Genomic DNA, 44,507 nt, shown 5'->3' with positions numbered 1-44,507 from the left:
AGCATTTGTAGCGCTGAGAACACCTCCGCTACCAGGTAAGCTACTAAATATAGCTTAGGCATGATGATAATTAGGTAAATCTATAGATAGCCTCTTTTTCTACTTTTTACAATTAAGCTCTAGATATTATGTATTATATGGATCAAGTATTATTAAAGTTATAGCTGTATAAAAGTAAATCATGTAATGTTCATTGGAAATCATTTTCATCAGCTAGCCCTATAAAAAATCTTCACACAAGGGATATATGTTCCCTTTGTGCACAATTACTGATGGGACACAAAATAGCTGAAATATATCTTATCAGCCCAAAACTCATTAATCTGTGATTTTGCTACATATTAAGGTGTCCCCTCGGTAACCATGCGTAGAGTGAAGATTTTTTATGGCTCCGCACACTCTCCAAGGGAACACAGATGAAGTATTAGCCATCATGGCTCGCACCCATCGTTGTAGCTTCATGATTGAAAACTGCAATAGCCGACTCAGGCTGACTATCGACCAACGAAAACCCCTCAATAATAGTTCGACAACTCATGTTAAATCATCGGCCATTTCAGCGGAGTCATCACACTCATCTGGTCGGGAAAACCCCTGCTGGTTGTGTGGTGGGACTGGCTTTAAGGTGTTTTAAGATGTTGGCTTTTTATTCTCTGTTTCTAGGTTCTTGATCTTTTGAGCCTCGATCACATAAAAAAAAGCGTCTATGGCAAATATCAGGCTCAGGTTGATTATGGTTTACTCTGCAAGTTTTCGTAATGTAATGGATTATTCTACGATGAAAAGTATACAGCCTTTGCCAGCTTTAAACATAATAGCTGAATCTGTCACTCAGCTCGAGACCCAGTCATTCCTTAAAAAATCGTCGCAGCCCCGTTTCCGTCTGACCGAGGAGGGAAGTAGTCTGTTTGAGCGCTCAATAAGAAGGGGTAGTACCCATTTTCAAAGTGTGGAACTTAAGAACCTAGTATCATCTGTTCGTGTTATTCAGAATAACCCTTCGTTGGATAGTGCTAAAAAAGCTGTAGAAGCGCTTGATCTGTGGGTATCTTTGAACCCAGCTGAATGGAATGAAAGGGGAGGGTTAACAGACATTTTAAGGGATGAATTAATCAGTAATTTTGGCGTTTCATCAACATTAGCGCCTGCTGTCAAAAAGGTTATCGACTATAGCGTACAGTATCGTAAACTCCCTAGCGCTGAAAATAAAAGAAAGCTAATCGAGGCTGTCATTTCCTGGAAAGTAGACATTAAGTTAAATCCAGATAAATCGATGCAATTGGCATTAAAAGGCTCATATTTAGATATGCTAAAATCTGATGTGAAAAATTATCTGGCATCATTAGAGAAAAAGTATCAACAGCTTAATTTAAAACCTAACCCAAATGATCAAAAGGCAAGAGAAATTAAGTATAAAAGCTTTTCAGGGTCAGAGGGTTATTCCCTTCCTAAAGTGGATGGTTTTTGGTTAAGTTTAGGGTATCTGGTTGATATGGAGTCAGGAGACTTTATTGATTCTATTGGTGATTTGCTTGAGTCAATAGGTGACGCCGTTTTGGACGCTGTATAAACAGAGGGTAGTTTTCACTCCCTGCGACCAAATTACGCAAGTTATACGACATAATGGTTCTCGAAAGCTAGTGGTCTGCTTTTTTGATGCCTTGCAGGCCGCTATGCCATCCCTGATCTATACTCAATCTCTCCAGCCAAAACTAGGACAGCCACCAATGCCAGGCAAGGAACACAAGCCCCTATCTACCGGACTCACACAGAGAAATAGCAGGACAGACAGCCGCGTTCCTGAAAGCTGGCGGTAAGATTCAGGAAGTGTCACCCGGTGCAAGTGGGCTACCTAGTGTTAAGGATGTTAAGCAGTCATATCAGGTGAGTATAAGAGGGTTTTTTTCCTAGCTAGCTCATAGTTAACAGCCAAGCCTTCACTGTTTCATGTATAATGCTTGTTCAATTACAGCAGGAGCTATCATGACACGTAAAAAGCAAGATGAACTATCAAGTGAAACCCGTCAGAAAAGCATTGATGATCAAGTAGCTGCCTTCCTTAAAGCCGGTGGAGAAATCCAAGAAATACCCAAAGGTAAAAGTGGCATTGCAAAAGGGAGTAACACTCGCATAGGCATAGTACTTGGCAATTCGTCTGCAGAAAAAAATACCAAAGGCTAATAAACCGCATGTTGCCTAACCTAATCAGATAGCTCTCCTCACCATACTTGCATACGACTAATAGCATCTTTTACTGAGCAAAACGGTTCACCTGTTCCATGTACAATACTCGACCAACATAAGCCGGAGTGCTCATGGCAGGCAAGAACTCACAAGATAGTTATGATGTTGAAGTCAGTGCTTAACAAGTTATTTGATAGCGACGAAAAACACTTAATTTTCTAGAGCTATAAACCTATATCATGACGAAAAAAATATTACGCTTGAAGGTGAAAAGAAATAAGGACTGCAAACAAGGAGACGAGGTGGTCAAGGATGTATCTCATGACGACCCACAAAAACGTTTTTTAAATGGCGTAGCCATTAATCCTACACAGTGCATTCGCCTAGAATTAGGTTCTCAGCAGCTCACCACGCGAGCGATTGATTTGATCTCGCCAATTGGAATAGGGCAGAGAGGCTTGATTGTTGCTCCACCAGGCTCAGGAAAAACAACCATTTTAAAACATATTTGCCAGGCGGTAGGGACAGCTTATCCTGAGATAAAACTTTATGCGTTACTCATTGATGAGCGACCGGAAGAAGTAACTGATTTTAAGCGCAGTGTGCCAGCACAAGTACATGCCTCATCCTCTGATGAAAGCTATGACCAACACGTACGTGTGGCCAATAACCTTCTTAATACCGCTCTCCAGGAGGCTGGCGAAGGTCACAATGTAATGATTGTCATTGATTCTCTAACAAGGCTTACACGAGTACATAATGCAGGGCAAAAGGGCGGTGGTCGTACCATGTCGGGCGGGATTGACGCTAGAGCGATGGAAATACCACGAAAACTGTTTGGCGCTGCTAGAAAGATTGAGAATAGTGGATCGCTTACCATTCTAGCGACTGTACTCGTTGACACTGGAAGCCGGATGGACCAGGTAATATTTGAGGAGTTCAAGGGCACGGGTAATATGGAAATCGTTTTATCACGGGAGGTTGCGAATCAGCGAATTTTTCCCGCGCTGGATATTGCGAAAAGTAGCACGCGTCGTGAGGAGCTGCTTCTAAATTCGAAAGATATCGAAAGTGTAAGAGTTTTGCGAAAGGCGCTTACGAGCCTTAAACCTATAGAGGGCGCTAGGAAACTGGTTGAGTTACTTAAGGAATACCCAACGAATGCAGAATTATTAAAAAAATAGTTTAGTGTTATAGGCTCGAATGCTGGGGCAACAAGCGACCTAGTTTTTCTTCGTTACTTAGGGGTCGCTATCTTTATTGAAGAAGCTGACTACTCTTATTGGCGATTTTTTAATTCCTCTTACTATTTCAAATACCAATTGACATCCTCCTCGTTCTGAAGGACTGGGAGGATGTTAAAGGTTCAAATAATGAAAAATGAATATGGCCAGTTGCTAAAGTCTCATGTTGACAATTTTTGTAGTGATTCCCCAAGCTCTATTACGAATGAGGATGTAACGGGAATTACAATAGCTAAATTCGTAAACACTCCTGAGGAAGGGCTTACGACTTATGTTTCTATTGGTTTAAGTGGCCATATATTTAAGCAGAAAAATGGAAAATTAATTAGGCAGGAACTTTTAGTAACTATTGATAACTCATTTTCTGGTCTGGCTATAAGTGAGCTTATTCTCTCAGTCGGTAAGTTAATGCTTGATAAACACCAGAGCAGCAATTAATAGTGGTGTGTCGTCATTAGATGATTTTATGTTTATACGCAGCTTTGAACTGTTTAGTTGTTTTTTAACTGCTGTAGTATCACCTTGTAGTGATAATTTAATAATAGATAATTCGTTGCCATAGCTAACATTAACAAAAAATAGCATTAATGTTTTTTTTAAGTAGTTGATAGCTCTTTTTATATTCATGCTTTCTTCAGGGGAGCTGGTGGTGGGTGATAATGATAAAATATCACCTGATGATCCTGACGCTAACCTGATGAAGTATGATGAGATTTGCTATAGATCATATTGCACAATTCTATTTCGATCATCATAAATTTCCTGCTAATAATAACGAGGAAGGGGTACCAGCCCCTAACAAAATAATAGGTAATCAAGTGACTGGTGTAGAAGGAGTCAATGGTGTTATCCATGTTACGCTAGGTAATAAAGTGCCTGATAGCTTGCAAGGAAAAACATTATCATTTAGGCATGCTGTCTTCAAAAGTAGCCCAATTAGTCCTATTGCTTGGCTATGCGGTTATGATAATGCTGTTGAGGGTATGGAAGCAGTCGGAGAAAATAAAACAGGTGGCTTTAGTAAGTTCTTAGATATACCCGTCGCGAATCATTTTTAGGTTTTGTTATCGTCGTTCCCCACCCCAATCACCTATTCCAATAGGCTCATGAGGCTTCGTCACTTGATAGCTTCACCTAAAAACCCTTCGCATTGGGTGTATAATTACCAGGTTTCTGGTACTGTATCTAGAGAACTAATTTTTAATAACGACTTAATAAGTCATCGATTGCTGCATCACAATTAAGCAGTGGTACGGGATTTAGGGTATCACCTTCTTTATAGGCATATCCATTGCTATTCTTGGTTAGATAGTTTTTGATTGCCTGCTGGTTAAGGGAAGGTTCTATTTCTTTTAATTTAGCTATACAGGAAAGGGTTTCTGTAGCTGCTAAATGAGTTGATGCATTAATGTATTCCTTATTACCTGCAGAAATTATTGCTTCTGCATCAAGCTTATTTATTGTAGGGATGTAATTAATAGGAATTCCTTCTGCTGAGATAGTTGTACTTTTACTGATGTTGGCAAAAGGCATTGGTACATTAGCAGTATAAGGACTATTAAGCCAATCTCCTACTCTAGGTGTACCTAATAGACCTCTATCATCAATAAAAGAGATGGGAAGATTAATGGGGGAGTGGGCCGTCACTGATATTGTCTCAGGTAAACATGCAGGGAAAGCAGTTTGTCCAGTGTAGCCTTTGTTACCAGTAGGAGTAACTACTACAACACCACGGGCTATCAGGTCATTAATGGCTTGTCTTATTTGAAAGAAAGTGTTTTCACTATTTTGAACCACAGAATGTTCAGAGCAATCATTACCTTTAACACCCCTATAATACAAGCTGGGTAGATAAATAATGTCTACTTTTTTATTGGGGTTATTTACATATTCTAATAAACCTTCTTTAATACCTAACCAGTCATAAGTTCCACCATCAGGGCCTAACTCACTTCCTCTCAAGTTATTTGGTCTATAAATTGTATGATGTACGTTATACACGCTTATATCACTAAAATAGGCACTGCCAATTTTAGCGCTAGACTCTTTTTTACTACCTAGTTTGTACTTTTTGGCTGCTATACTGCTCACTATCTCTGCACCTATATAGCTAGCATTATCAATACTATATGCAGCGCCTTTACCAGATTGACGACTTGATCCTGATGGACATGAAGATTTCTTTTGATATTTTTTATCTTCTGGTTCATACAAGCCATCATCATAATCAGGGTCAAAACCTTCCATATCATAAAGTGGTAGTAAGCAATGTTCATCCACATGCTCTATTTCGGGTCGGTTGCTCGGTATTCCTGTAGTAAATACAGCTACTTTTATATTCCTTCCTTCTGGGCTTGCAATTATATTCAATACATTTGGGTGATTTGCAAATTTTTTTAGAGTATCAATATCAAGAGCCATATACTGACGATAGATAGAACCCTTTATATGTTTTTCATAGTTCAAACCAATTCGGTAGTTGCTACGTACTAGTTCTATTAGCTCTATTTTTTCTTTATCAGGAAGGTTGAAATTAATGTGAATCCATACTTTGTAAAGCTCATTTTTATAATCACTTGAATTGGCAATATCATTGATTAAGAGTTTGTTGTATTTATTTAGGTTTGGTGATAACTCATTCTTGACTTCATCTACAGTAACTGCCTTTAAGTTAGAGCAGTTTAAGGCTATAAAAAAAATAGTGCTGAGTTTTATGGCTTGCTTCATATTAAATTCCAGAATAAATGCTAAGGATTAATGCTAGTTTTTAAACTCTAGATGATGGGGTTAGTAATAGTGCATCATCACAATTTAGCGAAGGCCTATTAATGTCGTGGTCGTTCTTTTTATGTCCTTGTTTAACCGAATACTTGAAAATATCTTTTATTTCAGATGTTGTTAACTTGGGGTTTCTCTGTAGCATTCTAGCTATACATGCTGAAACGTAAGGAGCAGCCATAGAAGTACCAGACAGTTCTAATTTCAAAGTACTAGGGTCAGCTTTATCATAATTTGCATTTGTTGATTCTATGTTATGACCTGGTGCTAAGACTGTTACATATTTAGATAAATTGGTAAAGTCTGTGACATCTCCACTATTATAATTTTCATTTGTACTGTCGTTTGTTCCTGATGTAGGGTAGACAGCACCAACAGAAATTACGTTTTGAAGGCAAGCTGGAAAAGCAACATAGCCTTTTTGATAATTGTTACCAGAAGCAACTACAATCTTTACTCCTTTACTTGCTAGATTGTCAATTGCTTTTTTATAGTCAACTAGAAATCCTGATAACATACCATCACAGTTTTCTGCTGCATAAATACTGGTACTTAAACTCATGTTAACGATATCCACATCAGAAATGTCTGATGCAATCTTATTTAATGCTTCAATAGTGTCAAGGGATGATCCTTTACCATTTTTATGTAAAGAACGTAAGCTGATAATTTTAGCATCATAGGCCATTCCAGCAGGGGCTCCTTCCTTAAGAGGTTTAGCTGCAATGGTTCCTGCTACATGTGTACCATGAATATCTTGTTTGCCATCTATGGTACGAGCACTGCCTCCTTCATTTGGGTAATTTTGTGGACAATTGGATGGCTCTCCTTTCTTATCAATATGCTTAGAAAAGCAATAGTGAGAAACATTAGGCAACTGTGGGACATTGGCTACGCCAGAATCAATAACAGCTACAGTAACACCTTTTCCAGTCAGGTTTTTGAAACTTGTGTGCCCATTATATTCACTACGGGTAAATGAAGTACGATATCTTCTATTATTTTCTGATAAAATTTCTGTATTGGGTGAAACTTCCTCGATATAAATATCTTTGGAAGAGTTGCTTAATTTAATGATATCCTCATATGTAGTTTCTACTGTAAATAATGGTGAGCTTCCTACCATGTTGAAATTACTATAATGTATGCCTGCAGAGTTTAAAACAGCTTTTGCTTCATCTTCAAAGTTTGTATCACCGCTATTTATCAAAGTGTCTAAAAGCCTAACAGAAATTTTTGTTGTTGAATTTTTGTTGGTCGTTTCCAGTTTTCTTTTAAGCTGTCCTGAAATGTTGTGGTAATTAAATTTGCTTTTTATGTTGAGGCTTGTTTCATTAATTGTTTTGGGGCTGAGTTTATTTGAGCCTCCAGTGCTTTCAGATGCTGTGGCATTACAAGTAACAAGAATAGCAAGACTTAAGCTTGACAATAAATAACTTTTCATAAAAGGCTCTTTAGATTTGGGTGGAAATTGTTAAGGTTAATTATGAATATGTGAGATGTATTAATTGTTAATAATTCTAATATATGTAGTCGTTATACCCATTCACGAATGATTTCTAGGTTTTGTTATCTTCATTTCTCGCCCCAATCACCTATTATTTATAGGCTCATGAGTGCTCGTCACTCGATGGCCGCACCTAAAAACCATTCGTATTGGGTATATCTTAGCTCTTTACTTTTTACTCACTTTTAACTTGTCAATAACAATAGTGCTTGCTGGATCATCAGCAAAAATTCGAATATTGCCACAGTTGTTATATACGCTGCTATTGACTTTACCTGTTGAATTACTTCCTGATACAGTAATGCGACTGGTGCTGCCACAAGCATATACATTGATTGTTGCTGTTTGATTGTTAATGCCATGGACTACCATTTCTAACTGATAATTACCGGCTTCTTTTAATTGATATTGAAGCTCGCCACCACTTGCATAAGTATTAGTTAAATGAAATTCATTTTTATCTTTACATAAAGTGCTGGGCTTAGCTTCGGAAAGCTTTGCTGTACCTGTGGTTTTCCAGTTGGCAAGCTTGTCTACTTTTTGAATAGATTGACATAACTTAGTTTTAGAATTTGCATTGCCAGGGGAGGGCCAGTTGTTATCAGTAGGCCAGCTATTATCTGTTGGCCAATTTGGTTTAGGCCAATTTGTGCTAGGCCAATTATTAGAAGGCCATGGCTTGCTAAACCAATCATCATTACTTTTATCTTGGTTATTCCAATTTTTTTCTTTATTTGAACTTACTTTTTTTAATGAGGGTTTGTTGGTGCTGCTCCAGCTAGCTGAAGTACTACACTCTGAAAAGCCTTTACCTGATTGATAGCATGAGTCATTATCATAATTATTATTGGCCTGGCTTAGTGAGCTAAAAGCAAAGGTTGTCGTTGCGATTAAAGCTAGTTTTTTTAATTTCATATTTGATCCTTAACTTTATCTATATAGTTTGTTAGTACAAATTATTTTAATTAAATGGTTGGTTAATATGTTGGCTTGTTTTGCATTTTTACTTTTGTAAATTTTGTCTTTACACTCTAGTGTGATCTTGGTGGGTTAATTTAAAACTAATTTATCAGCTTAAACTTAAGCTGATACTCAGTTAGGAGTAAGGTAAGCTTAAAAAGATAAAGCCCATTAAGAAAATAATGGACTTGTTTTTGAAGTGTTGTTAGGGGAGTATTGTTATTGTAAGGGAAATAGTTATGAGTTTAGAATGTATAACCAGCACTTAAGCCAGCAAAATTTTGACCACTATTTTCTTTAGTGAGTGAGCCGTTAGAAAAATGTCTGGCATAAAGCTCTAAAACAACACCATTATTGAAGCGGTAGCCAACTGCTAAGCGTTCACCAAAAGTGAATTTAGACCCTATGCGGTTGGTATCATTATCTTTAATATAAGCGCCTAAACCTAAAGTAAGGTAAGCATTGGTGCCGCTAAGCAATGCAACATCTTTTGATATACCAAACATATTTAAATCATACTGGCTTAAGTCTACATCGTCTTTAAAACTTTTATTAGTGGGGTCATTTTTGGAGTTTTTGCCTCGAAATACACCTAATTCAAGGTTGTTTCTTGCGGGTAGGCGAAAAAAGGTGTCAGGTTGGCTATAAGATATTCCACCAAAATAAAGTTTTTCAAAGCCTTTGCTGCGAAAGCTCATGCCACCATGAAGCATCACTTGGCTTTTTTTATCGCCAAACATTGGATTGTTGGAGGCAGTGTCTGCAATTGTTGATTCAGCGATTAATGAGTTTGTTATTAATGCTAATAAACAAAGTTTTGTTTTCATTGTTTTGCGCCAATCAATGAAGAATTGTTTTTTGAATGCTCAATTAGTTGAGCTGTAATGAATTGTAATTGTTTGTGTTTTTTTGAATAAGGCTCTTTACGATTTGCTTACATTAAACTGTGAGAGGTATCATAAATAAATTTGGCTTTTGGGTTTTTATTTATTCTATATGAAATATGTTTATTTTTTACTAATTTATATTTGTAACCTCTGAGTGTTGCTGTAAATATATTCTTATATAGTTTGGTAAACCATACTTGTTTTGTAGGTATTATTACGTAGATGCAGTTTACTCAAATGCCTTTATGAGATTGATCGACAATTGATAAGTATTGTAGATGATAATCATTACATTTAAGAGGCTTTCTAATAGTTTGCTGATAGCTATAGATAACTATTGTGAATTGGTTATGTTATGCTTTGACAGTTGAGTGCTTGTCAACGCTAAATAGGTGACCAATGAAATTAGTTAAAAAACTAGTATTGATTACTTCGATAGTACAACTTTCAGCTTGCAGTGTTATGTCAAGAGAAGAATGTTTGACGGCGGACTGGTATACAGTTGGTTATGAGGATGGTGCTGATGGGCGATCATCATCAAGGGTTGGTGACTATCGTGAAGCTTGTGCTGAGTATGGAGTAACGCCTACTTTAGATGATTATCGATTGGGGAGACGTTCAGGGCTTGAAAAGTATTGTACTGAAGCCAAAGGGTATGCTGAAGGTATTGAAGGCAATAGATATAAAGGTGTTTGCCCTTACCAGTCTGAAGCTTTGTTTTTAGCTGGCTATAGGAGAGGGAAGGAAGTCTATCAGGCAAGAAAAGAGTGGGAAAATATTCGTGATGACTTAAGATATACAAAGTCTGAGCTTGAAACGCTTGATGAAGATATTCGAAAAAAAGAAAGGAAGTTAGTAAAAGATGGTTTAACCTCTGCTCAGCGTTCAGAAATACTGCAAGAATTAAATGACATTAGGCATAAAAAGCAACAGTTACAACATAAGATTTATCGCCTTGAAAGCGATGCGCGCTGGTCAGAGCAGCAATATAACTCGCTACGCTATAGAAGTAATTGGTAGTTATTTGAAATAGCATTTAAAAATTATTTAGGTTGTATAGATATACTTGAAATAAGCGTATCTAATTTAACTGATCCTCCTTCAATTATTATCTCTAGGGCTTGTTGAGCTAGTTTGTTATAGGTGATTATCGCTATGTGATGATGAGGGTTATGTTGATAAATATATACACTAATACCCTCTCGATAGTAGAACCATTTTTCTTGGTCAATATTTAATATTTTACCAAATAGACCATTTTTCCATACAGCGGCTTCTACATGATTATCAACAGTCTTTGGTAAGTCGTTAAGAGTTAGTTGAAACTCTACTTTGAACTGGTTCAATATCACTGGACTATAGTTTTTTTGGTAAGTAGGTGAGGGATAAGGTGTTTTAAATAAGATAAGGGGGGTTACCTTGATAGTAGTCTCTTCGGGGTAATTCAATACTACTGAATCGTTGATTTGCTTCATCTCTACAATATTTGAGGGGAAGGCTAGTTGTAGTTGATGCCATTTGTACTCAAAGCCTTTACTATTACTGCTTTCAGGCCACTTTTTTTTATTTGCTACTTGATTACAAATATGTTCTTGCTGATAGCAAATATCATGAATGGAATTACTTGAGTTGCTACATGCTGTAGCAGTGAATATAAGAATAGTAGTCAGTAAAGCAACTTTAAACATTTAATGATTCTACTTATGATAAAATAAGTGAGCTAATTTTATTAGATTTATTAGTTTGAGAGTAGCATTAATGATCAAATTTTTTTATTATACCTATCATTATTCATTTTTAACTGAATTCTCACCATCCATGGTGGTCATAACAAAACCTGGAAATTATTCGTTAAAGGTATAATTAAGCTGCTTCGTCATTATGTGGCTTATAACTCGATAACCTTGTTTCTTGTATAGGGACTGAGCGATTTCATTTTCTTTGTAAACGTGAAGCACTATATGATTGATATCATGCTGCTTTAATCGAGTTTCTACTAAATCTAGTACGTGTTTACCATAACCTTGTTGTCGATGAGCTTTCTCAATCTCAATGACATCGATCCAGGCAGATTGGTCTTCGATTTGAATTGAATAAGCAACAATACCTATTTTTTGTTGATTACTATTTTCCACTATAAAAATGTACTGATTTTTTGTATCAATACCATCTTTGTACTTATACGAAAGCTGCTCTTTGGCAGTAGCCAGTGCTCTTTCGGGTGGCAACTTGTATGCGTGTGTTATCCATTCTGCATAACCTTTTATTTCATTGGTAAGAAAGTCAGCAAATTCATGCTGTATCATTGGGCGCAGAGTAACCATATAATTTCCTATTTTATAACTAACCGGCTGGTTTGAAATGATGGGGCCTATGAAAAGGGAAGATAAACAAATGTTTAATTTACCTTATTGATAGTAGAGATACCCATGAATGTATCTTAATCAAAAAATGTATTTAAAAAAAGTCAGCTGATCATCAGGAAAGTAAGATAGTCTACCAAACTAGTCTGAATAACAATATTATTCTGTTGAGGAGAGCTGTACGATATGCCTACTTCCAATCAATTAGCTCAAGGCACTGATAAGTTAAGTAAAACCACAATTTCCTTACACTGGGTTGTAGCAATTATAATGATTTTCTTGTTAGCCTCCGGTGTTTACATGACATATTTTGAAGACTTTAGTTGGTATTCTTGGCATAAATCAATAGGGGTATTGGCATTATTAATAGCTATGGCTAGGGTTATTTGGCGTATTAAGGAAGGATTTCCAAAGCCTTTGGACAACAAACAAGCTGTGATGAATAAGCTTGCTAAAGTAGCACATTTTGCCTTAATTATTTGTACAATCATCATGCCTGTGTCAGGAGTCATTTCATCTGCAGCAGGGGGGTATGGTGTGCCTTTCTTTGGGCTTTCATTATTTGATAGTGTAGCCCCGGCTGAAAGACCTATTAATGGTTTGTTGGCTGGCTTTGCTCATGAAGCTCATTATATAGCTGGATATTTTATGATTGCCATTTTAGCTTTACATATTCTAGGGGCTCTTTGGCATCAACTGATTAAAAAAGATAATACGCTGTATAGAATGGTTAGGGCTAAATAGCCAACTGCCTGAATAGAAAGCGCCTGCAATAAATATATCCCATTGCAGGCGCTTTATTTAACTTGTTAAAGCAAACCCCTCATCAATCCATCCACAAATACCGCCAATCATTTTTTTCACGGGGCAGTTGAGTTCGGCGAGTCGAATAGCGGCTTTTTCTGTTGCATTACAATGGGGGCCAGCACAATAGACAACAAATAATGTATCTTTTGGATATTGATCGACAGTATCGGGTTTAATTTTCCAGTAGGGCAGATTAATAGCACCTTCGATATGCCCTTGTTTAAATGCCTCTTCACCCCTTACATCCAATAAAACGAAGTCTTGCTGTTGATTGGTTATAGCATGGTGAACATCCCAGCAGTCAGTTTCATAGCGCAATAAATTTTGAAAATGGGCGAGTGTTTGATCGCTAGGGGCAGCTGGTAGCCTGGATACTGATGACACGTTGTTTCTCCTTTTTAACTCATGCACTTATCCTACTTAATGAAAGCTAAACTATAAATTGGCTTAAAAGACAATATGCGTTAAATTTAAGCCATATCAGGCTAGAATAATGATAAACGATAGATGATGAGTGAAATGCATAAGGTTGCTATTTTGGCTTATCAAGGGCTCGCAACTTTTGAGTTTGGCTGTGCTATTGAGCTATTTGGATTACCGCGACCTGAGTATGATCAATGGTATAAGGCTGAGGTGGTGACCTTTGATAAGCCGCTTATTGCTGCAACAGGCGGCATTGTAGTGTCAGCAAAGCCAGTGACAAGTCTATCTAGTTATCACAGTTTGATTATTCCAGGCTGGCCTACTCAAGAGCGTGGTGTGGCAGAGCTGATCAAGCAGCAACTCGTCAATTTCTATCGCCGAGGAGGGCGGATAATATCGTTCTGCTCAGGTGCCTTCTTGTTGGCTGAGTTAGGATTACTTGATGGTCGTTGTGCTACCACCCATTGGCGTTATGCTGAACTATTCCAACAGCGGTATCCTCAAGTTAACTATCAGGATAATGTGTTGTATATGTTTGATGGTCAAATTGGTTGTTCAGCAGGCAGTGCCGCAGGGATTGATTTGGGTATTGAAGTTATCCGCCAAGACTTTGGACATGAAGTGGCTAATCAGGTAGCCCGTCGATTGGTAGTATCGCCCCATCGGGGTGGTGGTCAGGCACAGTATGTTGAAACCCCTGTTCTCAAACATCATAGTCAGTTTTCAGCAACGCTGGACTGGGCGATTGAACATTTACATCAGCCTTTAGAGGTCAATGACTTGGCTGATCAGGCGCATATGTCTCGCCGTAGTTTTGATCGGCACTTTAGGCAAGCACTTGGAATGTCTGCTAAAGAGTGGATTAATCGACAACGTTTGACTTTAGCGCAAAAGCAGCTAGAAAAGGGAGCAGCCTCTGTGGAACAAATAGCAATAAGAGTCGGGTTTGGGAATGCAATGAATTTGCGTCACTACTTTAGAAAATACCTGGGTCTTTCTCCTACCCAATATCAAAGACAGTTTTTTAATCAATAAGCGCTTAGAGGTACCCTTAAAATGTTGGTCATTTTAGTTCATTTATTATTAACATCCATTTTCCTATTAATAGTCGCTAACTTTGTTAAAGGCGTCGAAATTGATAATTTTGGTGCTGCATTTTTTGGTGCTATTGTTCTAGGTATATGTAATGCAGTGATAAAACCAGTGATTTCTTTTTTAGCCTTTCCAATTACGGTTGTCACATTAGGGCTATTTTTACTCGTCATTAATGCACTTATGTTACAACTGACGGCTGCATTTGTGTCAGGTATTAAAGTCAAAGGATTTTTACCTGCTGTTGTCGGGAGTATTTTGCTAACCATATTAAATTTGCTGATTGATTGGGTGATGTAAGGGTATAAGGAGAACTTCAGTTGGAGGATTTAATACGGCAGTTTGTATTACTTTGGGCTGTTATTGATCCAATAGGTACACTACCTGTTTTTTTGGCTGTCACAGCAGGCGGCAGTGTTGCGCATAATCGAAAAATTGCTTTAGTTTCAGTGGGAGTGGCTTCCCTGGTGTTACTATTTTTTATAGTGGCTGGTGAAATTCTGTTGGAGGCAATGTCAATTCCTTTATCTGCATTTCAAATAGCAGGTGGAGTTGTCTTATTTGTTTTTGCACTGTCGATGATATTTGGTGACAGTAAGCCAGAAGAAGAGCTGCAAATGGTAAATAAAGGGGTCGACAGTGCTATTTTTCCTTTAGCCATCCCTTCAATTGCATCACCAGGTGCCATGATGGCTGTGGTGCTACTGACTGACAATCATCGCTTTTCGTTAATTGATCAGTTCGTAACTACTGGTATTGTTTTGCTAATCATGTTTATAACATTGATGTTATTGCTTGTTGCGCCATTCATTCAAAAAGTGATTGGGACCGCTGGAGCAAGTGTCATCAGTCGGGTAATGGGGTTAATACTGGCTGCAGTGGCAACAAATAGTGTGTTGGCGGGGATTCAAACTTACTTTCAATTATAGGCTGGTCTGTTTTCTGATTACACTTTTAAGGAGTTAGTGACTATTGACAAAAATCAATATGCTCTTAAAAAGATTCAGTAAACTGATATTCTTAAAACTGTAAAGCTAGGGTATATAAAGTAGGATGGTTGTAGTGGCGATCATGCTGGATAACAATGTCCTATACCGTTACAAAAATAAGTTATCAAATAAGCCATCAATAGTCGTAAGGCTATCAGAGGCTACAACAGGTCGTTAATAGATGGTAGTCATTTCGTTTTGATTCCGGCGCAAATCTATTTATGATGGTAGGCTAAATTACTTTTAGATTAGGACTAACCAAAGTGCATCAACATACTGATTTTATTCCACTCAATATTGCTGTGCTTACTGTAAGTGATACCAGGGATGAGTCTACTGATACTTCGGGTCAGTACTTGATTAGCGCTTTGCAGGAAGCTGGTCATCAATTAAAACATCGGCAAATTATCAAAGATGACATATACCATATTCGTGCCATTGTTTCTGAATGGATTTACGATGAAACCATACAAGTGGTATTGATTACAGGTGGTACCGGGTTTACTGGGCGTGATAGCACACCAGAGGCAGTAGCAGTATTGTTTGACAAGGAAGTGACGGGCTTTGGTGAACTATTTAGGCAAGTTTCAAAAGAAGAGATAGGTACCTCTACACTTCAATCTAGGGCGCTGGCTGGCTTAGCAAATCATACAGTAATTTTTTGTCTACCAGGGTCAACAGGGGCTTGTAAAACGGGCTGGGGAAAAATCATTCAACCACAACTGGATAGCACAACACGCCCTTGCAACTTTGTGTGTCATTTGTTGCCGAATTGAAGTAAGCAGCAGGATTGCGCTTGACTATCAATTAAAGGCTTTAGACTTGGTGGAGCAATAAAGTGGAGAAAAAAGTTTAATGAGCTGCTCAGAGCATAACCTTATTACAGTTAGCCAGGCAATTGCCCAAATTCAGGAAACCTTGGAACATAAGGCAGATGTTGAGTGGCTGTCTTTGGCAGAAGCTGTAAACAAAGTAGTAGCAGCAGACCAATTGTCCACCTTAAACGTACCTCCTGCAGCCAACAGTGCAATGGATGGCTATGGCTTCAATGCTAAAGACTTAGCGCCCGATCAGCTTACCCAGCTACCCGTTGGATTAAGAGTAGCTGCAGGTGATCAACCAGGCACTCTACCCTCTGGTATGGCAGCAAGAATCTTTACGGGAGCTTTTATTCCTACCAATGTTGACTTGGTCATCCCCCAAGAACTAGTGAAGGTTACCAGTGATCAAGTTGAAGTGCAGCCTGGCTGGCGAATAGGGCAGCATATTCGAAATGCGGGTGAGGATATTGCTGAAGGGCAACAGGTAGTCGTTGCAGGCAAACGCCTGAGACCTCAGGAGCTTGGACTACTTGCATCTGTGGGAATTATGCAAGTACCTGTTTATAAGCCGTTAACCGTTGCCTTGTTTACCACTGGAGATGAGTTAATTGAGCCTGGTCGGCCACTACCTGATGGCAAAATTTATAACTCAAACCGCTATACCTTAATGGGGCTATTACAGCAAGGAGGCTTTAAAATCATTGATGGCGGTACTTTGCCTGATCAGCACGAAGCTACTAAACAAGCGTTATTGAAAGCCAGTCAGCAAGCTGATGCAATTATTACCACTGGTGGCGTTTCTGTGGGTGAAGAGGATTATGTGCAAGACGTGATTAAGGAAAACGGCACAGTTCATTTATGGAAGCTGGCTATCAAACCAGGTAAGCCACTGTTATACGGGCAGCTAAATAAAAAGCCGGTATTTGGTTTGCCTGGAAATCCTATTTCATCCTTAGTTACTTATTTAATGGTGGCTCGTCCTGCATTACAACAAATGCAAGGTTTACATGACACTCAGCCAGCCAGTTACCGGTTTAGAGCAGGTTTTACTAAAAAGAAAAACCTTAAGCGAGCTGAATACCTTAGAGTGCAACTTCAGTCGCAATTAGGTGAGCAAACAATTGTACCTTATCCTAAGCAGGGTTCTGGAGTGTTGTCGTCTGCAAGTTGGGCGAGCGGCTTGGCACTGGTGCCTGCGGATACAGACGTTAAACCTGGTGACTGGCTTGAATACTGGCCATTTAGTGAGTTTGTCTAGTCATATAATATTGATCAATACGGTTTTTAAAGTGCAGTAAAATAGGTAATAGATAGTGTTGTTAGTGTGGCCCTTTCATTAACAGGAAATAGCACTAGATACTGTCGGAGTGGAAGAGGTAATAATAATGAGTTCTCCATTAGTTGATCGTTTTGGCCGGAAGATTACCTATTTACGTTTTTCGCTCACTGACCGTTGTGATTTTCGCTGTGTTTACTGCATGGCAGAAGATATGACATTTTTACCCAGACAAAAAATTCTAGGCTTGGAAGAAATGCTTCAAGTAGCCGAAACATTCGTTTCACTTGGAGTGAAAAAAATCCGTTTAACCGGCGGAGAGCCGCTTATTCGTCATAATGTCATCTGGTTAATTGAGCGTTTAACAGCATTACCAGGGCTTGATGAGTTACTCATTACCTCTAATGGTTCGCAGTTAGTTAAATATGCACCTGCTCTAGCCAAAGCAGGTGTTAAACGAATTAATGTCAGTTTAGATACACTTGATCCTACCGAATTTAAGCAATTAACCCGCACTGGTGATATTAAAAAAGTGTTAGCTGGAATTAATGCTGCACAACAGGCGGGTATTGAACGAATTAAGCTTAACGTTGTAGTGATGAAAGGGCGTAATCAGCATCAAATATTACCCTTGGTTGATTATGCTTTGGCTAATAAAGTGGATGTCAGCTTTATTGAGGAAATGCCACTGGGTGCTATTTCAGAGCACCAACGAGGATTAACCTTGTGTACCAGCGAAGAAGTTAGAGATATTATTCAGCAACAATATCAGCTAATGCCTTCTACTTATGAAACTAACGGACCAAGCCGTTATTGGCAAATACCAGGTTATCAAAGCAAAATTGGCTTTATATCACCTCATAGTCATAACTTTTGTGGAGATTGTAATCGAGTAAGAGTAACAGCAGAAGGCAAGCTCCTGTTGTGTTTAGGTAACGAGCACTCTGCTGATCTTAAAAATATCATCCGACGTTATCCTGGTGAGCAGGATAAATTGCGGGAGACGATCATAACGGCTATGGACTTAAAGCCTGAGCGTCATTATTTTGATCCAACGGGTGATGTACAGCTCGTGCGGTTTATGAATATGACTGGCGGGTAAACAATTTAAGGTGGCCATTCTGTAGCAGAAAACTTAAGCTTTTTAGCAAAAACTGGGGAAAATAATAGAGTAGTAAAAAGTATAATAAGTAGCCGTTGTTTTGATGAGGCTATCAATAGAAAAAGCCTTGGTAACAAAAAATGCATAATGAGGGCCACTTCTTTTTAAACCCTTCGCTTTAACTAATGGCCCTTTCTAGCGTTCAGATTAGTTGTTGATGAGCAAAAACCTCTCTCATTATAGAAACAGGCATATTACCGGTGCTTAAAAATGCCTGGTGAAAAGCTCGGTCTAAGGTTTTGCCTGACAAAGACGACTGCTGTTTTTTTATAAAGTCTTGTTTTAGTTGCCAAACGAGTTGGTTACCAACTAAATAACACATAGGGTAACCCCGTTCGGATGAGTACCAGTTTAATTCAGCTTGAACTCGCCCAGAGGTAAAACCAGTAACAACTTGCAGTAGCTCGCCGGCTAGGCGGAAGGGGTCATCAGTTTTAGTTTGTAGAGGTATACCAACATCCAGGTATTGCTTATCGCCTGTTAAGAAAAATAGATCAATAGCCACTCGGGCGCCGATTCGGCATATTTCTCGTTTAGCAATGAAGCGCGCTTCATCCGTTAAGTCTCCCATGTAACCCATATCTAACATATAGTCTTCCAGCATGGTAGTCCAACCTTCTGCTTGTTCTGGTGCGAAAAGGATGCGACGAATTTTACTGTTATGGGTAGCGCTGGTAGCGAGTTGTAAATGATGGCCAGGAATTCCTTCATGAATCATCATCACTGGAATACCCAGCTTATTGTGTTCATCAATTAAGTCTTCACGTAACGTCAGATGAATCAAGCTGGTGCGGGTACCTTCTCGTAAGGGTAGGGGAGAACGCATGGCACCAGCAGGAATCACTGGCTCTAAAAATTTAGGGGTTTGTTCAATCAGCATTTGTTGGTCAGCAAAAATTGGAAATAAATTATGCTGGTTAATAAAATCAATAATTTTTTTATTTTCTTGCTTATAGATATCAATAATTGAATGGAGCTTGTTGTCAATAAGCTCAACCTGATAGTGTTTATTTAAAAACTGCTGAAGTGCTTCGGGTGAGGTATCAGCAGCTAATTGATACTTTTTAGTTAAGGTCTGGGTTAATTCTCCGATTTGCTGCTGAGTGCTGTGTAGAAAGTCGGCAGCCAGTGTTTTTAATTCACTAAAAGATAACTCGATACCATGATTACGAACCACTTGTTGTGCATCATCTATAGATAATGCAAAGTGTTCGGTAGTAGATAGCTGATTTAATTGCCGTTGATACTGATTTAATGCAGTATCAGCTTGGGCAATATGTTTTTTTAGTTCATTTAAACCATTGAACTTTTGTTCCGATGCCCAGTCAGTAATTGCTTTAAACAAGGTTGGTAATACTGCGACGGTTTCTAAGTCAATTGCTTGCCAGCGTTTGACAGGTGTGTCTAAACGCCCCAGCATACTATGCAGAAAGGTGGGAATATTAGCAATGCGAGATGAAATATTTTCTAGACGGTCTCCTGCAGGTCTAGGGTCATCAATAAATAAAGTAAATATACCTTCACTGATGTCTCCACCGGCAGTGGGATGTTGTGCAACTTCCAACCTGTCGTTAAACTGGCGTTGGTAGCGGTGTACAATTTTATTTAGGTGTAACTCAGATAAGCGTAAGTCTGTGAGCAACTCAAAGTCTGTGGTTGTTTGTTTTAATTGGCTAATTTGATTAATTAGATCTTGTGCCTGTTTGGCTCTGGCAGAGCAGCTTTCGAGAGATGGATCGGGTAAATCATTAAGATTTTTGGCGATACCAAGTGCCAGAGAGCCGTTGGGGTCACTGGCCAGAAAGTTGATTAGATCTGTTTCAAATATCTGGTATTGTTCCATGTATGATCCGTTAGTCGGTGCGAGGGTGTTTATTTACATACTTGTCGTCGTATATTTTTAATTAGTTTGGATATAATACTTGCAATATATACATTTGGCCAGTTATGAATGATGTATGACAGTTTTATTGTAAGTTTTTTAACTTCAATGGAGCAGGCTTTTACAATGAATCAGTTGACAGTTGTCACACAAAAAACCATTGATAATACTTTAGAGCAGAAAGCAAATGGAAAAAAGCTTGCTTTAGTTTTCCACTTAAAAGTTAAAGATTATTCAGCATATCAGCAATGGCTGGTTAACAGTAATAAGCAACTGGGTGGCAGGCAATTATTTCAGATAGCAATAGACCCTGCTCCTCGTGAAGGCATGCTAATTGATCAGCTTATAATTAACGAATATCCCTCTGCACAATCAGCACTGGCATTTATGGCTAAATTTGGCAGTACTTTACAGTCAATTTGCAGTGTTTATGAAGTACTGGCTATTGTACCTGAGCCCGCAATGACTTTTTATATGGTTAAAGTAATATCTTGGTTAGTCAGGTTGTTTAAAGGTGTAAAAGATAAACGACCCCTTGCGGCAAACTGGACAGCAGATAATGTAGCAGTATGGCCTGATGAAAAACAAATGAATGTGGCAAGAAAGCAGAACCTGAATAAAGCACTTTTTGTCTATAATCTGAATAAGTATAAGACAGTTGCAAATTATCCTGAGTCTGAAAATATTGATAGCCTGGTTAGTGGTCAAGTAGCTTATGATCGTTATGCTAAAATTGCTGGCTTTGAGTTATTGAGAAGAGGTGCCTATCCAGTCTATGGAGGAAAACCTATTTGCCTACTGGAAAGTAGTCAGGGTTCTATGCTGGTAGACAGTTGGGATAAATTTATTTTTGTTCGTTATCCTCAGCGTCGAGATTTACTAGCCATTATTGAAAGTGATGAATTCAATAATGGCCAAATTCACCGAGATGCGGGGTTAGAGCGAGTCGCTATTTTTATGGGCAGCTAACAACCGCTTTATAGGGAGTTAGCCATACATAGGCGTAGATATGAGAACCACACTGCTTACAAAATACCCTGAACTTGCCAATGGATGACTCAAATGCTTGAAGTGAATCCTCTCCATTGACTAATTGAAAGCTTGAGGCGTCAATTGTTACTCCTATAGCAAAAGCAGATGAGTGTGCTTTTCGGCAGGTTTGGCAGTGGCAGCACTCTATCGTTGAAAGGGGCTGTATTGACTTGATACATCACGGTACCGCAAAGGCACTCACCATTATACAGGGTAAACTCCTGACAAATAACTTATTTACAATAAGTTAAGCTACTTTTGCATAGAAGTCATGAAGTATTTATCTGCTCCCAAGCACATTTCTCATTTAAAATCTTACAGTGCCTTGCGAAAGCTGAATGCCTTTTAATTTTTCTACAGTTTCCTTGTTTAGTGGATTGTTGTTTACTTCCAGTACAATAAACTTATTGAGCTCAGGAAGTGTTAAGCTTGTAATGCGATTATTTATTGCACTTAATACGGATAGATTAGTGTTTTTTGATACATCAAGGTCGCGGATTTTATTTGATGAGATATCTATATGGCTTAGCTTAATATTATTTGAAAAATTAACTTTTTTAAGTAGGTTGCTTTCTATAGTAATTTCTTCCAATAGCGTATTACTTTTAATATTAAGGTCTCCAATTTTATTATTAGATAGCGTGAGTAATCTAAGTTTTGGGTTGTTGCTTAAGTTGAGCTCAGAGAGTTGGTTTTCAGCAAGATTGAGTTCTTCTAATAGTGGGTTATTTGATAGATTAAGCTGTAGTAGTTGATTTGTAGATAGGTTAATTTTCTTCAGATTAGGAAGGTACTCTATTTCATCGGCATACATGATTTTCATATTGGGGCAGTCAATCACCTCAATTTCATTTAAAGCTTGTTTCTCACTTTTAGTTAAACAACGATAGAAGTACTCATCCCTAAATCTAAGATCAGATACATGTTTTAACTTGCCTGCTCCTTTTGGTAAGGCGCTCGCAAAACTTAACATATCTGTCAATAAAACAGAAAATATGGTGGTAAAAACCATAATGAAACTAAAGATTTTTTTGCTGTTCATAAAAATATCCATTTAATATAATACGCTGAAGGCAAGCACATTCTCTCATCAAGAGCTGTTTTCACTAAGATACCTTTCATCAAGAGTAGTACAACGAGTATTCTACTCCATTAATAATTGTAAAAAGTAACTTTAAGGCAGTTATTTTCTTTTTTATTTTATGCCTTCAAGATGCCCTGTGAGGGTTAGGTGGGACTAAGGTGCTGCTATGCCTGCAACTATGTTAATCAATGATTATCTTTTTTTTTGCGATATAAGTCGAATGTGGGGAGGTGAAAATCAGTTTTATCTACTAATACTTATCTTTTGTAATAATAAAAATAAGACAAATAAGGTATTTGAATGAAGCTACTAATACAAATTTATATCGCGCTAAATGTAATTTTTATTTCATCATTTGGCTGGGGGTATACCAATAATTATTTAATTGGGCAAGCTAAACGAGATATTACCGGATCGGCTGCGGAAGTGGTGATGTTAGGGTATGCCAAATCAGATCAGGTAGCAGCAGGTATTCATCAACGATTATGGGCCAGAGCATTTGTGGTAGCTGATCGACTTGACCAACAGCGGGTTGCTTTAGTGACTATTGATGCTGGTATGGTTTTTCAAGGGGTGACTCAAGCGGTTGTCCAACAATTGCAACAAAAGCTTGGCGGGCGGTATAGTGACAGAAATTTGTTGATTACCGCGACTCATACTCACAGTGGGCCAGGCGGGTTTTCCCACTATGCGTTGTATAATATTTCCAGTAAAGGCTTTATTAAAGAAAATTTTCAGGTAGTAGTTAATGGTATTGTCGATGCTATTATTGCAGCAGATCGAAACCTTAAGCCTGGTTATATTTTATTGAATAAAGGTGAATTAACCGGGGCTAATAAAAATCGTTCGCTAGCGGCTTATTTGAATAACGCAGATGCAGAATATTATCCTGCTGAAGATCGGCACATGACTGTTATAAAGTTTGTGCAGCAAGGGAAGCCCATTGGGCTATTGTCTTGGTTTCCAACTCACGCTGTTTCCATGCCAAATACTAACAAGCTAATTTCAGGTGATAATAAAGGTTATGCGGCTTATTTATTTGAGCAGAAAATACGTCAACAGACAGGGGGAGTAGACTTTGTAGCAGCATTTGCTCAATCCAATGCTGCCGACATGTCGCCTAATTTAGCGCTAGATGGTACAGGACCAACTAAAGACTCTTTTGCTAATACACAGATTATTGGGGAACGACAATTCAAAAAAGCTTGGTCCCTCTATCAATCAGCTAGTACCCAATTAACAGGCCCTATTGGCTTTCGCCACCGCTATGTCAACATGGCTAACCAACAGGTGTTACCTGAGTTTACTGATGGTGAGATACGTAGAACCTGTACTGCTGCACTAGGTTATGCTTTTGCTGCTGGTACTGAAGATGGTCGAGGGCCTTTTTCATTCCAAGAGGGGGCGTTAAAGGAAAACCCTTTTTGGAAAGCGGTTACCTGGATGCTCACCCAGCCATCTGCTGCACTAAAACATTGTCAGGCGCCCAAACCTATTTTATTGGCTCAAGGAAATTTTAAGCCATTTCCATGGAGCCCAGAGATTCTACCTGTCAGCTTATTGCAAATCGGTCAACTAGGGTTGCTGGGGTTACCTGCTGAAGTGACTGTGATGGCAGGGCGTCGGTTAAAGACAACAGTTGCCGTACAGGCCAGCGCCTTATTTTCCCATCTGGTAGTGGCAGGGTATGCCAATGCCTACGCGGGTTATTTAACGACACGAGAAGAATATAATAAACAACACTATGAGGGTGGCTCTACTCATTTTGGCCCCTGGACATTAGCTGCTTACCGGCAGATATTCGCAGGTTTAGCCCGGTCATTAGCGGGAGGCATTCCAATAGCGCGTGATATGGAGCCATCTCCTAGAGACTTATCTGCACATCAGTTAACTTTTCAGACAGGAGTTGTATATGATCAGCCTCCCCTTTTTAAACATATAGGGGATCAGGTGATGGATGTGCATCCCAGTTATCAGTCTGGTGACACAGTACAAGTGAGCTTTTGGGCAGGCCACCCTAAAAATAATATGAAAACCGGTAGTAGTTATTTGTTTGTTGAGCAGCTGGTAACAATTGAAGGGAAGCAAGCCTGGCAGCCCATATATACTGATAATGACTGGAATACCCGCTACCATTGGCAGCGTAAAGACCCTTTATGGGGCACTTCTGTGGTAACAATCAGTTGGCAGATTCCCGTTGATCAGCAACCAGGACATTATCGTATCCGACACGAAGGTACGTATAAAAAGAATTGGACTTACCAACTGAAAAACTACCAAGGGGTTTCAAGTATGTTTGAAGTTGTTGGAAGGGGGAGGAATAAATAAGTAGAGGCCATAATGCCCAAAGCGATGGGCGTGTGTTGAAATAACTTGGATTAGGCCTCTTATTTGATCTACTTGATTAAATATAAAACTTCTGTAGCTGAATCTTTAGTATTGGTGGCTACGAAAGTTTTGTAGTTCAGTCATTAACCAGTCTCTACTGGTAACAGGAGGCTGGTTATTACACTGCACTTGATAGTCTTTACCTGTTAAGGTACTGCGGCTTGCAGCCAACTGGATAAAGCGCTCAGTGGTTTGAATATCTTCTTTGAAGTAGTCGTATTTATTTAGAATATGTTGGGCAGCCTCAAGAGAACTATGTGAAGCGCCATTGCGCATCATGGTGCAGGCTGAGTTTCTAACAAACTCTAATAAGTGGGCTACTTCTTCTTCTTGCTCTAGACCTAACGTTTGGCTCTTAGTATTGGATATGTCCGCTTGGCTATTGCTGAACGTTGGGATAGTCAAGCTAAACAGAGTTGTCATCAGTAGTAGCTTATTGACTAAGTTGAACATGATTTGATCACCCTCTATTCAGTTATTTGATGTATCAATGACTCACAACTAAACCTAATTCACAGTTTATAAAGGTTGGTAATTTTCACCCTTCATTTAAGAAAGATCAAATAAGTAGTTATGCGATACTGTGAATTACTGCACTAAAAAATAAATCAATTTTAAATTAGCGGATAAAATAACCTGCTGACAAGTGCTGTTTATAAATCATCATGTAAGTCTGTGTTTACTGACATTGTTTTTTGATTTTTTATCCATAACTCTTAGTAATGTATAAATTATGAACTTATTATCAGTATTAGTTAGATTCGCTTCAATCAAAAGTTTTGCTGTATTTCTAGGGTTTTATTATGCCTGAGTAAACAGGGTATTTATGTGCAGTTATTAACCTAAAGTGGCTTTACTTGGAGGAGTTGTGCATTCTGTGATAAACGCTTGGTTATTATTTGGTAACTATTAATTTTGGTGGGCTAATTTGTATCATATTGTTCGTAGTAGATTTCGTTTTTAAGAATAGAAAAATCTCAGTGTATCCTTAAAGAAAGTCACAGATTATAAAAAATGAGTATCAGTCGTGAGTGAAACTTAAAAATGAGTTGTGATTAGTACGCTAATACAACACAGAATAAAGTTTTTAAACACAACGAGAGGCTTTACCCTAATGTTGCATAGTTTTTTGTCTCATGAGCCCCAAGAGATTATCCAACGTTAGGGCTTTATAAAGTAGGTTCATAAGCTGGCTTATTCTGTAATGGCTGTGTTGTGTGTACAAAATAGATGACTTGTTGCTGTTGTAACGTACGAAAAAAATAACACAGCTTATTGGCTGTTAGTTCAGGTATTTGTGACTTCATTGCTGTTGCAATTGCTACGATGGTATGAGCTCCATCACACAGAGGAAATATGGGGGCCAATGCGGCCGCAACGGAGAGTTGCTTTTTACTTCCTGCGTTAGCATTACTATGAATTAAGCAAATACGCTGGTTATGGCTATTCTCCACTAGCTGTATATGAACACTTTGGAAGGTGCGAGGGCGCAATAGCAATAGGTTTTCTGCAGCATCATTACTAAAGCGCTTGTTAATCCAGTAGTCACTATACACCAGTGAGGTTAAATTGCTTTCTAAAAACTGGCCAATGATGCTATCCGTTTGTGTCACTAAATCATGAGCAGCAAGACTAAAAGAGGCAACCCCAAGTAATGGGTAGCCACTACGCTGGTAGTATGCTTGGGCAAGCTCCCATAATTCAGTGTCCCAATCGGGATTAAGAGCCTGAACCAACATACTAATTGGTTGTAGACCAGGTAGTTTGGCTCGGTGCTCACTGAGTAAGGTGCGTTCTTGTAATACCCAGGGCAATGGTTCAACGGGCTCAGAAAACCAATGATCACCAGGTGCTATGACCAGGCATCCTTGTTTATGTGGTTGGCTAGTTAGACTGTTGTTCAATACTTCTAAGCAAAGGGGCGCTTGTGCATCAAACAATACCAGAGTATCCATTGCCTGAGTAGCTGTTTTTTGGCGTACCCAAGCAATCGCTTGCTTGTTTAGTAGGAGATCAACGGCTTTGTTAATGATACCGTTAGAGAGTTGCTGGTAATGAATAGCTTCTGTCATTGGAGACTGCTGCAGTTGTGCTGCTATATCAGTTGGTTTGGATTGCAGTGGGGGGGCAATGGCATGCATAGTATGGGTTGTGCCAGCGACTTTGGTTGACTCAGCAAATACCCTGTTGATTTGGTCATTCAGCTTGGAGTTGATCGGCTGCAATAAATGCACTACTTGTCGCTGACAGGCTTCAGCGATTGGTTGAAGCCCAGCCTGTTTGCAAGCAAGCCCTAAGTTAAAATGTATGTAAGCAAGTGCTAGTCGATCACGTAATATCAATTGGGTATTTAATGAATCGACGGAACGTTTAAATAACTCGCCTAAGCTGGGTAGCAAGCGCTCTGTAGTACCTTCGAGAGATTGGCAGCGAGCCAACTCCAGGCAGTGCCAAAATGCAGTGACTGCTTGAGGGTATTGTTTTAGGGCAAAATTCAGGTGGCCTAATTTAGCATGAAATACCATTCGTAATAGAGGTGATAAATCACCATTATCGCCTGCAATGGCATTTTGCAGATAATTGAGGGCACTTTGTAACTCATTATTGACTGTATGTACCCGAGCCAGATTTAATTGCAAAATACTGTCTATAAATAAATCACTACGAGTCGTTGAGCGAGCCAGTTGTAAAACCTCTTTTTCGTAATTAATGACATCATTTACACTGCGACTACGAAATAATCCAAAAGCCATACTGTTACGCACATAAATAGCATGGTTGGCTTCACCCTTTGTTTCATAGCCATTTAAGGCTGCTTGTAAATAATCTAAACCTAAAGGGTAATCACCAGAACCAAAAATAGCGTTGTGACCTAATAAATGTTGCCATCTTGTTTGGGCTAAGGCATCTTTTTCTACTGCAAGCACTTTTTCCAGGCTCTGGTGGGCTTCCTGGTGATCGTCAGCTTCATAAGCTAGCAAACCTTGTAGCAGCAATCTATTCTGCTGATCTGATAATTTATTTTCATTGAATAAAGCTAAAGCGCAGTCTACATAATACCTAGCCGTTGGGTAATCAGCTAAATTCCATGAATAACATAAAGCACGCATTGCTGCTTGGGCTTTAAGTAATTGTAGGTTATTAAGTGATTGTTGATTGTCATTATTGGCTTGTTTGAAATCTTTAGTAACAGATAGGAAGTGAGTTAACTGACTGGCGTAATAAAATGCTTCACAACCAGTTGGCTCATTTTTTTGCTGTTCTAATAAAGTTGCATAAAAAGCTTGCTGTTTGTTATTAACAGTGGTCATAAGCAACTCTTTTATCTTATTGGTAATACCCTGGTGAGCAATACACAAGCCTCGCTTGTCTTCTCTTAACCAACCTGTTTGGCATAGAGTTTGTACCTCTGCTGTTGCATCATAACCCAATAGATTATTTATGGTATGAACCGGTAAAGGACTATATATAAAATTGAATAAGGCTAGAATAGAGTGGTCGACACTCGTTGTGTCATTATTATAGGTTGAGTGAACATGGCTATACAACAGTTGCCAGCTAGCTGCGTTGGCAGTATCGGGTAACGCTTGGCTACATACCCATAAATGCAGTGGTACGGTCTCTGATAGATGAACTAATAAATCCAGTACTTGTTTTGATAGTGAATCGACTTGAGAGAAATCTTCGATACAAATGAATAATGGCAATCCAGTTTCATGAGCAACTGCAGTAGCTGCATCAAAAATAAATTTAACCAGTTGGGTTTGGATGCGTGGTTTAATTTCACGTTTACGATAAAACTGTATAAGTGCATCTGAATTATTCTGCAATACAAAGTCAGCGAGGAGGGCACGGTAACCTGTTTTACCTTGCAATGCCGATAAGTCTTTTAATTGGGGGGCCAACGTTAATATGACTGCCCCATAACGCGTAATTAATTCGGGTTGGGTGGTTTCCAGTCGCAACACTAATTCAATGACAAGTTGAGCAATTACATTCCAAGGATGTTTGAGATGGTTATTACCTGTACTCCAAAGTGAAATTGCACCACTATTACGAGCCTGTTGGCAAATGACCGCTAATAATGAGCTGGCTTGACTCTGATGGCCTTGCAGCCATACATGGGCTGTTTGTTGTGTGACTCTATTTAACTGTTGGTCTAGAATATGGGTGCAGATAATATCAGCTGCTGTCATTGTGGGGTGAGTCATTAATGCGGCTTCCTGTTATTTAGATTATAAGGCCACCGATTTCTGTATTTTTATATATCTATTTGTTGGGGGTGCCAATGACGATGGGTAATAATGTGGACTCTACTGTTCCATCAATACCAATCAGTTGATTTACTTTATCATCCAAAAATCCACCCAGTAAACAGCAGCCAAGGTTTTCATCAACGGCTTTCAGGCTAATGGCTTGTGCTACCTCACCGGCTTCCATTAATGTCATCCGGTAGCCTCGATCACCATATTTGGTTGTACTGCGTTCAAATAATGCAGTTAAAATAATTATTGCATTAGCAGTATCGACTTGTACGCCTGTTTCATCCATAAAAATACATTGTCTGCATTCATTAGAAAAACTCCCAGTTTTTATTTTATGCAGCACATGGTTATCAGCCCCATAATGATAAATACCTTGCTCTAGTCCTGCTACTCGAAAAACAATGCTATATATTTCCAGTGGATAAAGTGCCCCGCCAGAGGCTACTGCTCTAAATTGCTCACCACTGGTTCGGCCATAAGCAAAATACAATAAACGAGTTAACTGCTCTAGGGTTATGTATTCGCCTGAGTATTCTCTAAGAGAGCGACGTTTAACAATGGTTTTTTCCAAATTATTATTTGGCGTTGGCAGTGATAGTGCTATTTTAGGCGCTAAACTGTAAACCTTATAGCTTTGACTCATCATCGATAATACTTCAGGTTTGTGGTTTAATGCTTGCATTGCTTTGCCGGCACGTTTAGCTGAGGTAGCAGTAAACTTACTGTTTTCATGGAACAACTCACATAACAATGAGTCGTTTTTTAAAGGCATTCGAGAATTACTACCAATTTTATTACGCAATTCACGCTTAATAACATCCATGAATTTCTCCTTATGGAAATGGGTGAGGCAGAGGATTTAATAATTCTGGATTAGTAGGTACACTGCTCCAGCCCATTTCTTGCGAGATAGTAAATAACCGGTTAACCCCTAAAAAAGGCCAGTTATGATTACCATGCAAAGGCACTAACCCTGGTACAATAACACGAACCACGCGTAGTCCAACCTGGGCGATATCGGCAGTGGTAATATCAACGACAATTGTCTCATAACCAAGCTTGGCCAAAAAAACCACTACTTTTAATAAATCACCTTTTACGCTGCCTGTGCTTTGATCTTTTAGTGTGGAGGCGTTTATAGATTGCTTTGAACTTTGCAAGCTTGCCAGAGTGTCATTAATTAATTGAGGTTGCTTAACATAAAGACTGCAATGTTTATCAAATGAAGTAATGTCTGAAAAATTGCTGGCAGGTTGCCAGTCTTCATCTTCCTGACGTAAATAACGCAGGTAGGACATCGTTTGGCCTATTTCTAGAATTGATTTAGTCATTGCTGCCTGTGGTGATAAGCGAGCAGCAGAGCCAACAGCAATCACAGGACCAAACTCACTAGGGCGGCGCATGACTACCCAACTACAATGTACGGGAATATCCAGTGTTATATCATACACTGTAACATTGACTTGCGAATCTGAAGCGTGAAAGCGTTGATTTAACAGTGAGTCTAAAGGGTTATTTTTAGTAGTTACCTGTCGTTTAATTCGTCGATGCAGCCAGGCAATCGTAAATGCGTCACGCTCGATTACTTCATATAAACCAGACAAAGTGGCTTCTTCAAAACTGGAAGAAGCTGATAAGCCACTGGAGGCGTTGGACTCAATACGTGCTTCATCTGGCCCAGGTTGATAACTCATATAAACCTGCGAGGCGGGCACTAGGCGCCAGCATTGATGAGTCAGCGAATAGCCCCAAACCCAGCGAATGACGGTATTTTCATCAAAATACTGAGTAGCTGACGGGCGAGCGGCTAATTGCTGAGGTGATAATAAGCTCATCAAGGCCGGTGCAACGGCTTTATCTTTTAAATTTTTGGCGGAGTCTAAAACCATATTATCCTGGTTGTAAAATAACATGGCATAACGTTCTGCGGTTTCACCTATGGTAGCTGCTAACGCCGCTTCCAGGGTGAGGCCAGCACCACCTGCCTTACTGGTATTTGCCTGGTTGGTAAACTGGGAAATATCACAAGTAGTTACCCCGAAAGAAAAACATTCAGGGTCACCCGGACAGAAAACTCCTTGGTTAATAGTACGAATAATGCCTGTACGTGGAGAAATTAAAGGGGCAGCACGGCGAATAGTTTGGGCTGGGTCAGATGGAGGAACATCCTGTAAGTCAATCAAAGCATCTGGGGCTTGCCGCGGGTCCGTATTTTCAGGATTGCGATCCCAAACGTTTTGCATAATTGGCCTCTTTCCATGGAAAATGTGAAGGTCCTGTTACACGACACTGGCAGTGAGGTAATCGCAACACATCGTGTATTTGGCTTGACCAGGTATCGCTATCCAATATTAATAACCGTCCAACCAGGTTGGCATCGTTATATTGAGTCAACCACTTTATTGTTTCTGTAACAGCAACACCGGCAATCATTTCAAACTGTGCAGTTAGCCCGACAGCTTGAACAGTCGTTTGTTGCTGGCGTAAATGGTTTTGAAAATCTCGGTATTCGTCAGGAAATTGTAAATTAGCTAAGATACGTCCTTGATAGCAGTTATAACAGGCGGAATCACCTGGTAAAAATAAAGGGCCAATGCAGACCAGTTGATGATTATCTACTTGAACTAATAGCCATGCTAAACCATGGGTTAATGCATATTGATTAATGGTTTCACATAACGCAGGGTCTTGCGCATCTCGACAAACAATCAATAAATTGGGTTGATCCTGGACAGGCAGACTTTGAAAAGCGTTAGGAAATAGTTGTTGTCGATCAAGTGGATAAAATGTCACCAGGCTATCTGAATCTGGTTGGGCTGGCCAGGTATTTTGTAGGGTAGTGATATCATCTTGATTTTCACAAAATACTGAAATAGAACCAATACCACTGCGTTGCAGCAGACTGATCATTGCCGTACCTACGCCATGACTGTAAATAATAGCTACATGGGCATTATTCAGCTTGTTTTGCATAGCGTGCCCTCCATCTGTTGCAAAGCGTGAAAAAAATAGTAATTGATTTTGATGAGCATTTGGCAAGTCAGACGCGCGGGAATAACTATGGCCCTCTTCAAGCAGCGTACATTTATCTAAATGTTGAAGCAGCGCTATGGCTGTTGATGGATCAATCTGACGTTGTTGTAAAATGTTTAGCAGGGTAGTTTGATCATATTGACCTGTCAGCAATGAAAGCACTTCGCTAATGGCTGCAGAGGCTTGTTCAGATTTTGCCCTGATCTGGGTTATGTCTTCATCTCCACCACGGATACCCCACCCGCCATTAGCGAGTGGGAAGACCGTTAAAAAGCGCTTTAACTGCGGTCTATTGAATGAAAGTTTCATTGGGGGTTGTCATTGTTTGAGCAGTTACAGCCAGCACCACAAGGTACAGTAATATCAGCTACTGCATGTTGTGTGGTGTTTTCTTGAAGGACTGTAATTTCAAATAAATCATCATCTAGTTTTTTGTGAAAATCCTTTTCGATATTATTTTCCATCGCTTTATCCTTGTTTTGTGTAGTGCCAGATAGTGGCTATACCACTTATAGACTGCTGATCTATCTCTGACAACAATATGACTACGAGTAGGGTTAGTCTAAACAGCATTGCAGTAATAATTTCTTCAAATTATTATGCAGTTTTTGGGAGATGATACAGCTTTACACTGCTTTGATGGCTGCTGATATAAATGTCTCTCAAAAAGACACGCTAATTATAACTAACTAGCGCAGCCTATATAGTGTTAGCACTTTGTGTTTTGAGTGTATATACGACATTGGTGGAATAGCTTGTAAGCTCTGTCCTCAATTACTGAGTTGTGTGATATAGCCGATTATAAAATTGAGCAACAGCCGTTTTTTTCAGCCTGTATAATGTAGCGGGGCGGTTGCTACCATAGCGTTTTTCACCCGTATCTTCTAATAAATCCTCATTTAAAAACCGATTGCGGATTGAGCGCATGGGAGGTGTTTTGCCAAGAATAGCCAAAAATACATCACTGATATCGGCTAGGGTGAAACATTCTGGTAATAAATAAACGGGTAGAGAAGTATATTGTACTTTATTTTGTAGGCGCTCTAACGCGACTGATATTAATTGGTTATGATCAAAAGCTAACAGCTGTCCCACCGTATTGCCTTGCAACGTTAACCAACGGGTATCAGGGAGTAATACCTGATTGGCAGCAGAGCCAGGAAAGAGTGCATAGTACACAACAGTAATTGACCAGCCACGGGGGTCTCGCTGTTGATTGCCAACGGTTTGCACTTGCTCTAGATAGGGCGCTTCCGTGCCTATTTTGGCAGCTAATTTGCGTTGAGCAGTAGTATCTAAATTGTCATCCTGACTAATATCAATAAACCCTCCTGGCAACGCCCATTGTTCTTTCGCAGGGTGTTGATGGCGTAAACAGGTCAGTACCTGGAGCCGGTGGTTATGAAATCGAAACGGTACTACATCCACAGTACATAATGGTGCATCAAAATCTTGAACATTGTATTGAGCAAGATATTCAGCTTCTGTCAGTTGGGAGTGATCAACCATGGTTTTCAAAGCAACTTGTTGTCAACACACTAATACTGCTGTGTTTATACCATTAATTTTGATTACTGCAAGTTTTGCTGTATCTGACGAATGAGGTCTTATCACTCACCGTGTACTGCATTGTGATTATAACCTTTTGATGCTTTAGCTATAACGGTTTAAACCAATTCCCCAGGATTTGATCAAAAAAATAACAAGCCTACTTGACTTGATAGAGAATCTAATTCATTATGTTAGTGAATTAAGTTCTTTAAGAAGGTGGGGCATGGCTAACTCTATTGAGAAGACAATTGATAAGTCTGCAGTAGTGACAACAGCGGCTATTAACATCGGGCCAAGGCACACGGTCGCTTCCTTTGATGTGGATGCACAAAATTGCTTTACACCGGTTTGTCCTGATGAGTTACCTGTGCCAGCAGGTAATGAAATTGTGACAGAGCTTAACCAGCAGGCTGAGTTAGCACATTACCGCTTAGGCTCTAAAGATGCTCATTCACCCCATGCGGTTTGGGTTGCTGATCAGAACCATCCTCCGCTAAGCCCGGTCAAGGGGAAAAATGTGGATATCCATTGGCCTCTTCATGCAGTACCAGGAACAAAAGGGTTTACACTTATTGAAGGGTTGCCAGAAGTGACTGCTTACGACTTTTTTGTATGGAAAGGGGTTGAGCCAGATATGCATCCTTATGGTGCTTGTTATCATGATTTGGCAGATACTAAAAGTACAGGCGTGATTGAATACCTGTTGGTAAATAAGGTGCAAACTGTACTGGTGGGTGGTTTGGCGTTGGATTATTGTGTTAAAACAACGGCTTTGCAGTTGGCTAAAGCTAATTTTCAGGTAATCGTTAATTTGGCTGCTTGTCGAGGAATAGCTGAAAACAGTATTAACGAAGCGCTTAATGATATGCACCAAGCGGGCATTTTACTTATAAAGTCTGCAGCACAAGTTAAAAACAGCCAGTAAGGAATAGCCCATGTCCCGATCAATTATTAAAACACCTTTGGATACCGATTTATATAAATTCACTATGCAACAAGCGATGTTGCATCAGTATCCAGAGGCGGATGCTGTGGTACGCTTTAAATGTCGTAGTGACTTTGACTTAAGGCCGTATCTTCATGAAATACGGGACGAAGTAGAGGCTTTATCTGAATTGTATTTTCGTGAAGATGAACTGCGCTATTTAAAAAAATTGCGGTATATAAAAAAAGATTATGTCGACTATTTGCGCTTATTTCGGTTAAACCCTAAGCATGTAAGAGTATTTATTGAAGATGGTCAGTTAGCAATTACCGTTCATGGGCCATGGGTTCACATTACCCATTTTGAAATTTATATTTTAGCCATCATCAGTGAAGTAGTTGCGCGTAATAAATATTCTGATGTGGATTATAACGAAGGACGCCGCCGCCTTTATGAAAAAATAAAAATGATTAAGCAGGCAGCAACAAAAATAGATTTGTCGGGCTTTAGTTTGGCTGAGTTTGGTACCCGTCGCCGTTTTTCCAGAGAATGGCAGTTTGAGGTGGTTGACATTTTAAAGCATGAGTTGGGTGAATATTTAGTTGGCACCAGTAATGTAGATTTTGCCCGTGAGCTAGAGCTGTCACCTATAGGCACCATGGCTCATGAATGGTTGCAGGCGCATCAAGCACTAGGCGTTAGGCTCATTGATAGTCAGAAGGCAGCCCTGGATGCTTGGGTAAAAGAATACCGTGGTGATTTGGGTGTGGCATTAACCGATGTGATTAGTATGGATGCTTTTTTGCGTGATTTTGATATGTATTTTGCTAAATTATTTGACGGTATCAGGCAAGACTCTGGCGACCCGATTACTTGGGGTGAAAAAGCGATTGCACATTATGAACGGTTAGGTATTAACCCACGTAGTAAAACGCTCATTTTTAGTGATAGCCTGGATATTCCAAAAGCGCTTGAAATTTATCAGCATTTTACCAATAGAATAAATGTCAGCTTTGGTATTGGCACTAACCTAACTAATGATTTAGGCTGCCCAAGTCTTAACATTGTTATCAAAATGGTTGAGTGTAATGGTCAGCCGGTAGCGAAATTATCGGACAGTACAGGTAAAACTATGTGCCAAGATGCAACCTATGTAGAGTATTTAAAGCAGGTTTTTCATTATAACGGACCTACCGTTTAATCCTATAAGAGGTTTGAGTACCTACTTACTTGCAAAAAGCGGGTTTTAGAAGGCTCAAACCTTGATATTGTACAATTTCATGCCATGCTTATTGGTACTTATATCCGTAATAGAAGTGCCAATTATGAACACTAAAAAAGTAATCAACCTGTCACTTAAATACCCTCGTATTACCGTACGTACCCTCGCTACTTTAGCTGCAATTGGAGACAATGAAGGTAGCTCTGTATCTGAAATTGCTCAACGAATGGAGGTTGGCGAAAAAAATGTAGCCACCACAATTCGGCGGCTAGAAGAGGGGAGGGCAGGCAATCCAGATGAGCAGCTGATTCGTGTGAAGCAAGATGCTAAAGATAAAAGGTTTAAGTTGATTTATCTCACAGCAAAAGGACGCAATATTTTGAAAAAGCTTTAGCCTGAATGCTTCTCTCGGTGCAGAAGATTGTCTTGTGGTCTGGTCAAACCAGTATCTATATATTCTCAACAACAAATTAAAAAGCCCTATCACTAAATGTAATAGGGCTTTTAATCAATCTATATCAGGGCGCTTCATCTGGCAAAGGCTCTGGTTCTGGCTCTGGTAACGGTGGAGGGACGACTACAGGTGGTGCTGGCTCAGTAACTGTAGTGAGAGGGTCTGTTTCCACACTGGTTGTTACACTAACACGCCTTGATCTAATGCGGCTCATGCGCTTTTCCAAAGGACTTAAGCTGTTATATTGACTTTGTTTATTGCTTCTGAAAAAGTCAAACGGTACGGTGAAGGCAGCGGTCAATAGATTAGTTTCTTTATTGACATTATCATGCTGATATTCTGCACCTAAGGTAATGCTACTACCAGGAATACTGCTAACGATATTGGCAATGTCATATTCCAGTCTAACTCGACCACCAGCAATGTGTTCGGCGCCATCAGCATCAAAATAATAACTTCCCCCATAAATGCGCATTTGACTATCATCAGTTTCATCCCAAAAAGGGAGCCGATAACCTACTTCTAAGTCAGCACCGTGATAGGCAAATTCTTTTCGAATTTGGTTAGTGGCTGCATTGCGACTGACTTCTTTTTCTTTATCGCCTATCGGAATATAGAAATTAAATCTAAAATCCCAGTCAAATGAAACTACTTCAGCACCAAAGTTTAGTTGGTAAAAATTGTTGTTATGTTCAGTGCGTTTATTGCCAAGAAAACCATAACCACCGATTGCCCAGTCTTCATTAATAATTTGCCGGTAACCGTAACCAGCTTGCCCTTCTGCAAAGTCATCGTCAGCTTCAGCCAGAATATTTAAATAAGAAAGGCCTGAGTCATCCTGGGTTAGCGGAATAAATGAATTGAAGTCGCCAAACGAGCTACCATCAGTATAAGCCCCTTCACCTGATAACCAGCCATCCCATTTATTATTGGTTTCGGCTGACTCTTCTGCATAGCTATTAATACAAAATAATGTGGTGCTAACGCTAAAGATAAGTAATGCTTTATTTTTGATCATATTACGCCAACTTCCTGGTTACTACTTATTCGCCTTGGCTATGTAAGCCATTTGCGAAGAGTGTATAGCTTATGTGTTTGGGTAGCTATCCTATGTAAAACCGCACTATAAAAGTTTGACTGATTTCACGCAATATAAAATGATTAGTCAAAAGAAGGAGTGTGGTCAAATAATAATCGTTTTTTTAAAAACCAGACTCTCTAATTAAAACAGCGAAGATCTGATTATAAATTCGAGTGATTAAACTTTGTTCATTACCATCAATTTTTACTGTGCCATTAATCATCTGGGTAGGGTAATTAGGATATTCTATTGCTTGAAAGGTGACAGGATAAATAGGCTGCTCCGGTACAGCTTGGTTATTCGGATTTAATCGTACCGCGATAGGGCCACCAAATATTGATTGAAAAAAAGTGTGCTCAAGGAAGGGGGAATTAATAATGCTGACTTGATGTAATTTTACCCTTATTGGGGAGAGTTCAGGTATGTCGGGGTAAAATATGCCTGACTTAGTGTCACTTAGTTGATTGAGCGTTGTTGCTATGCTGTATCCCGTTAAATAGGTATGTTTTGACGTAATAAGTCGACCTAAAGCATTTTGAGAGTTTACCCATTGGTCAATATGTGGAGCAGGGTTATGCCAGTAAACTGTGCCTGTATAGGGTGCTTTTAAAACAAGTAAATCACGCTTTTGTTGTAAACCATCTAGCTGTTGCTTTGCTTGAGCTAATTGTTTTAAAAGTAGGGTACGATTAAACAATAGCTGATCTGTGCCAATGGTTTGACGTAACTGTTCTTGAAGATGGCCGATTTTCAATTGGCTAACATTAATCTGATGACTTAATAGAGGGTTTTCTAAGGTAAGAATAGGGGTTCCAGCAGTAATTGATTGTTGATGATTGACATGTATGGCAGTGATTTTTCCAGCAGTAAAGGTATACAGTTGTTGGCTTTGCTGAGGAAGGTAGAGTGCAGGGATAAATGTAGGCCAACTGAAAGGATAGCCTAATAATATCAAGACAATGATAGCAATGGTGGCAGGCAACAAACATTGCTGTGGTTTCTTGATAAGTTCTTTTTTGACAAGTTGCTTCAGCTGCCACCACTGTTTTAGTTCAGAAAAAATTGGGCGTAAAATTAACCAGTAAATTTCAAGTGAAAATAAAATTATGCCTAATGTCTTAAAGAAAAAAGAATAAACCAACAAAGCAATACTAAAAAATACGATTAAACGAAAAAACCAGGTTAGCCAGGCATAAAGCACAAGTAAACGAACAGTATGGAGGGGGAGTTGAATCGGGCAAGGAGTAGTTAACCCTAAACAGAATTTCCGTAAAAACCACTTACCACAAATAAATGCTTTAGTTTGTAAGTTGTCAATAGCAAGCCAATCAGAGAGTATATAGTAACCATCAAAGCGCATAAAAGGGTTTAAATTAATGATCAAGGTTAATACTAATCCGCTAGTCGCAATAAAAGCTGCACAGTTTTGCAGTGGACCGGTTGGTAAAAAGTGCCACAAGAAGATCATTAAGCCGGCGATAAAGAACTCAGTTAATACCCCTGCTCCATCAATAACTATTTTTTGATTGCGCTTAACCAAGCGCCAGCTATGGCTGGTATCAGTGTAAAAACGTGGCCATAGTAAAATAATGGCAATACCAATACTGTTAGTTTTGCATTGGTAGTATTTTGCTGCAAAAGCATGACCTAGCTCATGGGCAAATTTTGTAAATAACAAACATAGAATAAATAGCACGATGCCAGTTGGTTGAGTTAAGTAGGAAAAACTATTGACAAAAATATCCCATTGCTTATACGTCCAAAAGCTGCCAATAAAGGTCATTATCAACCAGCAATACAATAAATAAGGTGATAAAAGCTTTTTTACCAAAGGTAATAAAGTATTAATAAAGCGGTCTGGCTGCCATAGTGGGATTTGCCAACATAAATAATGCTTTAATAGTTGGATTAAAGGGTTACTGTTAGTGGGAGAGTAGTTTTGATACGAGTCAGTAACCAGTTGGTGTTTAACTAAAAAAGATTTAACTTGGTTAATTTCATCAGTGGTTGTTTGAACATTTTTGTGTAGGTTGATTGTTGCAGAGGGAGCAGAATAAAACTGTTGCTGGATAATATTATAAGTTCGCCAGCTAATGCGAAAATATTGATTTTTAGCAGGATCATATAGTGACCAACTAGGCTCGCCGTTGATACTCTCAGGGCCGCGGAAAAGTTGCAAGTCTTGACGTAAGCAGAGAGCTTGCATACTAAACCCCCAAATACTGTCTTATAGCTGTAATTGGCCGCCTGAATAAATAGTAAAACAGTGATACTGGCTCGCTGTAAACTTTTGCGGTACCTTTTAAACCAATTTGCGCTTTTGTGTGTTTATTGTCCAATGAAGCTGAGAGCTGATAGCTTAAACCAGCAAGAGGGTGTGGTGCTGCTGTAAAACTGACCTGCTGTAGGGTTGCCTGCAATGGTTGTAAAGGCACAGCATCTAAAAACAGTTTAATTTGAGCTTTTTCAGGGAAAATGGTGTGGTTTTTTACTGGTACATAGATATTAACCATTACATCTTGAGGATCACTAATCGTCATTACTTGTTCACCAGTGATGACAGGGCGCCCTTGCCAGTCGCTGACTGAAGAAAATTGTACAATGCCTGCTTGAGTGGCTACTACTTCAGCTTGATCCAGTTGGGCTTGAGTAAATTTTGACTCGGCTAAACGCAGCTTAGCTTCAGCTTGATAAAGGGCAATATTATTTTCAACCAAAGATTTTTTTAATGAGATCTGTAGTGCTTGATGATAGCGGGTATAAGCAAGATTTAGTTGTTGTTGGCTAATGGCATACTGATTGGCAAGCGCTGTTGTTTCAAAACTAAATAATTTTTGCTGGGATGCGACAGATTGATTGGGTTTAACCCATAACTGTTTAATAACGCCATTGATAGGAGCGCTGACAATAGTTGGTGTGCGAGCAACGATTTCAGCTGGAGCAGTAATGGTTAAACTGACTGGATAACAAAATAGAAAAATTAGTGCTATACAGCAAGCAATGTATTTTTTTGGGGTAAGTCTGGACAGTTGTTTATCTTTGAGCCCCAAAGCTTGAAAGCCATGTCCATATATTGTTGATAAGTGAGTTAATAATGTCTGCTCAGCGGGTTGCCACTGCTTTTGGGCTCGTCCAAGCCATAATCCTCCGACTAGCTTACCTGTTGGTAGCTTAATCGGCTGATATAGTATGTGAGGCATCATTAATTGACGATAGCTATTGTCAGTATTCTTGCAAAGTTGCTGGATATTAGGGTTAAGGGCAGATTGTTTAAAAAAAGTCGAATGGGATTGAGTGATTGCTTTGATGATGCAAGCTAAAGGACTGTGTGTATCGACAACGGTTGTATTGGCTATACTCACTAATCGCCATTGGTGCCGGTGGCGAAAAACTAAAAAAGCTTGGTCATAACGCAATAGTTGTCTGGTATGGTTAACTGCAAGAAATTGTAGAGCCTTAATTGACTTCGTTTGACGAACCTGATTTTCCAGTTGAACTAATCGAGTTAAGTTTGTTATATATTTTGGGCTATGTTGTTTAATGCCGGTATTTATATCGTTCATTTGACTAGAGCGGTGCCACTCATACCAACTACAAGCTGCTTATTAGTATGTTGATGAATTCGGGCAAAAGCGCGATAGGTCTGGCTGACAGGGTCAATTGTGGGGCTGACTTGGGTAATGCTGATGGAGATTTGATGTGGACTATCATCAATCTGGAAAATAAGTAATGTGGTTGGCTTGACTTTGAAATAAAAACTGTCAGGAATAATCAGTTCTACAGATAAATGTTGATGATCGATTACTTCAATAATGGCATCGCCAGCTTTAATACTTTGGTAGGGCTGTGCCAGCAGTCGAGCAACTTTACCTGCAAAAGGTGCTTTAATATGACAGCCTTGAACACTGATATTGGCTTTTGTAATGCTTGTCTTAGCAATATCCAGCTCTGCTTTGGCAAGCGCTACTTCTAATTGACCAATTGCATTATGCTTCAACAGTGATTGGCTGTTTTGGTAGTGTTTTAGTTTGGCCCGATATTTTGCTTTTGTTGCCTGAAGTTCTGCCTGATAGTGACGACAATCCAATCGCATTAATAACTCCCCTTGCTTAAAGGCTTTGCCAATACCCAGCGGTAGTTGAGTAATTTGGCCGCCTATTTGCGAGGAAAGCACCACTTGATGTTGAGACTTGATAATTCCTCTAATTAAGGATTGTTGAAATAAAGGAGAACTTTCATTAGCTAATGGTTGCTGGTAAGTAAGGTTTTGAGTGAGAGTGGTTGAAGCTGAACTGAAATTAATACCAGGCTGGCTAATATGGGTTATTAGCAGAAAAAAAATAGAATGAATGAATAATAACTGCATATGGCCTTCACGCGTTTTAATCAGTCAGCTGAAGTTATTTTGTCACCTAATTCAAGCATTTTTTGCTCTATACCGTTTGCCCAACCAGCTAAGGTATTATCTGTTATTGTTGTAGGTAGTACATCAATGCCGGAAGCGACGAGTAACTGACCAAATGTGTTGTGTACATCTGCATAGCTTAAGTCACGTCTTAATTTGCCAAGCAAATGGTTGAGTTCTGCCCTTAATAATTCATTTTTACCTAAGCGTTTTTTTCTGGCATTGACTCTCACATGGTGAACAATTTTCTGTTCGATCTGGCTAAAGTGACTGGCTGCTTTAAACTCATCAATGGCTTGATAATATGCCTGCCAGGCAATGTGTATTTGAGATAATACAGCCATATGCATGGCTAACCGATTTAATCGAATAATGTTTTGTTTTTCTTTAGCGACTTTCAGTCGACTCAACTGGGAAAATGTGCCCAGTAAGTTATAACTGACATCAATGCCGATGGTCCCCCAGTGCTGATTGACTAAAAAATCATTACTATTGTAATAGCCGGCTGTTTGTAACTTTAAATGGGGGAGTAGTTGTAACATTGCAGCCTTGGTTTCAGCGGCAGTTATTCGCTCTTTATAGGCTTCGTTTATTAGCTCAGGACGATGCAATAATGCATGTTGCTCGAACTCGCTAAGTGACATAGGTGGGTCTGGTAACCACATGGCGTTTGCAGCAGGCTCTATCACTTTAATATTGCTGCTGGGTAGTACATTAATTAACTTTGCCAGTTCGGCTTTTGCTGGGAGTACATTTTTTCGTAAAATGTGTAATTCACGAATAATTAATAAAATATCTCGTTGATAGGTTAGTGCAGTAAAAGGCGATTGTAGTCTTTTTTGACGGATGACTTCGCTGTCCCTTAGCGCATTTTCTGCTTGTGCCATTACTCTATCGATGTGCTTCATCAGGCGCTGTTGGGCGACTGTTCGCCAATAGGTAGAACGCACATCCAACATAATTTGATGAGCAGTCTTACGGATATGTTCTTTAGCCATTAAATAACGATCAGCTTGTTGTTTGGCGCGAACATAAGACAGGCCAAAATCCAGTACACTCCAAGTGAAGGATAAACTGGCTTCACTGATTTCTCGATCAGAGGATGTGGATGGCTCTAATGTTTCAGTGCCTGTTTCGATTGACTCACTAGAGGATGCATCTAGATTGGATCGATAGTTATAACCAGCTCGTGCGGTAAGTTTTGGAAGCAGCTCAAAACGGGCGGTATTTAACTCTTTAGCCGAAAGTGCTCCGTGTAATAAGCTAATGCGATGATTAAGATTATAGCGAATAGCCCTGGCCATTGCCTCTGATAAAGCCAGGGGCTGGGTGAGTGGCTGTTGTTTAGTTTGTAATGCTGATTGGTCTTGGCTTAAACGTTGTTGGTGTTGCTGAGGAGTGATAGGAATAGGATGAATGCTACAACCACTCAATATTATGAAAATACCTAATACAACAATGGTTTTATTCATTTCATAACAACAGACAACAACTAACTATATCTATTACTGTAGTATAGCATTTGTAGATTATTGTGCGGTTTGTTGTTGATAGTGAACTTCGCCTGTGTGGGTATTAATAACGACTTCTTTCCATACTGTATCACCATTAGCAAGCTCCACTTGTACTTTTAATGAAATCTGGTCTACATCAGCTGGTGGTAATCCAGTAAATGTGCCTTTATTTTTATTAAAGTTAAACCAAGCAGGTAAATCTGAACCATCTATTAATTGAGCACTATAACCCACTACCTGTTGTCCTTTTAATTGGCTGGAATGTTCCAAAGAACCAAATAACCCTGTATTGTCTGCTTTTGTCTTAATAATTAAAAATTCAGAAGCACTTAAAGCAGGTTTGTCAAATGCAATAATAACGGGGCGTTGTGTTATTTCCTGGTCAGTGACTGGGCTTTGGTTAAATAAGCTGTTAGCTGTACGGGTGGTATCTGGGTTATGGTGGCCTATAGATTGATAGTCTTGTGTTGCAGTTGCTATGTCCGCTTGACTTAAAGACGGTGTAATACTAGTAGCAATATCCAGTGGTTGTTGTGCATCTGTTGTCGTAGTTGTCAGCTCTTCATCGTCTGTTATTACAGGTTCTTTAGGTAACAGGTCAGTATCAGCATCTGTTATGGTACTGGCTGAACCAGGTAATGTCGGGGCAGTGGTTTTAGCAACCGCAATATTGGTATTAATATTTGAGCTGAAACCTCCTTGCCCATCGGTTAAGTGAAACTGAATGATGCGATTGCCTGGTACTGGCAAGGTGGTATCGTTAATAAAAGCAATATTCCGCACTAAAGTTGAAAGGACGGTTGGTGTCGCTTGATCATTTAAATTAATTACCAGAGGATTACCATTACTACCACCAGAGAAAGTGCCAATGGTAACCCCTGAAAAATTAATAGTATTACCAGTTAGTCTAATTTGATTGGCGTTGCTGGTTGAACGAATCGCCAACTGATCATGTCGGCTGTCACTTCCTGTAATTAATTGTACGGTTAACTGACCTCCGGAAAAATGGGTATTGTCAGGATCAATGACAATGGCGTTTTGTCCTGCATCAATGGGAACAAGTCCTGAACCTTTTAAATAGATTTGACTATCACCAGCTAAATTATTAATGGCTGGTGTCCCATTGACATTCACTGTGGCTTGCACAGGCAAGCTATTACCCCCATTACCATCATTTA

44 protein-coding genes are annotated in these 44,507 nt (G+C 39.3%); 20 read left to right on the top strand and 24 right to left on the bottom strand.

All coding sequences use genetic code 11. From position 1 onward, the window contains the following. Nucleotides 1-385 precede the first annotated feature (385 nt). The 6 genes from ORQ98_RS23130 (at nt 386) to ORQ98_RS23110 (ending at nt 3,866) form a co-directional block, all read left to right on the top strand. Nucleotides 386-634, top strand: a complete 249-nt coding sequence (locus tag ORQ98_RS23130; protein ID WP_274691186.1) for a hypothetical protein — start codon at nt 386-388, stop codon at nt 632-634. 144 nt (nt 635-778) lie between these two features. Beyond that, on the top strand, nt 779-1,570 hold the full coding sequence (locus tag ORQ98_RS23125) for a hypothetical protein (protein ID WP_274691185.1): 792 nt from the start codon (nt 779-781) through the stop codon (nt 1,568-1,570). A gap of 206 nt (nt 1,571-1,776) precedes the next feature. Next, on the top strand, nt 1,777-1,911 hold the full coding sequence (locus tag ORQ98_RS29680) for a hypothetical protein (protein WP_425347708.1): 135 nt from the start codon (nt 1,777-1,779) through the stop codon (nt 1,909-1,911). A 72-nt stretch (nt 1,912-1,983) separates the two neighbouring features. Next, complete coding sequence (locus ORQ98_RS23120; protein ID WP_274691184.1) at nt 1,984-2,181, top strand: hypothetical protein; 198 nt, start codon at nt 1,984-1,986, stop codon at nt 2,179-2,181. Nucleotides 2,182-2,423: 242 nt separating this feature from the next. Beyond that, nucleotides 2,424-3,368, top strand: coding sequence for a transcription termination factor Rho (rho, locus tag ORQ98_RS23115; RefSeq protein WP_274691183.1), 945 nt, complete (start codon nt 2,424-2,426; stop codon nt 3,366-3,368). 189 nt (nt 3,369-3,557) lie between these two features. Continuing rightward, nucleotides 3,558-3,866, top strand: a complete 309-nt coding sequence (locus ORQ98_RS23110; protein ID WP_274691182.1) for a hypothetical protein — start codon at nt 3,558-3,560, stop codon at nt 3,864-3,866. Here the strand turns inward: ORQ98_RS23110 and ORQ98_RS23105 are convergent. Next, nucleotides 3,834-4,055, bottom strand: a complete 222-nt coding sequence (locus ORQ98_RS23105; protein ID WP_274691181.1) for a hypothetical protein — start codon at nt 4,053-4,055, stop codon at nt 3,834-3,836. The two genes, ORQ98_RS23110 and ORQ98_RS23105, sit on opposite strands and share 33 nt — an antisense overlap. 77 nt (nt 4,056-4,132) lie before the next feature. On the opposite strand from ORQ98_RS23105, the gene ORQ98_RS23100 reads away from it, so the two are divergent. Continuing rightward, nucleotides 4,133-4,486 carry a pilin gene (locus ORQ98_RS23100; RefSeq protein WP_274691180.1) on the top strand — a complete coding sequence of 118 codons (354 nt, stop codon included), beginning with the start codon at nt 4,133-4,135 and terminating at the stop codon, nt 4,484-4,486. A gap of 142 nt (nt 4,487-4,628) precedes the next feature. Here ORQ98_RS23100 and ORQ98_RS23095 read toward each other — a convergent pair whose 3' ends face one another. From ORQ98_RS23095 to ORQ98_RS23080, 4 genes are all read right to left on the bottom strand, one after another. Then, entirely contained in the window at nt 4,629-6,155 is a 1,527-nt protein-coding gene (locus ORQ98_RS23095) for a S8/S53 family peptidase (protein ID WP_274691179.1), read from the bottom strand. 40 nt (nt 6,156-6,195) lie between these two features. Further along, complete coding sequence (locus ORQ98_RS23090) at nt 6,196-7,650, bottom strand: S8 family peptidase (protein ID WP_274691178.1); 1,455 nt, start codon at nt 7,648-7,650, stop codon at nt 6,196-6,198. Nucleotides 7,651-7,881: 231 nt separating this feature from the next. After that, nucleotides 7,882-8,628 (bottom strand): hypothetical protein, encoded by a 747-nt coding sequence (locus ORQ98_RS23085; RefSeq protein WP_274691177.1) that lies wholly within the window; start codon nt 8,626-8,628, stop codon nt 7,882-7,884. A 290-nt stretch (nt 8,629-8,918) separates the two neighbouring features. Beyond that, nucleotides 8,919-9,500 (bottom strand): acyloxyacyl hydrolase, encoded by a 582-nt coding sequence (locus tag ORQ98_RS23080; RefSeq protein WP_274691176.1) that lies wholly within the window; start codon nt 9,498-9,500, stop codon nt 8,919-8,921. 459 nt (nt 9,501-9,959) lie between these two features. Between ORQ98_RS23080 and ORQ98_RS23075 the strand changes: the two genes are divergently transcribed. Continuing rightward, nucleotides 9,960-10,580 (top strand): DUF2799 domain-containing protein, encoded by a 621-nt coding sequence (locus ORQ98_RS23075; RefSeq protein ID WP_274691175.1) that lies wholly within the window; start codon nt 9,960-9,962, stop codon nt 10,578-10,580. Between the two features lie 23 nt (nt 10,581-10,603). On the opposite strand, the gene ORQ98_RS23070 is transcribed toward ORQ98_RS23075, so the two are convergent. Continuing rightward, nucleotides 10,604-11,248, bottom strand: a complete 645-nt coding sequence (locus ORQ98_RS23070) for a hypothetical protein (protein WP_274691174.1) — start codon at nt 11,246-11,248, stop codon at nt 10,604-10,606. Nucleotides 11,249-11,404: 156 nt separating this feature from the next. After that, nucleotides 11,405-11,884, bottom strand: coding sequence for a GNAT family N-acetyltransferase (locus tag ORQ98_RS23065; RefSeq protein WP_274691173.1), 480 nt, complete (start codon nt 11,882-11,884; stop codon nt 11,405-11,407). 225 nt (nt 11,885-12,109) lie between these two features. On the opposite strand from ORQ98_RS23065, the gene ORQ98_RS23060 reads away from it, so the two are divergent. Continuing rightward, the gene (locus tag ORQ98_RS23060; protein ID WP_274691172.1) at nt 12,110-12,667 is read left to right on the top strand and encodes a cytochrome b; all 558 of its coding nucleotides are present in this window, start codon (nt 12,110-12,112) and stop codon (nt 12,665-12,667) included. 57 nt (nt 12,668-12,724) lie between these two features. On the opposite strand, the gene ORQ98_RS23055 is transcribed toward ORQ98_RS23060, so the two are convergent. Beyond that, nucleotides 12,725-13,114, bottom strand: a complete 390-nt coding sequence (locus ORQ98_RS23055; protein WP_274691171.1) for a rhodanese-like domain-containing protein — start codon at nt 13,112-13,114, stop codon at nt 12,725-12,727. Nucleotides 13,115-13,237: 123 nt separating this feature from the next. Here ORQ98_RS23055 and ORQ98_RS23050 point away from each other — a divergent pair, with 123 nt between their 5' ends. The 6 genes from ORQ98_RS23050 (at nt 13,238) to moaA (ending at nt 18,433) form a co-directional block, all read left to right on the top strand. Beyond that, nucleotides 13,238-14,188, top strand: a complete 951-nt coding sequence (locus ORQ98_RS23050) for a helix-turn-helix domain-containing protein (RefSeq protein WP_274691170.1) — start codon at nt 13,238-13,240, stop codon at nt 14,186-14,188. A gap of 21 nt (nt 14,189-14,209) precedes the next feature. Then, nucleotides 14,210-14,545 (top strand): phage holin family protein, encoded by a 336-nt coding sequence (locus ORQ98_RS23045; RefSeq protein ID WP_274691169.1) that lies wholly within the window; start codon nt 14,210-14,212, stop codon nt 14,543-14,545. 20 nt (nt 14,546-14,565) lie between these two features. Next, nucleotides 14,566-15,174 (top strand): MarC family protein, encoded by a 609-nt coding sequence (locus ORQ98_RS23040; protein WP_274691168.1) that lies wholly within the window; start codon nt 14,566-14,568, stop codon nt 15,172-15,174. A 323-nt stretch (nt 15,175-15,497) separates the two neighbouring features. Beyond that, nucleotides 15,498-16,010 (top strand): molybdenum cofactor biosynthesis protein B, encoded by a 513-nt coding sequence (moaB, locus tag ORQ98_RS23035; protein ID WP_274691167.1) that lies wholly within the window; start codon nt 15,498-15,500, stop codon nt 16,008-16,010. 79 nt (nt 16,011-16,089) lie between these two features. Further along, a complete protein-coding gene (locus ORQ98_RS23030) occupies nt 16,090-17,313 on the top strand; it encodes a molybdopterin molybdotransferase MoeA (RefSeq protein WP_274691166.1) in 1,224 nt (407 codons plus the stop codon). Nucleotides 17,314-17,440: 127 nt separating this feature from the next. Next, nucleotides 17,441-18,433 (top strand): GTP 3',8-cyclase MoaA, encoded by a 993-nt coding sequence (gene moaA / locus ORQ98_RS23025; protein WP_274691165.1) that lies wholly within the window; start codon nt 17,441-17,443, stop codon nt 18,431-18,433. Between the two features lie 202 nt (nt 18,434-18,635). Here the strand turns inward: moaA and ORQ98_RS23020 are convergent, their stop codons facing one another. After that, nucleotides 18,636-20,336, bottom strand: coding sequence for a DUF885 family protein (locus ORQ98_RS23020; protein ID WP_274691164.1), 1,701 nt, complete (start codon nt 20,334-20,336; stop codon nt 18,636-18,638). Between the two features lie 165 nt (nt 20,337-20,501). Between ORQ98_RS23020 and ORQ98_RS23015 the strand changes: the two genes are divergently transcribed. After that, on the top strand, nt 20,502-21,344 hold the full coding sequence (locus tag ORQ98_RS23015; RefSeq protein WP_274691163.1) for a Dimeric alpha-beta barrel: 843 nt from the start codon (nt 20,502-20,504) through the stop codon (nt 21,342-21,344). On the opposite strand, the gene ORQ98_RS29675 is transcribed toward ORQ98_RS23015, so the two are convergent. Together ORQ98_RS29675 and ORQ98_RS23010 are read right to left on the bottom strand one after the other, a co-directional pair. Next, on the bottom strand, nt 21,331-21,573 hold the full coding sequence (locus tag ORQ98_RS29675) for a GFA family protein (RefSeq protein WP_483414577.1): 243 nt from the start codon (nt 21,571-21,573) through the stop codon (nt 21,331-21,333). The two genes, ORQ98_RS23015 and ORQ98_RS29675, sit on opposite strands and share 14 nt — an antisense overlap. Before the next feature lie 141 nt (nt 21,574-21,714). Continuing rightward, nucleotides 21,715-22,449 carry a leucine-rich repeat domain-containing protein gene (locus ORQ98_RS23010; protein WP_274691162.1) on the bottom strand — a complete coding sequence of 245 codons (735 nt, stop codon included), beginning with the start codon at nt 22,447-22,449 and terminating at the stop codon, nt 21,715-21,717. A 342-nt stretch (nt 22,450-22,791) separates the two neighbouring features. Here ORQ98_RS23010 and ORQ98_RS23005 point away from each other — a divergent pair, with 342 nt between their 5' ends. Next, entirely contained in the window at nt 22,792-24,819 is a 2,028-nt protein-coding gene (locus tag ORQ98_RS23005) for a neutral/alkaline ceramidase (RefSeq protein ID WP_274691161.1), read from the top strand. 105 nt (nt 24,820-24,924) lie between these two features. Here the strand turns inward: ORQ98_RS23005 and ORQ98_RS23000 are convergent, their stop codons facing one another. The 7 genes from ORQ98_RS23000 to ORQ98_RS22970 all read right to left on the bottom strand — a co-directional run bounded on the left by ORQ98_RS23000 (nt 24,925) and on the right by ORQ98_RS22970 (nt 33,686). After that, nucleotides 24,925-25,332, bottom strand: a complete 408-nt coding sequence (locus ORQ98_RS23000; RefSeq protein ID WP_274691160.1) for a DUF5329 family protein — start codon at nt 25,330-25,332, stop codon at nt 24,925-24,927. A 716-nt stretch (nt 25,333-26,048) separates the two neighbouring features. Next, nucleotides 26,049-29,090: a hypothetical protein gene (locus ORQ98_RS22995; RefSeq protein WP_274691159.1), complete on the bottom strand. Its 3,042-nt coding sequence runs from the start codon at nt 29,088-29,090 to the stop codon at nt 26,049-26,051. 58 nt (nt 29,091-29,148) lie between these two features. Further along, nucleotides 29,149-29,967 carry a SagB/ThcOx family dehydrogenase gene (locus tag ORQ98_RS22990; RefSeq protein WP_274691158.1) on the bottom strand — a complete coding sequence of 273 codons (819 nt, stop codon included), beginning with the start codon at nt 29,965-29,967 and terminating at the stop codon, nt 29,149-29,151. 10 nt (nt 29,968-29,977) lie between these two features. After that, on the bottom strand, nt 29,978-31,387 hold the full coding sequence (locus ORQ98_RS22985) for a YcaO-like family protein (protein ID WP_274691157.1): 1,410 nt from the start codon (nt 31,385-31,387) through the stop codon (nt 29,978-29,980). Beyond that, entirely contained in the window at nt 31,359-32,486 is a 1,128-nt protein-coding gene (locus ORQ98_RS22980) for a TOMM precursor leader peptide-binding protein (RefSeq protein ID WP_274691156.1), read from the bottom strand. Before ORQ98_RS22980 ends, ORQ98_RS22985 begins: the two co-directional genes overlap by 29 nt. After that, the gene (locus tag ORQ98_RS22975) at nt 32,483-32,641 is read right to left on the bottom strand and encodes a hypothetical protein (RefSeq protein WP_274691155.1); all 159 of its coding nucleotides are present in this window, start codon (nt 32,639-32,641) and stop codon (nt 32,483-32,485) included. The genes ORQ98_RS22980 and ORQ98_RS22975 overlap by 4 nt, the downstream gene beginning before the upstream one ends. A 310-nt stretch (nt 32,642-32,951) precedes the next feature. Further along, a complete protein-coding gene (locus ORQ98_RS22970) occupies nt 32,952-33,686 on the bottom strand; it encodes an NUDIX hydrolase (RefSeq protein WP_274691154.1) in 735 nt (244 codons plus the stop codon). A gap of 265 nt (nt 33,687-33,951) precedes the next feature. Here ORQ98_RS22970 and ORQ98_RS22965 point away from each other — a divergent pair, with 265 nt between their 5' ends. The 3 genes from ORQ98_RS22965 (at nt 33,952) to ORQ98_RS22955 (ending at nt 36,269) form a co-directional block, all read left to right on the top strand. Then, entirely contained in the window at nt 33,952-34,653 is a 702-nt protein-coding gene (locus tag ORQ98_RS22965) for a nicotinamidase (protein WP_274691153.1), read from the top strand. Between the two features lie 10 nt (nt 34,654-34,663). Continuing rightward, nucleotides 34,664-35,854 carry a nicotinate phosphoribosyltransferase gene (gene pncB, locus ORQ98_RS22960; protein WP_274691152.1) on the top strand — a complete coding sequence of 397 codons (1,191 nt, stop codon included), beginning with the start codon at nt 34,664-34,666 and terminating at the stop codon, nt 35,852-35,854. A gap of 124 nt (nt 35,855-35,978) precedes the next feature. Continuing rightward, on the top strand, nt 35,979-36,269 hold the full coding sequence (locus ORQ98_RS22955) for a MarR family winged helix-turn-helix transcriptional regulator (protein ID WP_180569478.1): 291 nt from the start codon (nt 35,979-35,981) through the stop codon (nt 36,267-36,269). Nucleotides 36,270-36,393: 124 nt separating this feature from the next. On the opposite strand, the gene ORQ98_RS22950 is transcribed toward ORQ98_RS22955, so the two are convergent. From ORQ98_RS22950 to ORQ98_RS22925, 6 genes are all read right to left on the bottom strand, one after another. Next, the gene (locus ORQ98_RS22950; RefSeq protein ID WP_274691151.1) at nt 36,394-37,347 is read right to left on the bottom strand and encodes an inverse autotransporter beta domain-containing protein; all 954 of its coding nucleotides are present in this window, start codon (nt 37,345-37,347) and stop codon (nt 36,394-36,396) included. A 184-nt stretch (nt 37,348-37,531) separates the two neighbouring features. Further along, nucleotides 37,532-39,616, bottom strand: coding sequence for a hypothetical protein (locus ORQ98_RS22945; protein ID WP_274691150.1), 2,085 nt, complete (start codon nt 39,614-39,616; stop codon nt 37,532-37,534). Between the two features lies 1 nt (nt 39,617). Continuing rightward, a complete protein-coding gene (locus tag ORQ98_RS22940; RefSeq protein ID WP_274691149.1) occupies nt 39,618-40,973 on the bottom strand; it encodes an efflux RND transporter periplasmic adaptor subunit in 1,356 nt (451 codons plus the stop codon). After that, complete coding sequence (locus ORQ98_RS22935) at nt 40,970-41,776, bottom strand: efflux RND transporter periplasmic adaptor subunit (protein ID WP_274691148.1); 807 nt, start codon at nt 41,774-41,776, stop codon at nt 40,970-40,972. Before ORQ98_RS22935 ends, ORQ98_RS22940 begins: the two co-directional genes overlap by 4 nt. 20 nt (nt 41,777-41,796) lie before the next feature. Next, nucleotides 41,797-43,287 carry a TolC family protein gene (locus ORQ98_RS22930; RefSeq protein WP_274691147.1) on the bottom strand — a complete coding sequence of 497 codons (1,491 nt, stop codon included), beginning with the start codon at nt 43,285-43,287 and terminating at the stop codon, nt 41,797-41,799. Between the two features lie 57 nt (nt 43,288-43,344). Then, nucleotides 43,345-44,507: hypothetical protein (locus ORQ98_RS22925; protein WP_274691146.1), on the bottom strand; the 1,163-nt coding region annotated here is incomplete at its 5' end.

The sequence above is a fragment of the Spartinivicinus poritis genome (assembly GCF_028858535.1).
Classification (GTDB): domain Bacteria; phylum Pseudomonadota; class Gammaproteobacteria; order Pseudomonadales; family Zooshikellaceae; genus Spartinivicinus; species Spartinivicinus poritis.
The sequence above is the reverse complement of the archived record's forward strand: the minus strand, read 5'-3'. Positions and strand labels throughout refer to the sequence as shown.

Coding starts and splice junctions, on each gene's coding strand:
- ORQ98_RS23130 (WP_274691186.1), top strand. CDS start 386: ATGGCTCCGCACACTCTCCAAGGGAACACAGATGAAGTATTAGCCATC.
- ORQ98_RS23125 (WP_274691185.1), top strand. CDS start 779: ATGAAAAGTATACAGCCTTTGCCAGCTTTAAACATAATAGCTGAATCT.
- ORQ98_RS23120 (WP_274691184.1), top strand. CDS start 1,984: ATGACACGTAAAAAGCAAGATGAACTATCAAGTGAAACCCGTCAGAAA.
- rho (WP_274691183.1), top strand. CDS start 2,424: ATGACGAAAAAAATATTACGCTTGAAGGTGAAAAGAAATAAGGACTGC.
- ORQ98_RS23110 (WP_274691182.1), top strand. CDS start 3,558: ATGAAAAATGAATATGGCCAGTTGCTAAAGTCTCATGTTGACAATTTT.
- ORQ98_RS23105 (WP_274691181.1), bottom strand. CDS start 4,055: ATGAATATAAAAAGAGCTATCAACTACTTAAAAAAAACATTAATGCTA.
- ORQ98_RS23100 (WP_274691180.1), top strand. CDS start 4,133: ATGATGAGATTTGCTATAGATCATATTGCACAATTCTATTTCGATCAT.
- ORQ98_RS23095 (WP_274691179.1), bottom strand. CDS start 6,155: ATGAAGCAAGCCATAAAACTCAGCACTATTTTTTTTATAGCCTTAAAC.
- ORQ98_RS23090 (WP_274691178.1), bottom strand. CDS start 7,650: ATGAAAAGTTATTTATTGTCAAGCTTAAGTCTTGCTATTCTTGTTACT.
- ORQ98_RS23085 (WP_274691177.1), bottom strand. CDS start 8,628: ATGAAATTAAAAAAACTAGCTTTAATCGCAACGACAACCTTTGCTTTT.
- ORQ98_RS23080 (WP_274691176.1), bottom strand. CDS start 9,500: ATGAAAACAAAACTTTGTTTATTAGCATTAATAACAAACTCATTAATC.
- ORQ98_RS23075 (WP_274691175.1), top strand. CDS start 9,960: ATGAAATTAGTTAAAAAACTAGTATTGATTACTTCGATAGTACAACTT.
- ORQ98_RS23070 (WP_274691174.1), bottom strand. CDS start 11,248: ATGTTTAAAGTTGCTTTACTGACTACTATTCTTATATTCACTGCTACA.
- ORQ98_RS23065 (WP_274691173.1), bottom strand. CDS start 11,884: ATGGTTACTCTGCGCCCAATGATACAGCATGAATTTGCTGACTTTCTT.
- ORQ98_RS23060 (WP_274691172.1), top strand. CDS start 12,110: ATGCCTACTTCCAATCAATTAGCTCAAGGCACTGATAAGTTAAGTAAA.
- ORQ98_RS23050 (WP_274691170.1), top strand. CDS start 13,238: ATGATGAGTGAAATGCATAAGGTTGCTATTTTGGCTTATCAAGGGCTC.
- ORQ98_RS23045 (WP_274691169.1), top strand. CDS start 14,210: ATGTTGGTCATTTTAGTTCATTTATTATTAACATCCATTTTCCTATTA.
- ORQ98_RS23030 (WP_274691166.1), top strand. CDS start 16,090: ATGAGCTGCTCAGAGCATAACCTTATTACAGTTAGCCAGGCAATTGCC.
- moaA (WP_274691165.1), top strand. CDS start 17,441: ATGAGTTCTCCATTAGTTGATCGTTTTGGCCGGAAGATTACCTATTTA.
- ORQ98_RS23020 (WP_274691164.1), bottom strand. CDS start 20,336: ATGGAACAATACCAGATATTTGAAACAGATCTAATCAACTTTCTGGCC.
- ORQ98_RS23015 (WP_274691163.1), top strand. CDS start 20,502: ATGAATCAGTTGACAGTTGTCACACAAAAAACCATTGATAATACTTTA.
- ORQ98_RS23010 (WP_274691162.1), bottom strand. CDS start 22,449: ATGAACAGCAAAAAAATCTTTAGTTTCATTATGGTTTTTACCACCATA.
- ORQ98_RS23005 (WP_274691161.1), top strand. CDS start 22,792: ATGAAGCTACTAATACAAATTTATATCGCGCTAAATGTAATTTTTATT.
- ORQ98_RS23000 (WP_274691160.1), bottom strand. CDS start 25,332: ATGTTCAACTTAGTCAATAAGCTACTACTGATGACAACTCTGTTTAGC.
- ORQ98_RS22995 (WP_274691159.1), bottom strand. CDS start 29,090: ATGACTCACCCCACAATGACAGCAGCTGATATTATCTGCACCCATATT.
- ORQ98_RS22990 (WP_274691158.1), bottom strand. CDS start 29,967: ATGGATGTTATTAAGCGTGAATTGCGTAATAAAATTGGTAGTAATTCT.
- ORQ98_RS22985 (WP_274691157.1), bottom strand. CDS start 31,387: ATGCAAAACGTTTGGGATCGCAATCCTGAAAATACGGACCCGCGGCAA.
- ORQ98_RS22980 (WP_274691156.1), bottom strand. CDS start 32,486: ATGAAACTTTCATTCAATAGACCGCAGTTAAAGCGCTTTTTAACGGTC.
- ORQ98_RS22975 (WP_274691155.1), bottom strand. CDS start 32,641: ATGGAAAATAATATCGAAAAGGATTTTCACAAAAAACTAGATGATGAT.
- ORQ98_RS22970 (WP_274691154.1), bottom strand. CDS start 33,686: ATGGTTGATCACTCCCAACTGACAGAAGCTGAATATCTTGCTCAATAC.
- ORQ98_RS22965 (WP_274691153.1), top strand. CDS start 33,952: ATGGCTAACTCTATTGAGAAGACAATTGATAAGTCTGCAGTAGTGACA.
- pncB (WP_274691152.1), top strand. CDS start 34,664: ATGTCCCGATCAATTATTAAAACACCTTTGGATACCGATTTATATAAA.
- ORQ98_RS22955 (WP_180569478.1), top strand. CDS start 35,979: ATGAACACTAAAAAAGTAATCAACCTGTCACTTAAATACCCTCGTATT.
- ORQ98_RS22950 (WP_274691151.1), bottom strand. CDS start 37,347: ATGATCAAAAATAAAGCATTACTTATCTTTAGCGTTAGCACCACATTA.
- ORQ98_RS22945 (WP_274691150.1), bottom strand. CDS start 39,616: ATGCAAGCTCTCTGCTTACGTCAAGACTTGCAACTTTTCCGCGGCCCT.
- ORQ98_RS22940 (WP_274691149.1), bottom strand. CDS start 40,973: ATGAACGATATAAATACCGGCATTAAACAACATAGCCCAAAATATATA.
- ORQ98_RS22935 (WP_274691148.1), bottom strand. CDS start 41,776: ATGCAGTTATTATTCATTCATTCTATTTTTTTTCTGCTAATAACCCAT.
- ORQ98_RS22930 (WP_274691147.1), bottom strand. CDS start 43,287: ATGAATAAAACCATTGTTGTATTAGGTATTTTCATAATATTGAGTGGT.